General features: G+C 37.3%; 50 protein-coding genes (1 of these 50 cut by a window edge). 30 read left to right on the top strand and 20 right to left on the bottom strand.

The window, feature by feature from the left end:
* The 4 genes in view from EIB73_RS09640 to EIB73_RS09625 are tightly spaced (at most 17 nt apart) and all read right to left on the bottom strand, a layout consistent with a single transcriptional unit that may run on beyond the window.
* Positions 1-1044: the 5' portion of an LptF/LptG family permease gene (locus tag EIB73_RS09640; protein ID WP_125024884.1), read on the bottom strand. The gene continues 51 nt to the left of window position 1, outside the view; the window shows 1044 of its 1095 coding nt (coding positions 1-1044); it begins with the start codon at positions 1042-1044; its stop codon lies off the left edge, out of view.
* Between the two features lie 17 nt (positions 1045-1061).
* Complete coding sequence (tgt, locus tag EIB73_RS09635; protein WP_125024882.1) at positions 1062-2198, bottom strand: tRNA guanosine(34) transglycosylase Tgt; 1137 nt, start codon at positions 2196-2198, stop codon at positions 1062-1064.
* A 3-nt stretch (positions 2199-2201) separates the two neighbouring features.
* Entirely contained in the window at positions 2202-2570 is a 369-nt protein-coding gene (locus tag EIB73_RS09630) for a DUF4296 domain-containing protein (protein WP_125024880.1), read from the bottom strand.
* Positions 2567-3283: a polyprenol monophosphomannose synthase gene (locus tag EIB73_RS09625; protein WP_125024878.1), complete on the bottom strand. Its 717-nt coding sequence runs from the start codon at positions 3281-3283 to the stop codon at positions 2567-2569. The genes EIB73_RS09630 and EIB73_RS09625 overlap by 4 nt, the downstream gene beginning before the upstream one ends.
* A 145-nt stretch (positions 3284-3428) precedes the next feature.
* Here EIB73_RS09625 and EIB73_RS09620 point away from each other — a divergent pair, with 145 nt between their 5' ends.
* The 4 genes from EIB73_RS09620 (at position 3429) to EIB73_RS09605 (ending at position 7341) form a co-directional block, all read left to right on the top strand.
* Complete coding sequence (locus EIB73_RS09620; protein WP_228411223.1) at positions 3429-4070, top strand: DUF4271 domain-containing protein; 642 nt, start codon at positions 3429-3431, stop codon at positions 4068-4070.
* A 12-nt stretch (positions 4071-4082) separates the two neighbouring features.
* Positions 4083-4823: a uroporphyrinogen-III synthase gene (locus tag EIB73_RS09615; protein WP_125026094.1), complete on the top strand. Its 741-nt coding sequence runs from the start codon at positions 4083-4085 to the stop codon at positions 4821-4823.
* Between the two features lie 75 nt (positions 4824-4898).
* The gene (locus EIB73_RS09610) at positions 4899-6998 is read left to right on the top strand and encodes a S9 family peptidase (RefSeq protein WP_125024876.1); all 2100 of its coding nucleotides are present in this window, start codon (positions 4899-4901) and stop codon (positions 6996-6998) included.
* Positions 6988-7341, top strand: coding sequence for a hypothetical protein (locus tag EIB73_RS09605; protein WP_125024874.1), 354 nt, complete (start codon positions 6988-6990; stop codon positions 7339-7341). Before EIB73_RS09610 ends, EIB73_RS09605 begins: the two co-directional genes overlap by 11 nt.
* 19 nt (positions 7342-7360) lie before the next feature.
* On the opposite strand, the gene EIB73_RS09600 is transcribed toward EIB73_RS09605, so the two are convergent.
* Positions 7361-7855: an SRPBCC family protein gene (locus EIB73_RS09600; RefSeq protein WP_125024872.1), complete on the bottom strand. Its 495-nt coding sequence runs from the start codon at positions 7853-7855 to the stop codon at positions 7361-7363.
* Between the two features lie 185 nt (positions 7856-8040).
* On the opposite strand from EIB73_RS09600, the gene EIB73_RS09595 reads away from it, so the two are divergent.
* Together EIB73_RS09595 and EIB73_RS09590 are read left to right on the top strand one after the other, a co-directional pair.
* Complete coding sequence (locus EIB73_RS09595; RefSeq protein ID WP_125024870.1) at positions 8041-9591, top strand: sensor histidine kinase; 1551 nt, start codon at positions 8041-8043, stop codon at positions 9589-9591.
* Positions 9592-9667: 76 nt separating this feature from the next.
* Positions 9668-10354, top strand: coding sequence for a response regulator transcription factor (locus EIB73_RS09590; RefSeq protein ID WP_125024868.1), 687 nt, complete (start codon positions 9668-9670; stop codon positions 10352-10354).
* Between the two features lie 110 nt (positions 10355-10464).
* Here the strand turns inward: EIB73_RS09590 and EIB73_RS09585 are convergent, their stop codons facing one another.
* On the bottom strand, positions 10465-11013 hold the full coding sequence (locus EIB73_RS09585) for an SPOR domain-containing protein (protein ID WP_125024866.1): 549 nt from the start codon (positions 11011-11013) through the stop codon (positions 10465-10467).
* A 187-nt stretch (positions 11014-11200) separates the two neighbouring features.
* Between EIB73_RS09585 and EIB73_RS09580 the strand changes: the two genes are divergently transcribed.
* The 12 genes from EIB73_RS09580 to ypfJ all read left to right on the top strand — a co-directional run bounded on the left by EIB73_RS09580 (position 11201) and on the right by ypfJ (position 25851).
* Positions 11201-12565: a c-type cytochrome gene (locus EIB73_RS09580; protein WP_125024864.1), complete on the top strand. Its 1365-nt coding sequence runs from the start codon at positions 11201-11203 to the stop codon at positions 12563-12565.
* 21 nt (positions 12566-12586) lie between these two features.
* Complete coding sequence (locus EIB73_RS09575) at positions 12587-15682, top strand: TAT-variant-translocated molybdopterin oxidoreductase (RefSeq protein WP_125024862.1); 3096 nt, start codon at positions 12587-12589, stop codon at positions 15680-15682.
* An 18-nt stretch (positions 15683-15700) separates the two neighbouring features.
* Positions 15701-17101, top strand: coding sequence for an NrfD/PsrC family molybdoenzyme membrane anchor subunit (gene nrfD / locus EIB73_RS09570; RefSeq protein WP_125024860.1), 1401 nt, complete (start codon positions 15701-15703; stop codon positions 17099-17101).
* Positions 17088-17609, top strand: coding sequence for a DUF3341 domain-containing protein (locus EIB73_RS09565; RefSeq protein WP_125024859.1), 522 nt, complete (start codon positions 17088-17090; stop codon positions 17607-17609). Before nrfD ends, EIB73_RS09565 begins: the two co-directional genes overlap by 14 nt.
* Positions 17602-18303: a c-type cytochrome gene (locus tag EIB73_RS09560; protein WP_125024857.1), complete on the top strand. Its 702-nt coding sequence runs from the start codon at positions 17602-17604 to the stop codon at positions 18301-18303. Before EIB73_RS09565 ends, EIB73_RS09560 begins: the two co-directional genes overlap by 8 nt.
* A 34-nt stretch (positions 18304-18337) precedes the next feature.
* The gene (locus tag EIB73_RS09555; protein WP_125024855.1) at positions 18338-19669 is read left to right on the top strand and encodes a quinol:cytochrome C oxidoreductase; all 1332 of its coding nucleotides are present in this window, start codon (positions 18338-18340) and stop codon (positions 19667-19669) included.
* Between the two features lie 78 nt (positions 19670-19747).
* The gene (locus EIB73_RS09550; protein WP_228411222.1) at positions 19748-20953 is read left to right on the top strand and encodes a hypothetical protein; all 1206 of its coding nucleotides are present in this window, start codon (positions 19748-19750) and stop codon (positions 20951-20953) included.
* Entirely contained in the window at positions 20954-21487 is a 534-nt protein-coding gene (locus EIB73_RS09545; protein ID WP_125024853.1) for an adenine phosphoribosyltransferase, read from the top strand.
* 123 nt (positions 21488-21610) lie between these two features.
* On the top strand, positions 21611-22321 hold the full coding sequence (locus tag EIB73_RS09540) for a tetratricopeptide repeat protein (protein ID WP_125024851.1): 711 nt from the start codon (positions 21611-21613) through the stop codon (positions 22319-22321).
* A gap of 15 nt (positions 22322-22336) precedes the next feature.
* Positions 22337-22822, top strand: a complete 486-nt coding sequence (gene ribH / locus EIB73_RS09535; protein ID WP_125024849.1) for a 6,7-dimethyl-8-ribityllumazine synthase — start codon at positions 22337-22339, stop codon at positions 22820-22822.
* Positions 22823-22882: 60 nt separating this feature from the next.
* Positions 22883-24961, top strand: a complete 2079-nt coding sequence (locus tag EIB73_RS09530) for an LTA synthase family protein (RefSeq protein ID WP_125024847.1) — start codon at positions 22883-22885, stop codon at positions 24959-24961.
* 32 nt (positions 24962-24993) lie between these two features.
* Positions 24994-25851: a KPN_02809 family neutral zinc metallopeptidase gene (gene ypfJ / locus EIB73_RS09525; protein ID WP_125024845.1), complete on the top strand. Its 858-nt coding sequence runs from the start codon at positions 24994-24996 to the stop codon at positions 25849-25851.
* A gap of 101 nt (positions 25852-25952) precedes the next feature.
* Here ypfJ and EIB73_RS09520 read toward each other — a convergent pair whose 3' ends face one another.
* The 3 genes from EIB73_RS09520 to EIB73_RS09510 all read right to left on the bottom strand — a co-directional run bounded on the left by EIB73_RS09520 (position 25953) and on the right by EIB73_RS09510 (position 28747).
* A complete protein-coding gene (locus EIB73_RS09520) occupies positions 25953-26195 on the bottom strand; it encodes a YtxH domain-containing protein (protein WP_125024844.1) in 243 nt (80 codons plus the stop codon).
* Positions 26196-26386: 191 nt separating this feature from the next.
* On the bottom strand, positions 26387-28012 hold the full coding sequence (pruA, locus tag EIB73_RS09515) for an L-glutamate gamma-semialdehyde dehydrogenase (RefSeq protein ID WP_125024842.1): 1626 nt from the start codon (positions 28010-28012) through the stop codon (positions 26387-26389).
* Positions 28013-28096: 84 nt separating this feature from the next.
* Positions 28097-28747 (bottom strand): metal-dependent transcriptional regulator, encoded by a 651-nt coding sequence (locus EIB73_RS09510; RefSeq protein WP_125024840.1) that lies wholly within the window; start codon positions 28745-28747, stop codon positions 28097-28099.
* A gap of 276 nt (positions 28748-29023) precedes the next feature.
* On the opposite strand from EIB73_RS09510, the gene EIB73_RS09505 reads away from it, so the two are divergent.
* A complete protein-coding gene (locus EIB73_RS09505) occupies positions 29024-30055 on the top strand; it encodes a threonine aldolase family protein (protein ID WP_125024839.1) in 1032 nt (343 codons plus the stop codon).
* Positions 30052-31395: a M28 family metallopeptidase gene (locus EIB73_RS09500; RefSeq protein WP_125024837.1), complete on the top strand. Its 1344-nt coding sequence runs from the start codon at positions 30052-30054 to the stop codon at positions 31393-31395. Before EIB73_RS09505 ends, EIB73_RS09500 begins: the two co-directional genes overlap by 4 nt.
* A 56-nt stretch (positions 31396-31451) precedes the next feature.
* On the opposite strand, the gene EIB73_RS09495 is transcribed toward EIB73_RS09500, so the two are convergent.
* Positions 31452-32264, bottom strand: a complete 813-nt coding sequence (locus tag EIB73_RS09495) for an enoyl-ACP reductase FabI (RefSeq protein WP_125024835.1) — start codon at positions 32262-32264, stop codon at positions 31452-31454.
* A gap of 103 nt (positions 32265-32367) precedes the next feature.
* Positions 32368-32634: a hypothetical protein gene (locus tag EIB73_RS09490; RefSeq protein ID WP_125024834.1), complete on the bottom strand. Its 267-nt coding sequence runs from the start codon at positions 32632-32634 to the stop codon at positions 32368-32370.
* Positions 32635-32823: 189 nt separating this feature from the next.
* Here EIB73_RS09490 and EIB73_RS09485 point away from each other — a divergent pair, with 189 nt between their 5' ends.
* Positions 32824-33378, top strand: coding sequence for a DNA-3-methyladenine glycosylase I (locus EIB73_RS09485; RefSeq protein WP_125024832.1), 555 nt, complete (start codon positions 32824-32826; stop codon positions 33376-33378).
* 127 nt (positions 33379-33505) lie between these two features.
* On the opposite strand, the gene EIB73_RS09480 is transcribed toward EIB73_RS09485, so the two are convergent.
* The gene (locus EIB73_RS09480) at positions 33506-34360 is read right to left on the bottom strand and encodes a nucleoside phosphorylase (protein ID WP_125024830.1); all 855 of its coding nucleotides are present in this window, start codon (positions 34358-34360) and stop codon (positions 33506-33508) included.
* Between the two features lie 200 nt (positions 34361-34560).
* Positions 34561-34884: a translation initiation factor gene (locus tag EIB73_RS09475; protein WP_125024828.1), complete on the bottom strand. Its 324-nt coding sequence runs from the start codon at positions 34882-34884 to the stop codon at positions 34561-34563.
* A 175-nt stretch (positions 34885-35059) separates the two neighbouring features.
* On the opposite strand from EIB73_RS09475, the gene EIB73_RS09470 reads away from it, so the two are divergent.
* The 4 genes from EIB73_RS09470 (at position 35060) to EIB73_RS09455 (ending at position 41403) form a co-directional block, all read left to right on the top strand.
* Positions 35060-35506, top strand: a complete 447-nt coding sequence (locus EIB73_RS09470; RefSeq protein WP_228411221.1) for a transcriptional regulator — start codon at positions 35060-35062, stop codon at positions 35504-35506.
* 67 nt (positions 35507-35573) lie between these two features.
* Positions 35574-36803, top strand: a complete 1230-nt coding sequence (locus EIB73_RS09465; protein ID WP_125024824.1) for an efflux RND transporter periplasmic adaptor subunit — start codon at positions 35574-35576, stop codon at positions 36801-36803.
* Positions 36804-36806: 3 nt separating this feature from the next.
* On the top strand, positions 36807-39959 hold the full coding sequence (locus EIB73_RS09460; RefSeq protein WP_125024822.1) for an efflux RND transporter permease subunit: 3153 nt from the start codon (positions 36807-36809) through the stop codon (positions 39957-39959).
* A 34-nt stretch (positions 39960-39993) separates the two neighbouring features.
* Positions 39994-41403 (top strand): efflux transporter outer membrane subunit, encoded by a 1410-nt coding sequence (locus tag EIB73_RS09455; RefSeq protein ID WP_125024820.1) that lies wholly within the window; start codon positions 39994-39996, stop codon positions 41401-41403.
* A gap of 119 nt (positions 41404-41522) precedes the next feature.
* Here the strand turns inward: EIB73_RS09455 and EIB73_RS09450 are convergent, their stop codons facing one another.
* The gene (locus EIB73_RS09450; protein ID WP_125024818.1) at positions 41523-42056 is read right to left on the bottom strand and encodes an RNA methyltransferase; all 534 of its coding nucleotides are present in this window, start codon (positions 42054-42056) and stop codon (positions 41523-41525) included.
* A gap of 73 nt (positions 42057-42129) precedes the next feature.
* On the opposite strand from EIB73_RS09450, the gene mutS reads away from it, so the two are divergent.
* Positions 42130-44715, top strand: a complete 2586-nt coding sequence (gene mutS, locus EIB73_RS09445) for a DNA mismatch repair protein MutS (protein ID WP_125024816.1) — start codon at positions 42130-42132, stop codon at positions 44713-44715.
* Between the two features lie 267 nt (positions 44716-44982).
* On the opposite strand, the gene EIB73_RS09435 is transcribed toward mutS, so the two are convergent.
* From EIB73_RS09435 to EIB73_RS09420, 4 genes are all read right to left on the bottom strand, one after another.
* Positions 44983-45306: a hypothetical protein gene (locus EIB73_RS09435; RefSeq protein ID WP_125024814.1), complete on the bottom strand. Its 324-nt coding sequence runs from the start codon at positions 45304-45306 to the stop codon at positions 44983-44985.
* A 2-nt stretch (positions 45307-45308) separates the two neighbouring features.
* Complete coding sequence (locus EIB73_RS09430; RefSeq protein ID WP_125024812.1) at positions 45309-47147, bottom strand: ABC transporter ATP-binding protein; 1839 nt, start codon at positions 47145-47147, stop codon at positions 45309-45311.
* A gap of 48 nt (positions 47148-47195) precedes the next feature.
* Positions 47196-48119, bottom strand: coding sequence for a M28 family peptidase (locus tag EIB73_RS09425; protein ID WP_125024810.1), 924 nt, complete (start codon positions 48117-48119; stop codon positions 47196-47198).
* A 95-nt stretch (positions 48120-48214) separates the two neighbouring features.
* The gene (locus EIB73_RS09420) at positions 48215-48604 is read right to left on the bottom strand and encodes a DUF4293 family protein (RefSeq protein WP_125024808.1); all 390 of its coding nucleotides are present in this window, start codon (positions 48602-48604) and stop codon (positions 48215-48217) included.
* Positions 48605-48757: 153 nt separating this feature from the next.
* Between EIB73_RS09420 and rho the strand changes: the two genes are divergently transcribed.
* Together rho and EIB73_RS09410 are read left to right on the top strand one after the other, a co-directional pair.
* A complete protein-coding gene (gene rho / locus EIB73_RS09415; protein ID WP_125024806.1) occupies positions 48758-50596 on the top strand; it encodes a transcription termination factor Rho in 1839 nt (612 codons plus the stop codon).
* A gap of 151 nt (positions 50597-50747) precedes the next feature.
* Positions 50748-51341 carry a superoxide dismutase gene (locus tag EIB73_RS09410; RefSeq protein ID WP_185144616.1) on the top strand — a complete coding sequence of 198 codons (594 nt, stop codon included), beginning with the start codon at positions 50748-50750 and terminating at the stop codon, positions 51339-51341.
* Positions 51342-51395: 54 nt separating this feature from the next.
* On the opposite strand, the gene EIB73_RS09405 is transcribed toward EIB73_RS09410, so the two are convergent.
* A complete protein-coding gene (locus EIB73_RS09405) occupies positions 51396-51809 on the bottom strand; it encodes a DUF6146 family protein (RefSeq protein WP_125024803.1) in 414 nt (137 codons plus the stop codon).
* A 77-nt stretch (positions 51810-51886) separates the two neighbouring features.
* Positions 51887-53080, bottom strand: coding sequence for an endonuclease/exonuclease/phosphatase family protein (locus tag EIB73_RS09400; RefSeq protein ID WP_125024801.1), 1194 nt, complete (start codon positions 53078-53080; stop codon positions 51887-51889).
* A gap of 203 nt (positions 53081-53283) precedes the next feature.
* Here EIB73_RS09400 and EIB73_RS09395 point away from each other — a divergent pair, with 203 nt between their 5' ends.
* Entirely contained in the window at positions 53284-56139 is a 2856-nt protein-coding gene (locus tag EIB73_RS09395; protein ID WP_125024799.1) for a TonB-dependent receptor, read from the top strand.
* 30 nt (positions 56140-56169) lie between these two features.
* On the top strand, positions 56170-57558 hold the full coding sequence (locus EIB73_RS09390) for a DUF5689 domain-containing protein (protein ID WP_125024796.1): 1389 nt from the start codon (positions 56170-56172) through the stop codon (positions 57556-57558).
* The last annotated feature ends 113 nt before the right edge of the window (positions 57559-57671 follow it).

Genomic DNA, 57671 nt, shown 5'->3' with positions numbered 1-57671 from the left:
AATATTCGGCAGCCACATCGCTAATAGTGGAGAAATAGACTTGTTTTCCGAAACAACTTTTAGCACTTCGAAGGAAAATACAAAAACGAAAGCCAGTGTAATCCCGATCGCTAAATTCATCCCAAGTCCGCCGCGTTTTTTTTGGGAAGAAAGAGATAATCCTAAAAAAGTAAGAATAATAACTGAAAAAGGCATTGATGTTCTTTGATGAAGCTCATTCAAATAGGTATTGAGATTTGCATTTCCTTTTTCTTTTTCCCTATTGATAAACTTAACCAGATCAGGCGTTGTTTTGTTCTGGCCCAATAGAACATCCGGAAAAAGCTCTTCTGGTGGAAGACCAAACTTCTTGTTGATCGTGTTGCCGCTTCCAAGCTTTTCTTTATCGTTTTTCAAAAAAGTTTTTTCCAGATAATTACTCATCACAAAGTGCTTTTTGTCCTTATCCCAGTAAAAATCAGCAGCGTTAAATTGATAAATTAAGTTTTTCTTTTTGTCGAATTTCTGGTACATAAACCCAGATCCCCCTTTGTTCTTTTTATTATAGCTTTTAATAAAGATATATTCAGTCTTTGACAGTTGTGTGGCAACCTCGGCATTTCCTAGAAATTCTTCCCTGCTTTTCGTACTGTACGTGTAAGGTTCAAGCTCGTTTTTTTTAATATTAGCCAGCGGTAACACAAAATGATTGATTAATAGAGCCGCGATAGCGATTAAACCTGAAGTCATTAAATATGGTCGTGCAAACCTGTGAAAACTTGCTCCGGAACTGATAATCGCAACAATCTCTGTATTATTTGCAATTTTCGAAGTAAAGAAAATAACTGAAATAAAAACCAGAATAGACATGAAGGTAATGATCAGATTGATGATCCAGAACGGATAAAAATTCACCAGAAATTCGCTCACCTTAAAACCATTTGATTCAATTCTCGGCGCCTTTGCCTGTACATCGATCACCAGTACAATAATGCTGAGTAAGCCCAGCATAAACCCAAAGGTACCGAGGTATTTTTTAATGATATAAAGGTCAATAATCTTCATTACTAAAAATCGCTTATTTAAAGTCGCTGTTTAAGGGCAGGAACGACGGAATCTTTCCATTCATAAAAATCTCCTGCGAGAATATGTTGACGCGCCACCCGCACCAAATCTAGGTAAAATGCCAGATTGTGGATAGAAGCAATTTGTTTTCCTAAATATTCTTTCGAGACAAACAAGTGGCGAACATAGGCCTTAGAATATTCTGAATCTACATAACTCGTTCCGAACTCATCCAAAGGCGAAAAATCGCTTTCCCACTTTTTATTTTTCATGTTCATTACACCCTGCCAGGTAAACAGCATTGCATTTCTCGCATTTCTGGTAGGCATTACACAATCCATCATGTCGATTCCTAGACCTATGGTTTCTAAAATATTCCACGGAGTTCCAACACCCATTAAATATCGTGGTTTATCTTTCGGTAAAATATCGGTGACTTCATCGGTTATTCTGTACATTTCATCTTCCGGTTCTCCTACAGAAAGTCCGCCAATTGCATTTCCGGCGGCATTTTGTTCCGAGATAAATTCTGCGGATTTTTTTCTTAGATCAGAATAGGTAGAGCCTTGGACGATTGGGAAAAGTCGCTGTTGGTGGCCATAAATTTCCGAATTTTCGTCGGTCCATTTGATGCATCTTTTTAGCCAGCGATGCGTCATCTCCATTGATTTTTTTGCTAAATTATATTCGCATGGATAAGGCGTGCATTCATCAAAAGCCATGAAAATATCTGCACCGATCTGTCTTTGTATCTCCATTGAAATTTCCGGGGAAATAAAATGCGTGCTTCCGTCAATATGAGATTTAAATTTTACACCTTCTTCATTTAATTTTCTTGATTTTGAAAGAGAAAATACCTGATATCCTCCGGAGTCCGTAAGAATTGGTAAATCCCAGTTCATAAATTTGTGCAGTCCGCCCGCAGCCTGCATAATATCCATTTTCGGACGCAAATTTAAATGATAGGTGTTTCCTAAAATAATCTGTGCCTTGATATCATCTTTTAATTCTCTCTGATGAACGGTTTTTACCGACGCGACTGTTCCTACCGGCATAAAGATCGGCGTTTCAATCGTTCCGTGATCTGTAGTAATCTTTCCGGCTCTTGCTTTGCCGGTGGTTGTTTTATTTATTTCAAAAAATGGAGACTTCATATATTATCTTACGAATGGCGGTACGTTTTTATTTTCTTTAATTTTTTTCTCGATATATTCCTTTGCAGCAGGATCTTTATTTAAAATAATTTTCTGCGCCTGGGTCATTATTTTTTCAATATCGCCGGTAGCGGTGTAATATTTATAGCTTTCGACGAAATCATTTCCTTTTACTTTTCTTTGCTGAAGGGCAAATCGGGTGGCGTTGTCTAAATTAACGTTGCTAACAACCATTCCCAATTGCTCATTTACGGCAAATTCTGCCAGCAGTTCTGCCATTGTATCCTTGGGTACCAGGTTTTTTGGCGGATCAATAAGTTCTGAACAGCCTAACATAAATAAGGAAAGTAGAAATAAAGTCAATCTTTTCATAGTTTTCCGATGAGGGATTTCCACTTTAAATTTAAAACACCGAAAACGGCTTCATGTATAATACCGCCATTCATTTTGCTCACTCCCAATTCTCTGTTGGTGAAAATAATAGGAACTTCCACCACCTTAAATCCTTTTTTATAGGCTCGAAATTTCATTTCAATCTGAAATCCATATCCTTTAAGTTTTATATGATCTAAACCTATCTGTTCCAAAACCTTTCGGGAAAAACATACAAAGCCTGCAGTGGTATCGTGAATTGGGATTCCCAGGATCAGTCTCACATATTTAGAAGCGAAGTAGGAGAGCAACACTCTGCCCATAGGCCAGTTGACTACGTTTACTCCCTTAGAATAGCGCGAGCCAATGCTCATATCTGCACTTTGACACGCAATAAACAACTTGTTTAAATCCTCTGGATTATGGGAAAAGTCGGCGTCCATTTCAAAAATATAGTCAAACTGATGGTCGAGCGCCCATTTAAATCCATGGATGTACGCTTTACCTAAACCATCTTTCACTTTTCTAACGATTAAATGCAGTTGCCCGGGATATATGGTTTGTAATTTTGTTACAATTTCCGAGGTTCCATCTGGGGATGAATCGTCAACCACGAGGACTTGAAAATCTTCCTGCAGCGCAAAAACTGCCGAGATAATATTTTCAATATTCTCTTTTTCATTATAAGTTGGAATAATAACGAGTTTTTTCATCCTGGAAATTAAGGTGCAAAGATAAACTTTTCCACCATTTATTGATTCTATGAAATGATGAGCTTTGTGTAAGAGGTCGATTTTGTTGTTTTTAAAAGACTTCTGCAATTCCGTTTATATTCTTACTTTTGCAAAAAATTATCTATTGGTCAGAATAGTTGAGCAAAACGACTGGGTCGTATTTATTATTACAGGCTGTATTTTGCTGTATGTCTTCATGTTATTATATCTGCACCGGGATTCCTCTGTGAAGGTTTTTTTGATGCAGAAATTTGCAGATTCATCCAATAATTTCTTAAGTTGGGTTATTGTAGGCCTCGTTTTCATTCTTCTCCTGGCTGTTGTTATTTCACAAGCGGTCCCTATTGTTCCCCAAAAAGTTAGAGATATTCAACTTTTCGGATATGAACTGAATAAATTTGGATTTACATTTCTCGCTCTTCTGTCTTTTTATGGTTTGAAGAGTTTATTGAGTTATCTGTTTTATGCAGGAACCGGAACGCTGAAAAGTTGGTCATATTTTCAATTCACTGCATCGAAATTTTATTTTACAGTATCATTGTTATTAATGTTGCTATGTTTTTATCAATATTTTTATGAATTTGATGTTTTGAAGCTGTTTGATTTCTATTTTATCGGATTTATCGTTCTTTTTCTATTTAAAATTATGGTGTATCTCCTATCACCACAGCATATCTTACCGCATCAGTGGTATTATAAATTTTTGTATATTTGCACCCTCCAAATAGCACCTACAATTGCTCTTTGGAAACTACTTTTTCTTTAATAAATTTTGATGATGAAAATTAAATCTATACTGGTTTCTCAACCGTCTCCTAACGAATCTTCTCCTTATTTAGAAATGGCAAAAAAAGAAAAAATCAAAATTGATTTTAGATCTTTTATCCACGTTGAAGGTGTTGATGCCAAGGAGCTTAGAGCACAGAAAATTGATCTGTCGCAATACACCGGTATTATTTTTACCAGTAAAAATGCCGTAGATCATTATTTTCGTTTAGCAGAAGAAATGCGTTTTTCTGTTCCCGATTCAATGCGGTATATCTGCCAATCTGAAGCAATTGCGAATTACCTGCAGAAACATATTGTATACAGAAAGAGAAAGATCTCTTTTGGCGAAAAAACATTTGCAGATCTGGTTCCACTATTTAAGAAATTCCCGTCTGAAAAATATATTCTGCCTGCTTCAGATATTCTGAGTGCTGATATTCAAAGAATTTTAGAATCAACTTCTATTGACTGGACCAGAGCGACCATGTACAGAACAGTGAGCAGTGATTTATCCGACATTAACATCACAGATTATGATATGTTGGTGTTTTTCAGTCCGCAAGGAATTAGATCTCTTGCCGCTAACTTTGAAAACTTTGAACAAAACGGCACAAAAATCGCCGTTTTCGGAGCAACAACAGAATTGGCTGCGAAAGAAGCCGGACTTCGTGTAGATGTCATGGCTCCAAGTAAAGAATCACCATCTATGACGATGGCTATCGAAAAATACATAAGAAATTTGGAGAAATAATTTCTTCAAAAAAATATTTTAAAAACCGCCTTTCTTTGTTAAAGTCGGTTTTTATCTTTTAAATAAATAAGATTAATGAGCGCTGATAAAGCAAATTTAAATACAGAAAATATAATCGCTGAGCCCGTTGCACCGGTCGCTAAAAAAATCCCCGCTACTTTAGAAGTTCATGGTGATCAAAGAATTGATCCTTATTTCTGGTTAAGGGAGAGGGAGAATCCAGAAGTTTTGGAATATCTGGAAGCAGAAAATGCATATTGTGAAGCGGTGATGAAGGATACTGAAGGTTTTCAGCAACTCCTATTCGATGAAATGAAAGCGCGCTATAAAGAAGACGATCAATCGTTGCCGTATTTTTTCAATGACTATTGGTATATCGTGCGCTTTGTTGAAGGAAAAGAACATCCCTTATTTACCCGTAAGTTTCAGACTTTAGATCATGATGAAGAAATTCTTTTGGATGTCAATATTCTGGCAGAAGGTCAAAAGTTTTTTGAGGTTGGGAGTGTTGCGGTTTCTCCGAATAACAAACTCATCAGTTACTCGTCTGATAATATGGGACGTAGAATTTACAATATCAATTTTAAAAATTTAGAAACGGGTGAAATTCTACAGGATCAGATTCCCAATACCACGGGAAAAGCTGTTTGGGCAAATGATAATGAACATATTTTTTACATTAGAAAAGATGACAGTTTAAGAGCCTTTCAAGTGTATCTTCATCAACTGGGAACCGATTCTTCGCAAGATGTTTTGGTGTATCACGAAGAAGATGATGCTTTTGATGTGAATGTTTTTAAAACAAAATCTTTAGAATATATTTTCATCTCCAGTTCCAGCACGATTTCAGATGAGCAGCGTTTTATTCCTGCTTCCGATGTGTTGGCGAAGTGGCAGATTATTCAGCCCCGAATTGATGATCTGGAATATTCCGTAGAACATTATAATGATGAATTTTATATTATTACCAATGCAGATGATGCCACCAACTTTAAAATTGTAAAAACGAAAGTTGCAACACCGGGAATTGAAAATTGGACCGAAGTAATTCCACATCGTGAAGAAGTTTTACTGGAAGGTTTCGAGATTTTTAATAATTATTTGGTTCTGGAGGAAAGAATTGAAGGTCTTTTGCAGATTAAAATCATCGACCATCAAAATAACAGTTTTCATTATCTACCTTTTTCAGATCCTAGTTATACTGCCTACATCGGATTGAATTTAGAATTTGATACGAACAAATTGCGTTTTGGGTATACTTCTTTAACGCAGCCAAATGCTACTTTTGAATATGATATGAAGGAAAGAACAACCCTTCTTCTGAAGCAGCAGGAAGTTTTGGGTGGGAATTTTTTACCGGAAAATTATATTTCAGAAAGAGTTTGGGCAGAAGCCCGAGATGGAGAACTGGTTCCGATCTCTTTGGTTTATCATAAAGACACGCCAAAATCTGCGGAAACTCCCTTATTGCTGTACGGCTACGGAAGTTACGGACATACCGTGGATGCGAGTTTTTCAAATGTGCGGCTTTCTATTCTGGATCGCGGTTTCATCTATGCTATTGCACATGTTCGCGGTGGGGAATATATGGGCAGAGAATGGTATGAAGATGGCAAAATGCTGAATAAAAAGAATACTTTTTTCGATTTTATCGATGCTGCAAAATTTTTGATAAAAGAAAATTATACTTCATCAAAACATCTTTATGCAATGGGCGGCAGCGCAGGCGGACTTTTAATGGGGGCGGTTATCAACTATGAACCCGAACTTTTTCATGGTATTGTAGCACAGGTTCCTTTCGTAGATGTGGTAACGACGATGTTAGACGAAACCATTCCTTTAACGACAGGAGAATTTGATGAATGGGGAAATCCAAAAGACAGAGAATATTACGACTACATAAAATCGTACTCTCCTTATGATAATATAGAAGCGAAAGCCTATCCAAATATTTTAATTACCACAGGTTTGCATGATTCTCAGGTACAATATTGGGAGCCGGCAAAATGGACGGCCAAACTGCGGGATTTAAAAACCGATCAAAATATTTTGATTTTTAAAACCGATATGAGTGCAGGACATGGTGGCGCAAGCGGCAGATTTGAATCTTTAAAAGAAGACGCTTTGGAATATGCTTTTTTAATGAAATTAGAAAATAAAATAAATGGAAAATAGATCAGAAAGCGAACTTTGGGAAGCGGTTGAATCGTTTTTCGTGGAAAATTTCGATACGGAAAAACATCCGACAATTGATACTTTGTTGTTTTTAATTGGTGTGCAGGAATTAGGCAGTGGCCAACAGAAATATACCAAAGATGACAAACTTAATATTCTGCATATTGCGGTTTGTAGATTATTGGAGCCTTTTGGATATTACAAATTCTCACATTATGATGATGATGGATATCCGCATTTTGATGAGGTGGCACAATTGCCGGAATTAAAACCGAATGAACAGCAGATTCTCATGAAAAAAGCGATCATTCAATATTTTCATGATGAAGAACTTTTTAACTAAATAAAAGACTGATTAAAAATCAGTCTTTTTTATTTAGTAAATCCTCCAGCTGGTTTAGTCTGCTTTTAAATCCTTGCTCAAAGCCCATTTTTAAAGACTCCTGTAAATCTTGTCGTGATTTGAAATGGATATTGATGGTCAGTTTTGTTCCTTCATCAACACCTGTAAACCCAATAAGCCAGTTTGAACCCGGCATTTCACTGTTGATATTTCCCTCTTCATCAGCGAAAAAATCAGTCCAGTCGAAGCTGCGGTGAAAGTTTATTTCATGATAATGTGCCCCTGCGAAATGCTTTTCGTTATCGGGACTTACCATCGCATAATGCCACTCGCCGTCTTTTTCGAAATTCATCTTTGTAGTTTCGCACTTCCAGGGTTTTGGAGCCCACCACTGATCTATCAAATCTTTTTGGGTAAAGTGCTTCCAAACTTTATCTACGGTAGTGTGCAGAACTTTCATTACATAAATGGTCGCTGCGTGTTCGTCGGTATTGAATTTTATTTCTGTGTTCATGTAAGGTCTTTTCACAAATTTAGATATTATTTACGACTGCAAACTAAAAAAGCAGAAAATAAACATATTCAGTATAATTTGTTAAAAAAAAGGCTTTTATGAAATTCCGTACAATAAATTGGTCTTTCTTTTGTTATTATATTCTTAAAATGAGTAATTTTAACAATTCGTTTTAAATATATCTAATGAACAATAAGTTTATTCCTTTCATTTCAGTATTGATGACCATCTCGATGATTGTCTTCGTAACGCTTCAGTTATACTGGATCAAAGAATTGTATGGCGCACTGAACCAGGATTTTAGCAATAAAGTATATTCTTCTCTGGAATCTTCAGCCCTAAAAGTTTCGCAGCTGGAAGTGGATAAATACCTAAATCAGGATTACAAAAACTTCGGGAAAAATGTGGTGGACAGCAGCAATCAGCCAACGCAAACCTATATTCAGCAAAACTCAGATTCGGCCAATAAGTCCACTATTACCTTCCAAAAGAGCATTGTCGAAAATCAAAATATCCCTATTTCTAAAAAAGGCGATACTTTGAAGATGACGAAATTGTATACGGATGAAGGAATTCTGCAGATTAAAAAAGCACCCAATTCATCTGAGCCGTTAACCACCCAGATGAGCAAAGATATTAACAATAATACCTATGCTTTGCGTGAATTTGCAAAACTCAGTGCTTCAAATTTACCTATTGAAAAAAGAGTAGATGCAAAAACTTTGGATTCTGTTCTTTCTAAAGAATTGAAATTAAGTGGATTGGATACTAAGTTTGGTTTTGCGGTCATGGATCGAAAGAATGAGGTTACCAATATTGCGAACGGAATTTATAAAAACGAAAAAGATAAGGCCAGTTATACCTATCCGCTTTTTACCGATAGCAAAGACCGAACATTATATACGTTAGCGCTTGTTTTTCCGGATAAAAAATATTCCCTCGTCAAGAATAATCTGCCCATGCTTCTTGGGACTATTATGTCTTTGCTGACTATTTTGGGTATTTACATTATTTCCATTAATTATATGATGCGTCAGAAAAAAATCGCAGAGGTTAAGACCGACTTTATTAATAATATGTCTCATGAATTCAAAACACCGCTCGCCACCATTTCTGTAGCGACCGATTCGTTGGCGAATGATAAAATTGCGACCAATCCTGATAAGGTAAAATATTATTCCGGTTTGATCAAGCAAGAAAACCTTCGCATGAAGAAACAAGTAGAAAATGTCTTGAATATGTCGAAATTGGAGCGTAATGAGGTAAAATTATTTCTAAGAGAAACCGATGTTCGCGCTTTAATAAAAAAAATAACCGAGAGTTTTGGTTTAATCGTCGCCCAGAGAAATGGAACTTTAACCCAGGAATTCAATACCGATCGGTATCTCTTTAAAATTGATGAGTTTCATATTTCCAATGCTTTGGTCAATCTTTTAGATAATGCGAACAAATATTCGCCGGAAGCACCGGAAATTAAAGTAAGCACCAGAAATGAAGGAAACTGGTATGTTGTTGAGATTTCTGACAAAGGAATTGGGATGGAGACGGATAATAAAGTGCGGATTTTTGAGAAATTCTTTCGCGAAGAAACGGGGAATATTCATAATGTGAAAGGTCAGGGACTGGGATTGTCTTATGTAAAAAAAATTGTAGAACTCCATAAAGGTCAGGTGATCGTGGATTCTAAAAAGGACGTCGGTAGTACGTTTACTATAAAACTGCCAATGAATGTGTAATAGAATTACAATTAATAAATATTAAATATAAAATCAGGATTAAGGTGAAAACCTTGTAACTATAAATAAATAAATTATGAGCAACAGGATCTTATTAGTAGAAGACGACCAAAGTTTTGGTGCAGTTTTAAAAGATTATTTATCCATCAATAATTTTGAAGTAACGCTCGCTACAGATGGAGAGCAAGGTTTAAAAGAATTTACAGAAAACGAATTCGATATCTGTATTTTTGATGTGATGATGCCTAAAAAGGACGGATTCAGTTTAGCAGAAGATGTAAAAAGGATCGATAAAAATATACCTATCATTTTCTTGACTGCAAGAAATATGCGCGAAGATATTTTAAAAGGATATCAGCTTGGTGCTGATGACTATATTACAAAACCTTTTGATACAGAACTGCTTTTGTATAAAATTAAAGCAATTTTACAGAGAAGTGCCGTGTTGGAGGATAGTGATCAGGAGCAGTTCAAGATCAGTAATATTTTCTTCGACTCTATGTTGCGTCAGTTGAGAGTCAACGAAACCGACTATAAACTGTCCCCAAAAGAAAATGAATTGTTGAAGTTGCTTTGTCTGCACCGAAACGATTTCATGCCAAGGGATTTGGCGCTAAGAAAAATCTGGAAGAAAGAAAATTACTTTACCGCGAGAAGTATGGATGTTTATATTGCCAAACTTCGGAAATTACTGAAAGAAGATGATGGCTTGGAGATCATCAATGTACACGGAGAAGGTTTCCGTTTATTGGTGAAGAACTAAAAAATACGAATTCAATTGAAAACTCTTAGAGTTTTAACCTAAGCTTTTTTCAAAAAAAATAAGCCGCTTTCAATTTTGAAAGCGGCTTATTTTGTAATATTAAATTTCTCTTATTTGGCTTCTACACAGAAAACGCGGTATTGGATTGCCATTGCGCTTTTAAAGTATTGTTTAATTCTCGATAAATCAGCTGCGGCACTTTGTTTGGTGAAATAACTTCCTGCCATTACTTTGTAGTTGGGTCTTAGTGATGCATCAATTTCCACTTTCATGTTCGGAAATCTTCTTCTGAAAAACATTCCAACTTCTCTGGCTTCCTCATTGCTTTTTACAACAGCGAGCTGAATTTTATATCCCATAATACGTGGGTTTTTACGGCAGATCTCAGCATTGGTAAGCTCTCTATCCGGTACAGAAATCTTAGGTGTCGTGGTTCTGGGCGTATTATTAGAGTAATCTGGTCCGGAATAATTTGTATTATTTCCAATTGTAGTGGCGCATTTATCTTCAACTTCACTCAGTAAATCACTTACTTTCTGATCCATCATTATAGATAATGGGGTTCCAGAGAGGGTGTCTTTCTTTACAACTTGCTGTGCTTCAAAGAACTGGATTGATGTTAAGAACAGGACTGCGAATATTTTCAGAAAGTATTTCATTAATTTATATTTTGGACAAATTTAAAACAAATAAAAATTATACCAACATTTGTTATTTAGAATCCTTACAAATTAACCTCAATCTCTTAATGGGCCTGTAATCTCTTCTTAAATTTATGTTAAAAGTCTTATTTTTGCCAAGTTGAAAGTAAAACTCAATACAATTTACTAACCCAAGATTTTATAAATGATTAGTTGGAGAAAGCATTACAAAAGAGGTCTTATCGCAATAGGTCTATTGCTGTCGACCAGTGCTTCTATTTACGCTCAAGGAGATGCCAAGAACGGTGAAAAGCTTTTTAAAGCAAATTGTACCGCGTGTCACGCATTGGACAAACAGCTTGTTGGTCCGGCTTTGGGAGGTATAGTAGATAAAGTTAAATCGGAGCAGAATTTAGACACTGATTGGCTTCATAAGTGGATTAAAGACAATAAAGCTTTACGAGCATCAGGAGACAAGTACGCTAACGAGATTTTCGAAAAGTTCAATAAAACTGAAATGACTGCATTTCCTAATCTAACCGATCAGGAAATTGATGACATTTTAGAGTACACTACCAATCCACCTGCACCGGAGCCTGCGGCTGATGCTGCTGCAAATGGAGCAGATACAAATTCAATTACGTCCATCGAAGCTCAGAAGAGAGAGTCAATGAATTCAAAAATTATTTTGATTTCACTTATGTCGATTGGTGGGCTTTTGCTTTGGTTGTTATTTAAGTTGAGACAATTAGTAAAACTACAGCAAACCGATGAGCTGGTTGGCTTGAACGCCACACGCGCTACTTCATTTGGAGACATCTATAATAAATACCAAAATGTTGGAAAAGGAATCCTTGTTCTACTCGGTATTTTTGCAGCATACGGTTTGTGGAACAGTTTGATGTGGATCGGTGTTTACAAAGGTTATAAACCTGAACAACCAATTTACTTCTCTCACAAAATTCACGCAGGTGAAAACAAGATTGACTGTCAGTTATGTCACTCTTCTGCAAAATATGGTAAAGTTTCAGAAATTCCTTCAATGAATGTTTGTATGAACTGTCACCGAAATATCGCTGAATATAACGGTAAATACATGGAGCCAGGAAAAGACAAAGCATTCTACGATGGAGAAATTCAGAAAATTTATGCAGCTACTGGCTGGGATCCTGCTTCACAACAATATACCGGTAAAACACAACCTGTAGAATGGACGAGAATTCACAACATGCCGGACTTTGTGTATTTTAATCACGCACAGCACGTTGTTGCAGGGGAGACTGCGATTATAAATTCTTATAATAAAAAGAATCCGGATGCTAAGATAGACGTAGTTTGTAAAGCTTGTCACGGACAGGTTGATACCATGAATGTGGTACAGATGGCAAACGATTTCACCATGGGATGGTGTATCGAATGTCACAGAACTACAGAAGTAGATATGAACAATGGTTATAATAAAGAGTACTTCAAAAATCTACATGAAAAACTGAAAAAACAGTATGGTTCAGGTGCGAAAATTACTGTAGATGCGATTGGAGGTCTTGAGTGTGGTAAATGTCATTATTAATAACAAAAATTAGAAGTATCAATGGCTTCAAATAAAATAAAATTCAGAAGTATTCACGAACTGAAAGATCCGAGCTTAAACGGTAAGTTGGCTCAAAAAGAATTTCAGAATGAAATTCCTGTGGGTGAATTATTAGGCGGCGGGCAATCAAATGAGTCGGGAACTTCCAGAAGAGATTTTCTAAAACTTTTAGGGTTCTCTACCGCAGCAGTTACATTAGCTGCGTGTGAAGCTCCGGTGATCAAAACGATTCCTTATGTGGTGAAACCGCATGAAATTATTCCGGGTGTACCTAATTATTATGCCTCTACATTTTTTGATGGATTTGATTTTGCCAGTGTTTTAGTTAAAACCAGAGAAGGTCGTCCAATCAAAATTGAACCAAATCCTCTTGCAAAAGATTTAGGTAAAACAAGCGCAAGAGCGCAAGCAGCTGTACTTTCATTATATGATAATGATAAAGTAAAGCAACCGAAATTAGACGGAAAAGATGAAACTTTCGATAAAGTTGATGATTTTGTTCTAAAAGGTTTAGCTGAAGCGCAGGGTGCAGGAAAGAAAATTGTTCTTTTGTCGCATTCATTTGCTTCCCCAACATTCAAAAAATTATTTGCTGACTTTAAAGCAAAATATCCTACCGCAGAACTGGTAACCTATGATGCACTTCCTCACACCGCAGCTTTAGATGCTGCCGAAGAAGTTTTCGGACAACGTGCATTACCGGTATATGATTTAACGAAAACGCAGTTGGTCGTTTCTTTCCAAGCAGATTTCTTAGGAGATTTTAATGGAGGTTCTTTAGAAACTTCTTACGCAGCCGCAAGAAAGCCGGGTCCAAATATGTTGAGACACATTCAAGTGGAGTCTAACATGACGTTAACCGGAGCTAATGCCGATACAAGAGTGGCCTTGAAACCAAGTGCCGTAAATAAAGTTCTGGTAGAAGTTTATAACGGACTTAATGGTGGAAGCATCAGTAAAGAAGCTGGCGAAATTGTTAAAGAATTACAGGCAAAAGGCAGCAACGCAGTTGTTTTAGCAGATGGTTCAAAAGCGGCACACGTTTTAGCAAACTTAATTAATCAGAAATTAGCATCGAACGCTTTCACAGGTAAAGCAAACTTCTTAAAAGAATTTGATGCTGCAAGATATCAGGAATTTTTAAGCTGGATGAATTCGGGACAAGTTGGTGTTTTAATCGCCAATAATGTAAACCCAATGTATTCCAGCGCGAAAGGTGAAGATTTCAAAAAATCTTTAGCAAAGGTTCCGTATGTTATCGCAATTGCTGATAAGAAAAACGAAATGTATAAAGCAGCGAAAGCTGTGATCCCGGTAGCCAACTGGTTGGAGTCTTGGGGCGATCTGACACCACAAACTGGTGTTTATACCTTGATGCAGCCAACCATTCAAAGAATCTTTAAATCAAGACAAATCGAAGATTCGTTGTTGGTTTGGATGAATGGAAAAGGAAATCCTGCGAATAATTATTACGATTATTTAAAAGCAAATGCTGCCACAATGATTGGTGGTACTACTTTCAATAAAGCCTTGTATAATGGAATAGTGGCAGGTGGAAATACCGCTACACTTTCTTATGCCGGTGGTAACGCACAGCAGGCAGTTACTGAGTTGAGTGGATTTAAATCCTCTGACTTAGAATTGGTTTTATATACTAAAACTGCAATTGGAGACGGTACACAAGCGAACAACCCATGGTTACAAGAATTACCGGATCCGATTACGAGAATGACATGGGATAATTACCTGACAATGTCTCCGAAAGATGCAGCGAGATTAGGAATCGAAAACGATCTTAATGGTAGAATGCAGCTCGGTGGATCACTGGTAAATGTTAAGGTGAATGGCGTAACTTTAAAAGAGGTTCCTGTATACGTTCAACCAGGTCAGGCTGAAGGATCTTTAGGACTTGCTTTAGGGTATGGTAAAAAAGATTCAGGTAAAGTAGCAGAAACAGGAATTAATGCTTATCCGGTATTTGACGGTTCAAACTTCGTAATGTCGAATGTGAAAATCGAAAAAACTGGTGGCAGTCATGAGTTTGCAGGAATGCAGCTTCAAAATACCTTAATGGGTCGTTATGAGATCGCAAGAGAAGTTTCCTTGGATACCTTCTTAAATGTGAAATTTGATGACGAGAAATTAGGCTGGAATAAACCTTTGGAATATCACACCCTTAACGGCGCTTTACCAGCTGGTAAAATTGACCTTTGGGATGCATTCGATGATACCGATGGTCCACACTTTAATTTATCAATTGACCTAAACTCCTGTACAGGTTGTGGCGCATGTGTTATCGCTTGTCAGGCGGAAAACAATGTTCCGGTTGTAGGTAAAGATGAAGTGAGAATGTCCAGAGATATGTTCTGGTTAAGAATTGACCGTTATTATACAACTGATATTCCGGCTGAAGTTGATTTGAATAAAGATGGTAAACTTTCTCAGGAAGAAGCCGTAGCAGCAGATCTTAACGTACCGGGAATGTATGGTCACTTTATGGATAAGGAAAGTGGAATATTAAACCACCCCGCGGCAAATCCAGACGTGATTTTCCAACCGGTGATGTGTCAGCACTGTAATCATGCACCATGTGAAACTGTATGTCCTGTGGCAGCAACTTCTCACGGTAAGCAAGGTCAGAATCAAATGGCTTATAACAGATGTATTGGTACAAGATATTGTGCGAATAACTGTCCTTATAAAGTTCGTCGTTTCAACTGGTTTACTTATAACCTTAATGATAAATTCGACTTTAATCAAAATAATGATTTAGGAAGAATGGTTCTAAACCCGGATGTTGTAGTAAGAACAAGAGGGGTTATGGAAAAATGTTCATTGTGTATTCAAATGACTCAGAACACCATTTTGGAAGCGAAAAAAGAAGGAAGAACGATCAAAGACGGGGAATTCTCTACCGCTTGTGTGAATGCATGTGCGACCGGAGCAATGAAATTTGGTGATATGAATGATAAGAACTCTGAAGTAAGAGCACTTTTTAGCACCAACAGAAGATATACTTTGCTGGAAGAAATTGGTACCAAACCAAACGTATTCTACCACACCAAAGTGAGAAATAGAAAAGAAAATAATGTTTAAATAATAAATAGGTAAAAAATGTCAGGACATTACGAAGCTCCGATAAGGGAACCTTTAATTATTGGTCACAAGACTTATCACGATATATCAAACGATATCGCCCGACCTATAGAAGAAAGAGCAGGAAAACTCTGGTGGGTTTCTTTCTGGATAGCGTTGACTTTATTCATCTATGGATTTGGTTGTATTGCTTACACCATTGGTACCGGTATTGGTGCTTGGGGTCTGAACAGGACCAACAACTGGGGATGGGATATTACCAACTTCGTTTGGTGGGTAGGAATTGGTCACGCAGGGACCTTGATTTCTGCAGTATTGTTATTATTTAGACAGCGTTGGAGAATGTCTGTAAACCGTTCTGCCGAGGCGATGACCATCTTCGCGGTAGTACAGGCAGCTATTTTCCCTGTAATTCACATGGGTAGAGTTTGGGTAGGTTATTGGGTGTTCCCTTTACCAAACCAGTTCGGTTCACTTTGGACCAACTTCAACTCGCCACTTCTTTGGGATGTATTTGCGATTTCTACGTACTTCTCTGTATCCAGTGTATTCTGGTTTATGGGATTGATTCCGGATTTTGCTATGATCAGAGACCGTGCGAAAACTCCGTGGACGAAAAGAATTTATACCTTCCTTTCATTTGGTTGGGGTGGTAAGGCAAAACACTGGCAGCGTTTCGAAGAGTTATCTCTTGTATTGGCTGGTTTAGCAACACCACTTGTATTCTCCGTACACACCACGGTATCTTTTGACTTTGCTACGTCGGTAATTAAAGGATGGCACTCTACGATCTATCCTCCTTACTTCGTTGCAGGAGCAATTTTCTCCGGATTTGCAATGGTACAAACGCTATTGTTAGTCGCAAGAAAAGTGGCGCACTTAGAAGATTATATTACCATGTATCATATCGAAATTATGAACATCGTAATTATAGTAACCGGTGGTATGGTAACTGTAGCCTATGCAACTGAATATTTTATCGCTTGGTACTCCGGTTCAAGATATGAAGACTTTACTTATCTGTCTCCGGGTGCAGCAACTGGTCCTTACTGGTGGGCATTCTGGGCCTTGATTATTTGTAACTTGGTTGTTCCGGCGTTATTCTGGTTCAAAAAAATCAGAACAAATATTATGGCAACTTTCATCATCGCTTTGATTATTAATATCGGAATGTGGTTTGAAAGATTTGATATTATCGTTATTAATATTTCCAGAGATTACTTGCCAAGTTCTTGGACAATGTTTAAACCATCCATCATCGATGTTGGAGTTTATTTAGGAACAATTGGTTTCTTTGGAGTATTATTCTTATTATATGCCCGAACATTCCCTGTAATTGCACAGGCAGAATTGAAGACTATTTTGAAAATATCAGGTGAAACTTATAAAGCAAAAGAAGAAGAAGATGAGCACCACTAAAATTATATACGGTATGTATGCCGACGACGATGATTTATTAGAGGGAGTGAAAGCTTTCAATGATAAAGGAATCGCTATTGCTGAAGTCTATACTCCGTTTCCAGTTCATGGTCTGGACAAAGCTTTAGGTTTAAGAAAGACACGAATTTCAGATGCTGCTTTTTTGTATGCAGTATATGGATTAACGATAGGTGCTTTGGTAACATGGTACACAATGAATCACGATTGGCCAATGAATATCGGTGGTAAACCCTCTTTTAAATGGGGAACCAATATGCCGGCTTTCGTAGTTCCAATGTTTGAGTTGATGGTTTTCTGTGCAGCTCACATGATGTCTCTTACCTTCTTAGTGAGAAATAAAATGTATCCAGGTTGTCCGCCTCAGAATCCTGATCCGAGAACAACTGATGATAAATTTATGATGGAATTTGTTACAGATAATGTAGATGCAGTAAAACAAATCCTGATTGATACCGGAGTTGAAGAAATAACTGTAAAAGATGCTTAAGATGACAAAGAATATATTAAAAATTATAGCTATCTTAGGATGTGCAGCAATGACTTTATCGTCTTGCAGCAAAGAAAATCCGCCTTTGGTTTATTTCCCGGATATGTATTTTCCTGTGGCTTATGATCCATTAATGAAAGCTGAAGATGCTTATTCGAAACATGAAAATGAGATTCCTGCATTTGTTAAAAATAACGGAGCAACAGGTTTAGGTCCTATTGATGGAACGGTATCTCAAAATCCGGAAGGAATTGCAGATCCGGCAGCCAATACCAAAATGACTCCTGATCAATATAATGGAGGGTATGATGAATCGAAATTAATTACAGCTTCTCCTTTAGATCCTGCCAATCAGGCGAAAGATATTGAAAGAGGTAAAAAACTTTACAACCAAACCTGTGCAGCCTGTCATGGTGTTAATGGAGACGGGCAAGGTCCTATCGTGGAAAGTGGTGCTTATTCAGGTGTTCCTAAATATGCTGATCGAGAAATTACAGTAGGTTCCGTACACTATGTTTTGACCAACGGTAGAAACTCAATGGGTTCCTATGCAGGTCAGCTAAAACCGGGAGACCGATGGAGAGTTTCGTTATATGTGATGAATGCATTTAAAGGTGGCACTGTCGCGGCAGCTGCACCAGAAACAGCCGTTGCTGCTACACCAGCAGAACCTGCAGCAGACGCAACAAAATAAGTACGAGTCCTAAAAAATAAAAAAGAGTAATACAATGTATAGTTTTTCACCTAAATTAAGATTATATTCAATCATATTCATCGTTCTTGGATTGGTGCTTTTTGGAGCAGGTTATTTCATGAATCATGGTACAGATGATGCCCAGATTGAACATATGATGGAGGCAGTACATGCCGGCGGAAACCATATGCCTTCAAATTCAAGTGAAATGGTAGGCCCACAAGATCATGCTGCCCATTTGGAGCATGCGAAAATGCAGTTTAAGAATCAACCTTTAGCCGCAATTCATACGGTTTCTGTATTCCTTTTTGCATTAAGCTGTTGTGCCTTGTTTTTCTATGCAATTCAAACCGCTTCTCATGCAGGTTGGTCGATCATCATCCTTAGAGTAATGGAAGCTGTTGCTTCATTCATCCCTTGGGCAGGAGCAATTGTCATTATTGTTATGCTGTTGAATGTCACCCATATCGGTCATTTGTTTCACTGGATGGATCCGGAATTAACAGATCCTAAGAGTGTTCATTTTGATGCCATTCTTTACGAAAAGAAAACATTCTTAAATATTCCGTTCTATATTTTCAGAACCTTATTTTATGTACTTGGAGCATCTTTCTTCTCTTGGAAACTGAGAGCTCAGTCTAAAAAAGTAGATGAAACTAAAGATAGAAAAGTATATGCTAACTTCTATAGCTGGAACGTAGGGTATATTGCATTTTTCGGCTTCTGTTCTGCAGCTTGGGCTTGGGACTGGTTGATGTCTATTGATCCACACTGGTATTCTACCATGTATATTTGGTATGCGATGGTAAGTACATTAGCAACATCAATTGCAGTGATTATGTTGATCAGTGTATATTTAAAGAAAAGTGGATTCTTACCACAGTTTAACGACAATCACTTGCATGACTTAGGAGTATTCCTTTTCGCATCTACTATGTTGTGGACGTACACTTGGTTTGCTCAGTTTATGTTATATTGGTATGCAAATATCCCGGAAGAGGTTAATTATTTCTACGGAAGATTTGAATACTACGGATGGGCATTCTGGTCTATATTACTGTTGAATTTTGCGCTTCCTTTATCTGTAATGGTAAGTTCAAGTATCAAACGAAACTATAAAGTAATGACGACTATGGCGATAATTATCATTTGTGGACACTGGTTAGTGTATTACAATATGGTAATGCCGGGAACTGTTGGTCCTTATTGGGAAAACATCACTGGATTATTAACAAATCTTGGCGCAGTACTTTTTGGATTAGGTTTATTTATCTTCGCGGTAATGACAACACTGTCAAAAAGAAAATTATTGCCGGAAGGAAACCCTTTCATTCACGAATCAAAAATTTACGAATATCCTTTCTAGGAAACTTAAATTGATCAAAAAATTAATCCCGGCATTTGTCGGGATTTTTTTATAAATTTGTTATAAACCCGAACTCAAATGAATACAGAAGAAACTATACCAACGATTGCGAAAGTGCATAAAAATAAGATCATATCAATATTTTTGTTTTCCCTACTGTTTTTTGTGATGGGTTGCAAAAAGGATAAGGTTGACGCCACCACGACCAAATCGCTGCAGTCCAGTATTAATGATATGGCGTCCAGTTTAAGTACGCTGCAACAGGTTAAGTTTAATGAAGCACTCTATATTCTAAAAACGTTCGGTGTTGACGCAGAAGGTGATCAAAGTGAATTGATGGCATTAGGACAATTAATTAATGGTAAGAAAGTTCCGGAGATCTTTGCATTGGCAGATCAGATTGCGCAGAAAAACGATATCGACTGGACAAGTTCGGGCCCGCCTTCTTTAGGAGAGATGAATATCTTTGGTAATGTAGAGGCCAAAGAATCAGATCCAAATGACATACAGGCGAGTTCCCTAAGTTTAAATGTAAACAGTCTGGGCAATGATCAGGTTTTAGGACCTCAGTCGATTCAGGTAGTCCCGAGACTTATTGATGCTTCCGGAAAGCCCGTAGCTTTCTCCGGTGCAGGATTAGAAGTGGTTTTAGAAGTCTTTAGTGGAGGAAACAGAATTCTTACGTCGAAAAATTTAATGCAGGACAACAATTTTAAAGGATTCAACATTAGATTTGCCTCTTTACCGGCTCAAAAAATTGTAGATCAGAAAATTGATATCACCGTTTCTGTGAAGACAACAAAGAAAACTTTCAAAATGACCAAAGTAGGTCTTGATGTAAATCCTAAAGCCTTACTTATGCCGGCAGGAGATCCCGCAGAAAATCCCGCCAATATATCAGAGACTCCTGTAAATCCTACAGATATGCCCGAAATGGCAACTCCTGAAAAGACGCCCGCAACAGCAGCAGATCCGAAAGCGAGTGTTTCTAAGTTTCTTAATAATTTAGCAGCACAAAATCTGCGTGGAGCATATGATACCGCAGACAATCCAAGCTGGGGATCTTTTGAAAAATTCTCCAATCCGACTTCAGGGTTTGGAGGTGTAAAAAATATCAATGTAAAAAATATGACCACCACCAATACTTCTGCAAATGCCGCCAGTGTAAATGCAACTTACGATGTTACCGACAAAGAAGGACGTACTACAGCAATACAGGTAACTTTCGGACTTAAAAATGTAAATGGTGAGTGGAAAATTTCAAGCTATAAAATAAATCAATAAATGAATCATCAACTCATTCAGGAGCTGGAAGATACGATACAGAATATTCCAGATTTTCCGAAACCCGGAATTCAGTTCAAAGATATTACGCCCATTTTTTTAAAACCTGATCTATACAAAGATGTAATAAAGGATTTAGCAGAATTCAGTCGCGGAAAAATTGATGCAGTTTGTGGGATCGAAAGTCGGGGCTATCTTTTTGGCATCGCCATCGCTGTCGCTTTAGATGTGCCTTTTGTGCTTATTAGAAAAAAAGGAAAACTGCCACCGCCCTTTGTAGGGCAAAAATATGATTTAGAATATGGTTCTGCCGAAATCGAAATGCGGACGGGACAAATTAAATCCGGTCAAAGAATCTTGATTCACGACGATCTGTTGGCGACAGGAGGCACAACCGAAGCCGCTGCCTTATTGGTTCAGAAACAGGGAGCACGCATTTCGCAGTTCAGTTTTTTAATTGCCTTGGAGGAGTTAGGCGGAAAAGAAAGATTGAAACAATTTGAGGCTGAAGTTCATCAAATCCTTACTTATTAGCACCTTTTTACAAACAATTCTTTGTTAAATATCAACTGCAAATCAGAAATTATCTTTTTGAAAACTAAATTTTGTAAATCGTTCAAAAACAGTTAAATTTGCACTTCAATTTTTATTACTATTATGGCAAAACATAAACTGCACACGAACAAAAAGGACCTGGAAGGAAAGGAAACTGTTGAAGTTTTCAAAGATCTGGATAGAGGTGCACTTGATACTGAGAGATTCCTGGAGAAAAACTCAAAACTTTTAATCATCATTTTTGGTGCTTTGGTATTGGCTGTTTTAGGGTTTTTTGCCTACAAACAGTTTTATGTTGAACCAAGAAATGAAGAGGCAACCCTAAGTTATCTTGCAGCGCAGAAAAATTTGGCAGATGGTAAAAATGATTTAGCTTTAGGTGGGAAAAGCGCAGCCAATCCCGGATATCTAGGAACGTATAAAGATTTCTCCGAAACGGCTGTTGGTAAACTTTCAGCTTATAACGCGGGACTTATCAAATTTAAAGAAGGCAAATATAAAGAGTCATACGATTTATTAGATGAGTTTTCTTCAAAAAATAAGGTATTAATGGCTTTGAAATATGGAGCTATGGCAGATTGCCAGGCAAATCTAAATAAGAGCGATGAGGCATTGTCACTTTTAGATCAGGCGATTTCTGCTTCAGATGATCCTTATACTGCTTATTACTTCACCAGAAAAGCAGGAATTTTGGCATTAGCATTGAAGAAAAATGATGCAGCAAAAAAATACTTCTCTGCGGTTGATGAAAAGTACGCAGATTACGATAATGGAATGTCTGATTCCTACATCGAAATGGTAAAATATTACTAATATAAATAAGAAATAATGGCAACTGTAAATCTTTCAGATTATCGACCATTAAAAATAAACAATGCCAGTTCTTTTAGAATTGGCATCGTTGTTTCAGAATGGAATGATTTCGTAACTTATAATCTGCGTGATGGCGCAATAGAAGTGTTAAAAAAGGAAGGAATTCCAATCGATAACATTAGCGTTTTTCCCGTTCCCGGAGCTTTTGAATTGAGTTATGCTTCAATGCAACTGTGCAAACAGGGCAATTTTGACGCAGTAATTGCAATCGGATGTGTCATTCGGGGCGAAACATCACATTTCGACTACGTGTGTTCCGCTGTAGCGCAGGGGATTAAAGACTGTAATATTTTATCGGATGTTCCTGCGATTTTCTGTGTTTTAACAGATGATAAAAAAGAGCAGTCAATTGCCAGAAGTGGCGGTGCCCTGGGAAATAAAGGGGTGGAAGCCGCTGTTACTGCACTTCAGATGATTGAGTTTAAAAGAAACATCTCCTAAAGTCATTTTTTTCTGTGTTTCTCATCAGTACACCTTTTCACATTAAAATTCCATACGAATATGTACGCATCTAAACTTAAACCCTATCTTTATTTAGGTCTATTCTATGGAATTGTTTCCATGATTTTAAGGATCATATTTATATTTCACCCCATCACAACGGTTAATTTTGGAATCTGGGAAAGTTTGAAAATCCTAATTATTGGTGGTTTAAGTGATGTTTTTGTTTTTATCCTTGCCAGCAGTATTCTTGCCCTGTATTTTCTTTTTTTATCGGATTCTAAATACAGAAAACCCTTTGGATATTTCATTTTTGGGTTGTTCGTTTTAGCGTTTATTTATACCGCATTTGTTCCGGGTAATATATTTAAACAATATGGAGGTTCTTTTCCGGAAGTGGCCATGATCTTTATAGGCTTAAAAACACTGCTCTTCGGATTAATGCTTTTTCTTCCCACAAAACGAACCGGGATTCGCAATATTCTGTACTTCATTACCCTATTTCTTTACGTTTTATTAATCATCTTTAATGCAGTCAGCGAGTATTTTTTCTGGAATGAATTCGGCGTGCGTTACAATTTTATTGCAGCTGATTATCTATTTTACACCAATGAAGTCATCGGAAACATTATGGAAAGTTATCCTGTTGTTCCGTTATTCTCTGCTATTTTAACATTAGCATTGCTCGTAACCTGGTTCATCTATAAAAAAACAAAAAAGGAATTACTTTCGCTTCCCAATATCACTCAAAAAATAGTATTGGTGGCGTCCATTATTATTCTGTGTGGACTGAGTTTGATGATGATTCCTCAATTGAGTAAAATCCAGACCAAAAACACTTTTGCGGAAGAGATTCAGGCGAATGGTTTCCCGAAATTTTATCATGCCTTTACTCAAAATGAACTCGATTATTTTCAGTTTTATCCAACTATGAATCAGGAAAAAGCAGAGCAACGTTTTCTACAGCAGTTTCAACCCCCAACTTTAAGCAGAAATATTGCACCTGAAAATCCTGAAATACGCAAAAATGTCGTCTTAATTTCCGTAGAAAGTTTATCTGCAGAATTTTTAGAACATTACGGAAGTACAAAAAAGATCATGCCTTTTCTGGATAGTTTAGCAGAAAAATCGCTAATGTTCACCAACCTTTATGCAACTGGGAATAGAACCGTGCGTGGTTTGGAGGCGCTGACCTTGTGTATCCCGCCAACTGCCGGTGAAAGTCTTGTAAAGCGGGAGAATAACAAAAATAAATTCAGCACAGGAAGTGTTTTTAAGGAAAAAGGATATCATGTGAAATTCCTTTATGGCGGTTACAGCTATTTCGATAATATGGAAGATTTCTATAAAGGGAACGGTTACGAAATCGTAGATCGAAATAATTTTAAACCTGAAGAAATTACCTTTGCTAATGTTTGGGGCGTGTCAGACGAGGATATGGCCAAAAAAGCAGTGATGGAAATGAACAACGATTCCAAATCAGGCAAACCATTTTTTCACCATTGGATGACCGTTTCTAATCACCGACCTTTCACTTACCCGGAAGGGAGAATTGATATTCCTGGCACAGCAAAATCCCGTGATGGCGGTGTAAAGTATACTGATTATGCACTTCGTCAATTTTTTAAAATGGCTAAGAAACAGAATTGGTATAAAAATACGGTGTTCATTATTATTGCCGACCACTGTGCTTCAAGTGCGGGTAAAACGGAGCTTCCAATGGATAAATACAGAATTCCGGGTATCGTTTTTTCAGAAGGATTTATTGAACCTCAAAAATTTGAAAAGACAATGTCACAAATCGATGTCATGCCTACTGTTCTTGGACTTCTTAATTTTAAATATCAATCTAAATTCTTAGGACAGGATGTTTTCACTGAGCACTTTCAACCAAAGGCCTATATCGCAACCTATCAGGATCTGGGTTTAATAAAAGATAATCATTTAACCATTATTTCCCCGACCAAGAAAATAAAACAATATTCTTTAAGCTTACAAAAATCAGATCTGCCGTCCGCTTTTAAACTGTATTATGACGAAATACCGGTTAAAAATATACAGCAGAATTTAGTAGAAGACTGTGTTTCTACGTACCAGAGTGTTTCATATTGGCTTAAAGAAAATAAACTCAATAAATAATATTTTTTGTAATTTTATCCAAAGTTTAAACTATGAAATGGACAAACGATAGAAGTGGAAATGTAGATGACCGACGCGGATCAGGCGGTGGGGGAGGAATGCTGGTGGGTGGTGGCTTAGGTACATTAATCATCGCTGCAATCATATTTTTTCTGGGCGGTGATCCTTCCGCAATATTATCATCCGGAATAGGTTCTGCCGGACCACAAACCGAGCAGCGCGACCTTAACGCCGATGAATTGAAAGTTCGTGATTTCGTACAGATGGTAACGGTAGAAAATGAAAAGACCTGGAGTAAAGTTTTTCAGGAAAATGGCATGCAATATCAACCGGCGAAAGTGGTCTTGTTTGAAAATGTAACACAGTCAGGGTGTGGAACTGCACAGGCGGCAATGGGACCATTTTATTGTCCTGCCGACCAAACAGTGTATATGGATATGAGTTTTTTCAAAGAGTTGGAGCAACGTTTTGGTGCAAAAGTAACTGAGTTTTCAATTGCTTATGTAATGGCGCACGAAATGGGACATCATGTTCAAACACTTTTGGGAACCACCCAAAAAGTAGATCAACTCAGAAATAGCGGCAGATATTCTGAAGCAGATATGAATCGTGTTTCTGTAGCCACCGAACTTCAAGCTGATTTTTATGCCGGAGTTTGGGCGAAACAGACAGACAACAGAGAACATATTTTAGAGCCCGGCGATATCGAATCTGCTATTTCTGCAGCCGAAGCCGTTGGAGATGATAATATTCAGAAGAGATCCCAGGGATACGTAAATCAGGAAGGATTTACGCATGGGAGTTCTGCTCAACGTAAAGAGTGGTTCATGAAAGGATACAATACCGGAGATATTCGGCAGGGTGACACCTTTAATGCTTTGCTAAAATAAATGCAATCCCGATCTCTGGTCGGGATTTTTCGTATAAAAAAAACCGCAGTGTAAATACTACACTGCGGTTTTTTTTAAATATAAGAATGTGTGCTTTGGTATTAACCTCTGTTTACGGTATCCTCAACGGAAGATGTCGTTTTATTAACTTTATCCTGTACCTGTGATGCAACATCACCAGCTTTAGATTTTAGGTCAGTACCCCATTTATTGAAATTATCTTTTGCGGTATTCACTTTATCTTTAACTGCTTGTTTTTCCTCTGCACTTGAGTTTTTATATTTCCACCATGCTAAGGCTCCTAATCCTAATAATGCAAGTAATCCGTTTTTCTTAGTACCCATAACTTTAAGTTTTATTAATTTAATGAATGTTTTAATGAATTTAATTTGATGTTTAGAGAGATGTAAAATCTATGCCAAAGCATTTTTTAAATTTGATAAAATTTTGTTAATGTTTTAATAATCTTCTAAATAAAGAAAGTCCGCCACGAAAGTGACGGACTTTTTAAGTTCTGAAATACCAGTCTATTATCTTATCCTAAGTAAGGATATTTATAATCTTTCGGCGAAACAAAAGTTTCTTTAATACTTCTTACAGAAACCCATCGAAGTAGATTCATCTTAGATCCTGCTTTATCATTTGTTCCTGAGGCTCTCGCGCCACCAAATGGCTGTTGTCCAACAACTGCTCCGGTTGGCTTGTCATTGATATAGAAGTTACCAGAAGCGTTTTCTAAAGCTTTGTAAGCCTCATCAATCGCATAACGGTCTTGAGCGAAAACAGCACCGGTTAAAGAGTAAGGAGAAGTTTCATCAACCAGTTTCAAAGTAGCACTCCAGTCTTCATCTTCAAAAACGTAGATTGAAAGAATAGGGCCGAAAATTTCTTCACAAACGGACTCATATTTTGGATTTGTAGTTACAATAACTGTTGGCTCTACAAACCAGCCTTTAGAGTCATCACATTTCCCTCCGATGATTACGTCTGCTTCTTTTGAGTTTTGTGCACGTTCGATATACCCTTTGCATTTTTCAAAAGAATTTTTATCAATAACGGCGTTCACAAAGTTAGAAGGATCTTCCGGACTTCCCATCTTAATGGTTTTCATTTGTGCTTCCATTACCGCTTTCACCTCGTTCCAGATGGATTTCGGAATGTACGCTCGGGATGCTGCAGAACATTTTTGTCCTTGATATTCGAATGCTCCACGAACCAAACCTGTAGCTACTGCTTCTATATTTGCAGAAGGGTGTGCGATCACGAAATCTTTTCCACCTGTTTCTCCCACAATTCTTGGGTAGGTTTTATAGTTATGAATGTTGTCGCCCATCATCTTCCACATGCTTTGGAACACTTTAGTAGAACCTGTGAAGTGCAGACCAGCAAAGTCTGGGTGTGCCAATACTTTTTCTGCAGTTTCTTTTCCATCAGTGAAAACCATATTGATCACGCCTTCCGGTAAACCTGCTTCAATAAGAATATCCATAATAACTTTAGCTGAATAAACCTGCTTGTCAGATGGTTTCCATACCACCACATTTCCCATCATTGCCATACAGGTCGGCAAGTTTCCGGAAATTGCGGTGAAGTTAAAAGGAGTAACAGCAAAACAGAAACCTTCCAAAGGACGATATTCGGAACGGTTCCAAATTCCTGTATCAGAAACGGGTTGTTCGCTGTACAATTCGGTCATAAATTCTACGTTGAAACGTAAGAAATCGATAAATTCACAAGCAGCATCAATCTCTGCCTGATGAACATTTTTACTCTGCGCAATCATGGTCGCTGCATTCAAACGGTCTCTGTAAGGACCCGCAATTAAATCAGCTGCTTTTAAAAAGATGGCGGCACGTTGCTCCCAACCAAGATTATTCCATTTTTCTTTTGCTGCTAAAGCAGAATTAATGGCGTCATCAACATGCTTCATTGTTCCTTTATGGTAGAATCCAACGGTGTGCTGGTGATCTTGCGGAGAGTTAATATCAACTTTTTCATCAGTGGTGATTTCTTTACCACCAATAACCATGGGGATTTCGATTTTCTCTTTCCACATTTTTTTATAAGTGGAGATCAATGATTTTACTTCATCTGATCCTGGCTCATAACTTCTTACGGGTTCGTTTATTGCGAAAGGAACCTGTGAAATGGCTTTTGACATATTTTGAATTTTTATTGATTTTTTTGTGATTGTTACAAAGTTAAGGCAATTCACTTGATCCGCCAAGAAAAGCAAATTGGCTTTTTACTTCACAAGGATTTTATCGCACACCATTTTGCTTAAAACAGTTTTGGAACCGTCTGTTTTCAGAATCGTGAACGACTGATCATATTTTTCGATGTCGAAAATTTTTAGGGTAGTACCTAATTCTAGATTTTTGCTGGTAAGATAACTTAGGAAATCGTCATCTGAGTGCGTAACCGAAGTAAACACCACCTCATCATCTTTTTTGCACTCACTTAATTTCTTTAAATCAAGCGCAATGATATTGCCTTCTTTATCGGGAATAGGCTCGCCATGAGGATCAAATTTTGGATAATTTAATATCTCATCAATTTTATCGAAAAACAGATCAGAATGTAAATGCTCCAGTTGTTCCGCAATCTCGTGTACATTTTCCCAGCCGAAATTCATTTTTTCAACCAGAAACATTTCCGTTAACCGGTGTTTGCGAACAATAAGAGCAGCTTCTTTATTTCCTTCGGCGGTGATTTTTACAGGTTTGTAGGTTTCATAAATAACCCAGTTTTTCTGTGCGAATTTTTTCATCATATTATTTACACTCGGCATTTTAACATCCAATAATTTGCTTAATTCATTGATTGTTACTGTGTTGTCGGTGTTTCTGAGATGGAAAATGGCTTTCAGATAGTTTTCTTCCGTTAGTGAAATCATAAGTTAGATGCTCTTTTATGCAAATCTAACAATAAAAAAATAAGGCATACAAAAGATGTTGCATGCCTAGAGTTAATTAAAAATTCAAAATGAAGAAAAAAATTACATCGTTTAAAAATCCCAAGAAGAAATTGGATAAAAAATGATGTTTTGTAAAAAAGGGTTATTAGTTTTCTTTACTTTTACATAACAAAGGTGAGATATAATTGGGAATAATGAAAGGTAAATTCACCTAAATTGTACTGTTTTATTGACCCTTTTTTATACATTTAATCTATGAAATATTCTTTTAAAAATGATTATGCAGAAGGAGCACATCCAAAAGTTCTCGAAGCATTGCTCCAAACTAATAAGGATCAACAAAGTGGGTATGGTTTGGATGATTATTCTCTGGCCGCCAAAGCCATTATTAAACAGAAAATTAATAATCCTAAATCCACAGTGGATTTTGTTTCCGGTGGAACACAAGCTAATCTGATTGCGATCTCTTCATTTTTACGTCCACATGAAAGTGTGGTTGCTGCAGCCACAGGTCATATTTTCACGAATGAAAGTGGCGCCATAGAATCTACGGGCCATAAAGTTCATGCGGTTGAAACGGAAAATGGTAAAATTCGTCCGGAAGATATTCAGACTGTTATTGAAGGTCATCAGAATAAACCGCATCAGGTAAAGCAAAAGTTGGTTTACATTTCAAATTCTACTGAGGTCGGTACGATTTATTTAAAAGATGAATTAAGGAATCTCTATGATTATTGCCAAAGGAACAATCTTTATTTATTCGTTGATGGTGCAAGGTTGGGACACGCTTTAACTGCGGAAACAAATAACTTAACATTAGAAGACTTTGGTAAATATACTGATGCTTTCTACTTAGGAGGCACAAAAAACGGAGCTTTAATTGGAGAAGCAATTGTCATTAACAATGAAAATTTGCAGGAAGATTTCGGTTTTCATTTAAAACAAAAAGGCGCTTTGCTGGCCAAAGGAAGACTGCTCGGTATCCAGTTTCAGGAATTACTAAAAGACGATTTGTATTTTGATCTAGCGAAACATGCGAATCAGCAAGCCATGAAAATTAAAAAAGCCTTTAGAGAAATAAGCCATGATTTTCTGACTGAAACCTTTACAAATCAAATTTTTCCTATGCTCTCACATTCCCAAATTGAACAACTTTCTCAAAACTTTGATTTTTATGTTTGGAAGAAGCTGGATCAGGATCAAGCCGCGATAAGAATCATAACTTCTTGGGCAACAGAAGATTATGTGGTAGAGCAATTTATAAATGAAATAAAAAATTTAAAATGAAAAAAATAGCCTTCTTTCTCTCAATTGCATTTTCATTAGGTCTTAGCGCACAAAAAAAGGACATTGATGTGGAAATAATGCAATATGTAAAAAATGTAAACAAAGATTCACTCAAAGCCAATGTCGAAAAGCTGGTAAGTTTCGGAACCCGTCATACCATGAGTTCAACCACAGATCAACATAAGGGAATTGGCGCTTCAAGAAATTGGGTATTATCAAAATTTAGGACTTATTCTAAAAACGCAAGCGGTAGAATGGAGGTTTTTCTGCAAAATGAAGATCTGCAACCTGATGGAAAGCGAATTGATAAAGTCACAAATCTTGGCAATGCGGTCGCATTTTTAAAGGGAACCGATCCTTCAGACAAAAGAATAATCATTATCTCAGGACATTTAGATTCCAGAGTAAGTGATGTGATGGATGCGACGAGTTTCGCGCCGGGAGCAAATGATGATGGAAGCGGAGTCGCCGCAGTCATCGAAAGTGCCCGAGTTTTGAGTCGGTCAAAATTCCCTGTTTCTATTCTTTTTGTTGCTGTCAGTGGAGAAGAGCAGGGTATTTTGGGGGCTAAAATGTTGGCAGATAAAGCAAAAGAAGATCAATGGCAGGTAGAAGCGGTTCTTAATAATGATATGATCGGAAACAACAGTTTTGATGCGCCAAAAAATGATGGAATTCCCAAACTCCGCGTTTTCAGCGAAGGTTTGTCTGCCTTTGAAACTGAAAAGAATGCTTCCAAAATCCGTAATTTAGGATTAGAAAATGATGGAAATGCGCGACAATTGGCACGATATGTAAAAGAAACGGGAGAACGGTATGTTCAGAATATCGATATTAAATTGATTTATAGAAATGACCGCTTCCTGCGTGGTGGCGATCACACTCCTTTTGTAAATGAAGGCTTCACTGCCGTACGCTTAACCGATTATTATGAAAATTACGACCATCAACATCAGGATATTCGAACTGAAAATAATAAGAAATACGGGGATCTCAGTGAGTTCATGGATTTTGATTATCTGAGAACAAATACGGCGGTAAATGTTGCTGTACTGGCGAATTTGGCAAAATCTCCACCGCGCCCGCAAAATGTTTTAATGGATGTAAAAGACCTGTCGAACTCCACCAAATTAAGTTGGGAAAAACCTACTTCCGGTAAAATAAAAGGTTACCAGATTCTTTATCGTGAAACAGACCGTTCCGTTTGGACTCATAAAATTTTCACCACCGAAACTTCGTACACCGTTCCACTTTCCAAAGATAATTTCATTTTTGCGGTACAAACGGTCTCCACTTCTGGCAATGAAAGTTTACCGGTAATTCCACAGCCTTCAAGATAAAAAAATCCGTCTCATTAATTTAACGGGACGGATTTTATATTTCTAGGAAGATTTACTTACTCGAAATCTTCAAATTTATCTACGATCTTCTGCGAAACCCCAGTTTTGCTAAATCCTCCATCGTGGAAAAGATTCTGCATGGTTACTTTTCTGGTTAAGTCAGAGAAAAGACTTACGCAATAGTTCGCACAATCCAAGGCATCAGCATTTCCAAGCGGAGACATACTATCTGCGAAGTTGAAGAAACCACTAATTCCTTTAACACCGGCACCTGCTTTTGTCATTACCGGAGACTGAGAGATCGTATTCACTCTCACTTTTCTTTCGCCCCAATAGTAACCGAAACTTCTACCGATACTTTCAAGATAAGATTTGTTATCGGCCATATCACCATAATTAGGGAAGGTTCTTTGTGCAGCAATATAAGTTAATGCTAAAATGGATCCCCATTCATTCATAATATCTTTATCCCACGCTATTTTCATCACTTTATGAAAAGAAACAGCGGAAACATCCCAACCTTTTTCTAAGAAATCATAATTAAGATCTGTATAGGTTTTACCTTTTCTAATATTTACAGACATTCCAATGGAGTGAAGGATAAAATCGATCTTGCCATATTTTTCTTCTGCATGGGCAAAAAGTTTTTCCAAATCTTCTACTGACGTAGCATCTGCAGCAACCACATCTGAACCTGTTTTTTTGGCAAGCTCGTCAATCTCTCCCATTCTCATGGCGATTGGGGCATTCGACAGAATAAATTCAGCGCCTTCTTCATGACATCTTTCCGCAACTTTCCAAGCAATGGATTGGTCGTTTAAGGCACCGAAGATAATTCCTTTCTTACCTTTTAATAATCCGTATGACATAATCTTAATTTTTGTTGAGACAAATTTAAAAATTTTTTTGTTGTTTAACGCATAAAAAAAGAATCGCCCTAAGACGATTCTCTTCTTTATATATGAAATATGATTAGTTGGTCGCTTTTCTTACTTCAGCTTTTGCATCTTCGCTCCAGTCTTTTGTTTTTTCCCAGGCATCAGAAACGGCATCTTTTGTGTCTTCCCAAGCATCAGAAACATTTTCTTTCGCTCTTTCCATCCAGCCGTCTGCAGTTGGTTCTGCATTTTTGTGCTTTTGCTCACGGATGTAATCTTTTGCTCTGTCAGCATAATCATTCACCGTCCATTTTGCTTTATCTACTGCATTTTCTGCTTTGTTATAATCTTGTCTTTCCATAATAATAATGTTTAATGTTAATAATTTTACGAATGAAATTTAATTTGATATTTACGTAGTTACAATTACTATTCCTAAATTATCTAATATTATGTTAAACATATCTTAAAGTTTTGCTAATATTCTTTTCGATGTGAAACTATAATTTTATAAATTAAGAATTCATATTTTCGTACTTAAATATTAGGTATGGAATTAATTCGGTGTGGCTGGTGTGAGAAAGATGATCTCTATAGAAAGTATCATGACGAAGAATGGGGAAAGCCAGTATACGATGATGAAACAATTTTCGAATTTCTGGTTTTAGAAAGCTTTCAGGCCGGGCTTTCCTGGTATACTATTTTAAAGAAAAGAGAAAATTTTAAAAGGGCTTTTGACGAATTTAATTATGATATAATTGCAACCTATTCTGAAGACAAAGTAGAAGATTTAATGAACAATGCCGGAATAATCAGAAATCGATTAAAAATCTTAGCTACAATAAATAATGCGCAAAGATTTCAGGAAGTACAAAAAGAGTTCGGCAGTTTCTCAAAATACATCTGGAGTTTTGTTGATGGAAAGCCAATTGTAAATCATCCGAAAACCTTAAGTGATGTTCCTGCAACCACAGAAATTTCAGATGCATTATCGAAAGATTTAAAGAAAAGAGGTTTCAAATTTCTGGGTTCAACCGTAGTTTATGCGCACATGCAAGCAACGGGAATGGTGAATGATCATTTGGTTGATTGCCACTCTAAATAAAAAAATGCGGCTAATTTCTTAACCGCACTTATTCTATTATCATTCACAAAATATACTTTTTACTTGATGTACTTCTACACCCTTTTTAAGTAAAAGATTAAAATTTGTGCCTTTATGCTTAAAAAACCTATTTAATAACACGATCTAAAACCCACTCAATCATATTTTTTTCAGACGCTGCGTGATCCGCAGAAAACTCGCCTCTTCTTCTGTTTGCAATAACTGAATTCACTGTAATCGCTTTGTGTCCTAACAATTTTGAAAGACCATAAATCGCAGAAGTTTCCATCTCGAAGTTCGTCACACCCAACTCATTTAAGGTTTCCAAGAATTTATCATCTATTGCTCTCAAACGAAGTTGACGTCCTTGTGGTGCATAAAAACCTGGGAAAGTCGCCGTGTTTCCGCGGTATTTAGCATCGCTGTAGTAGGTTGCCATTTCGGGCGCCCATTCAGAGAAATACAACATCGGTTTGATTTTCTCATACGGGAATTTCGCCATAAAGTTTCTGGAGAAGTCATTTTCAAATTCGTAATCCTGGTAAAAATGCAAAAGACCATCAAGACCAACCACGTTTTCAGTTACGAGCATATTGTCGACCTCAATATCAGGATTCACACTTCCGCAAGTTCCCATTCTGAATAATTCCAAAGCCGTATGATCGGTTTTGAACTCTTTATTTTTCAAATCGATATTCACCAAAGCATCCAACTCGTTCATCACGATATCGATGTTTTCAGTTCCGATTCCGGTCGACATTACCGTGATTCTTTCGCCGCGCAAAGTTCCGGTATGCGTATAAAATTCTCTTTTATTTTTTTTGATTTCAATCTTGTCGAAATATTTAGAAACCTTTGGAACACGGTCAGGATCACCAACCAACAAAATTTTACCCGCAATATCTTCCGGCGATAAGTTCAAGTGATACACACTTCCGTCGTCATTTAGCACCAATTCTGATGCTGCTAATTTATTAAGCATATTCTAATTTTTTTATTTTAAATTTTTATTTGGGCAGACATTTGACTGCGTCGAATGTCACTTTGTATTTTTTTATGGCAGACATTTCCGCCTTCCACTCCCAATCTTTTTTGCCTACGCAATTGCCTTTGCAAAAAAAAGGATTTCCGTTCAAGTCGGGCTGCAGATTCGTTTTCATAACGCAAGTAGGCATCAATGGTTTATCCTCCAACTCGTTTAGTTTTATAACCCATCTCCTTCAATATTACCATGATCTTATCCCGGTTATCGCCTTGTATAATAATGATTCCGTCTTTTTCCGAGCCGCCAATTCCCAAAGTCGTTTTTATTTTCTTAGAAATCTTTTTCAGTTCTTCATCGCTTCCTTCGAAACCTTCAACAAGAGCTACGGGTTTTCCATGCCTGCCTTTTTTTTCAAATTTACAGATGAGCGGTTCTTTCTGCACAAATTTTTCCACCGGCATTTCAAAATCCTGCTCTTCGTGATCAGGAAATATATTTTTTAGTTGATCTCTTAAGTCCATCTAACAAAATTAACAAAATTAATCTTGTTTGGGCCTACCATATTTGCATTTTCAATTGAATCCTATTTGATTAAAGGATATAATAAGGTAGCAAAATCATAAAATAATCTTAAAATCAAAGTTTGGTTCTTTTAGTTCAGAACTAAATTGTATTTTTGCAAATTAAATACAATTGATGCTGGAAATTGATAAAGATTTATTTTACGATATGGTGAAATTTTATGGAGATGTATTCCATTTACCGCCACTTGCTGCGAAAATTTATTCCTACCTAATTTTTGATTTTGATAGAAAAGGAGTTTCTTTCGATGAGTTTGTAGAAGTTTTTTCTGCCAGCAAAAGCGCTGTTTCGTCAAATCTCAATTTACTGTTAAACCTTAATATCATTACTGATTTCAATAAAATTGACGAGCGGAAACGATTCTTTGCAATGAATGAAAAGTATATGAAAATTCGTTTTGGAGAAATTATCACAAAAATGGAAAAGGAATTATTAATTTTAAATCAGTTAAAAAATTTCCGAAACACAAGTGATAAGGAAGCCTTGCGTAAATTTGATATTTATACGAAGCTTTTTGATAAAAATATTGAAAATATAAAAGAGAGTTTAGATCAACTTTAAAATAACAACTTCCTTCGTCACCACTTATATTATAATAATGATGACATTCAATTATAAAATTAAATTCATGAAAAATAAAATTATCCTTCTTTCTTTCTCTGTTTTGTCGGTTTTATCCTGCAAAAAGAAAGACGAAAGACCTGCTCAAGGTCCCAAAGTAGTTTCTACCGTAGTGGTAGAGAATAGAAATGTTGTTGGTTATTCTGCCTTTCCCGCAAGTATTGAGGGTCGGGTTAATAATGATGTTCGCGCTAAAATGTCGGGTTATATTACGCAGGTGTTAGTAGACGAAGGTCAATATGTAACGAAAGGTCAACCATTGTTCAGATTAGAAACCAATGCTTTAAGCCAGTCTGCGAATGCGGCAAAGGCAGGAGTTGGTGCCGCGCAGTCAAGTGTTGCCGCTTCCGATGCCAATGTGAAAGCTGCGCAATCTGCCGTAAGTGCCGCTCAGGTTGAAGTAAACAAACTGAAACCTTTAGTGGAAAAAAATATTATCAGCAGTGTTCAGCTGCAAACCGCACAGGCTAATTTAGCAAGAGCTCAGGCACAAGTTGCCCAAGCAGTTGCCGCAAAACAGCAAGCTTCCGCAGGAGTAGCTCAGGCTCAGGCAAATTACCAAGGCGCTCAGGCAAATGTTGATTACTCTGTGATTCGCGCGCCTATCTCGGGAACGATAGGAAAAATTAATTTCAGAACCGGAAGTTTGGTTGGACCTGGTGATCCAATGCCGATTTCAACGGTTTCTGATACCAGCGAACTTTATGCTTATTTTTCAATGAACGAAAAGGAATATCTGGACTTCTTAAAAAATTCAAAAGGCGCAACCATTCCGGAAAAAATAAAAAATATGCCGGCAGTAGAATTGGTTTTGGCTAATGGAGATGTCTATGCAGAGAAAGGATATATCAAAGCAATTACCGGACAGATTGATGCTGCCACCGGAAGTATTCAGTTCCGTGTTTCATTTCCCAATCCTAATAAATTATTGAGCAACGGAAATAGTGGAACCATTAGGATTCCAATCACTTATGATAATGCTTTGGTCATTCCGGAAAGTGCTACAATTGAGCAGCAAGGTTTGGTTTACATTTACAAAGTAGAAAAAGATACTGCCAAAAGTACGGTGATTTCGGTCATTGATCGCGTGAATAATATGGTGGTTATTAAAGAAGGTGCTGTGAAAGGCGAAGTTGTTGTTGCAGAAGGCGTCGGAACCTTAAAAACCGGAACTCCTGTAAAAGCACAACCCAAAAAATTCGACGATCTCATTAATGCTATAAAACCGATTTTCTAGAACATGATTAAAAAATTTATAAACAGACCGGTTTTATCTACGGTAATTTCCATCATGATTGTAGTGTTGGGGATTCTGGGATTAATCTCTTTGCCGGTTACACAGTATCCTGATATTGCGCCACCAACGGTGCGAATTTCAGCAAATTATACCGGTGCCAACGCGCAAACGGTGATGAATAGTGTAGTGATCCCGATTGAAGAACAGGTGAATGGAGTAGAAGGAATGGACTATATTTCATCTTCTGCCGGAAACAACGGTTCTGCTTCGATTCAGATTTTCTTCAAACAGGGAATTGATCCGGATATCGCTGCGGTAAATGTTCAAAATCAAGTTCAGCGTGCAATTCCGCTTCTGCCTTCAGAAGTTACAAGATCCGGAGTGCAGGTGAGCAAGCAGCAGACAAGTGCCTTGATGTTCTTGAGCTTTTACACTGCGAATCCTAAACTGGATGAAGTTTGGCTGCAGAATTACCTAAATATTAATGTTATTCCTGAATTAAAAAGGGTAAATGGTGTGGGTGATGCCCAGGTTTTTGGTGGAAAAAATTATTCCATGAGAGTTTGGTTGGATCCCGCAAAAATGGCAGCGTATGGTTTAGAACCTGCCGAAGTTTCTGCAGCGATCAATGATCAGTCCAGAGAAGCAGCTGCCGGAGCCTTAGGTGAAAACAGTGGAGGTTCTTTTCAGTATATCATTACCTACAAAGGAAAATATAACGAAGTTGATCAGTTTGAAAACATTATTCTTCGTGCCTTAGGAAATGGGGAATATCTCCGTTTAAAAGATGTCGCAGAGATTAAACTGGATTCTCAATCGTATGCAGGAATTGGTGAAAGTAATGGAAACCGTTCCATATCAATGGGGATTTTTCAGACACCGGGTTCCAATGCTCAGGAAATTATTACCAACATAAAAACCTTACTAAAAGAAACTGAAAAAACACTTCCGGAAGGAATTGGCTATAATATTAACTTTGATACCAATGAGTTTCTGGACGCTTCAATCTCTAAAGTAGTGACCACGCTTTTAGAAGCATTTGTGCTCGTGTTTTTAGTTGTGTTTTTATTCTTACAGGACTTTAGATCCACTTTAATTCCGGCGATTGCCGTTCCTGTTTCTATTGTAGGAACCTTCTTTTTCCTTAATTTATTGGGTTATTCCATTAACTTATTAACCCTTTTTGCTTTGGTTCTTGCCATCGGGATTGTAGTGGATGACGCCATTGTTGTGGTAGAAGCCGTACACGCTAAAATGGAAGGAGGAATCACCGACGCTAAAAAAGCAACCATCGAAGCGATGGACGAAATTACAGGTGCGATTATATCAATTACTTTGGTAATGGCTGCTGTATTTATTCCCGTAACTTTCTTAACCGGACCTACCGGAGTTTTCTATCAGCAGTTTGGGATTACCCTGATCATAGCGATTTTAATTTCAGCTGTTAATGCTTTGACTTTAAGTCCGGTGCTTTGTGCTATGTTTTTGAAACCTCCCGCACATCATACGAAAGAGTATGGAACTATGAATTTTGCACAAAAATTCTTTTATAAATTTAATGCAGGATTTAATGCAGGTACAAAGAAATATGGTCAGTCATTTAATTTCATTCTAAGAAATAAATGGGTGAGCTTATTGATCATTTTTGCAGCCGGAGGAGTTACATTCTGGTGGGCAAGTTCCACAATGCCTACAGGATTTATTCCGAAAGAAGACCGTGGAATTTTATTTACCGATGTATTGCTTCCACCCGGAGCCTCACTTGAAAGAACGTACAATGTTTTATCAGATCTTCAAAAAGAAGCCCGTAAACTTCCGGGGGTGCAAAACGTGACATTTACGGCGAGCCGTGGATTTATGTCTGGTTCCGGATCTAACGTTGGGCAGGCCTTTGTTAAATTAAAACCTTTTAATGAGCGGGGTAAAGCCGGCGGTCAAACCATTGATGATATTACCAAAAGTTTATTTGGAATTACCGCTAAATATCCAGATGCCAAAATTATTTTCTTTTCGCCGCCAAGTGTACCTGGGTTTGGGAGTAGTGACGGTTTCTCGACTGTATTATTAGATAAATCAGGTGGGGATATTAACGAATTAAATAAAGTAACCCAAAGTTTTGTGGGCGCATTGATGCAAAGACCGGAAATCCAGTTTGCGTCAACCTCTTTCAATACAAATTATCCACAGTATGAAATGGTGGTGAATGTTCCGCGTGCTAAAGAAAGTGGGGTTACTTTGAATAGTATTTTGAGTACGATGCAAGGATATATTGGAGGAATTTATTCTTCAGATTTTACTAAATATGGAAAACAATTTAGAGTAATGATTCAGGCGTTACCCGATGATCGGAAATCTCCCGAAAATTTGAACTCTATCTTTGTTAAAACAGCTTCTGGAGCCATGGCGCCAATTTCGCAGTTTGTTTCATTAGAAAAAAGCTTTGGACCACAATCCTTAGAACGATATAATCTTTTTACTTCCGTTGGAATTAATGGATCAAGTAATCCCGGGTTTTCAACAGGGGATGCGATTAAAGCAGTGCAAGAAGTTGCAGCCGAGAATTTACCCGCTAATTATGATGTTGAATTTACCGGCTTAACCAAAGAGGAAATGAAGGCTGGGTCACAAACTTATGTCGTTTTCTTACTGAGTTTCTTGTTTGTTTACTTTATTCTGTCTGCTCAATACGAAAGTTATTTATTGCCCTTCTCTGTTATCTTTTCACTTCCTCTGGGAGTAATTGGAGCATTTTTCGGTCAGCGAATTTTTGGATTAGAAAATAATATTTACTTCCAGATCGCTATTATCATGTTGATTGGATTACTTGCCAAGAATGCAATTTTGATTGTGGAATTTGCCGTACAAAGGCGCCACCACGGAGAATCAATTACCATGTCGGCGATTAATGCTGCAAAAGCCAGGTTACGTCCGATTTTGATGACCTCATTTGCTTTTATCTTCGGGATGATTCCATTGGTCTTTGCCACAGGGATTGGCTCGGTAGGTAACCGCTCTATTGCGACTGGTGCAGCCTCAGGATTATTGATTGGAACGTTCTTCGGATTGGTTGCCATTCCGGTTTTATTTGTTATTTTCCAATATCTTCAGGAGAAAGTAGTTCCATTAAAAAAAGAAGATATTAATCTATCTGAGTAATTGAAAGTTAGAAACTTTTATGAAAATTAAAAAAATGAATAAATACTTCAATATAAAAATACTTTCAGTTTTGTTTTCAGCGTTCGTTCTTACTTCATGTATGACGCGGGAAAATTATGAAAGACCCAGTGAAGCCATTGATGAAAACCTTTTCCGCACCGATCTGTTGCCGAAAGATTCTACGAGTATGGCAACGGTTTCATGGAGAGAAATTTTTACCGATCCTGTTTTGCAAAAGCATATTGCGAAAGCTTTAGAAAATAATTTGGATGTAAGAGTCGCATTGCAAAATATTGCTGCGGCAGATTCTTATTTAAAACAAAGTAAAGCAGCCTATTTGCCAACGCTCTCAGCGGGTCCGAATTACACCTTTCAAACGCAATCTTTAAATACGCAGTCCGGACAGTTACTGGGTCAAAGAAAATATGGAGATCAATTTGATATCTCGGCAAATGTCGGTTGGGAAGTTGATGTTTGGGGTAAATTAAAAGCCCAGCAGAAAGCAGAACTTGCCAATTATTTAGGGACTGTTTCCGCACATCAAGCGGTGAAAAGTGATTTGGTGGCATCAGTTGCTTCTGCTTATTACCAACTGCTGACCTTTGATGATCAGAAGAAAATTATTAATGAAACGATTGTTTTAAGAAATAAAAATCTTGAAACGACCCAAGCTTTAAAAGATGCCGGAACGCTTACGGAAGTGGCAGTCCAGCAAAGTCAGGCGCTCGTTTTCAACGCAGAAGCCATGTTGCTAAGTATTGATGTTCAAATTTCCCTGCTGGAAAACACCTTAAGTCTTTTAATGGGTGAACCTTCTCACGCGATAGATCGCACCACCATTGATGCGCAAAAGATGCCGGTAAGTTTAGCCTTAGGTTATCCCGCAAATCTGCTGGAAAATCGCCCGGATGTAAAAGCGGCAGAATATCGTTTGATGAATGCATTTGAATTAAAGAACGCGGCGAAAGCTCAGTTTTATCCAACTTTGAGATTGACTGGAAGTGGCGGAATTACCTCCGGAGATATCGATCAGCTGTTTAGTGCCAGTTCGCTTTTTGCTAATGTAGTGGCAGGTTTAACGCAACCAATTTTAAATAAAAGACAGATCAAAACTCAATATGAGGTGAGTATGGCAAATAAAGAAATCGCGTATCTTAATTTTAGAAGATCGGTTTTAACAGCTGGAAAAGAAGTTTCAGATGCATTGAATGTGTATCAGTCCCAAGACCGCTTTATCGGTTTGAAGAGAAAAGAATTGGAAGCCTATAAAAACTCCGTTGACTATTCACAGGAATTGGTAAACTACGGTTTAGCAAACTATCTGGAAGTGATCAATGCAAGTGTAAATAAGCTCAATGCAGAATTGAATATTTCCAACGCTGAATATTCGAAGTTGGATGCTGGAATTGAATTGTACCGCGCACTTGGTGGTGGTTGGAGATAAATTTTCTTTAAAATATTATAAAAATAATCTCTTCCATTTTTGGAAGAGATTTTTAGTTTTTTGAACTTGTATACGCAATATATTCAACGTCAACTTTTGTGAATTTGTGGTTTATAACTCTAAAGTGATTTAAAGAATTCCCACATCACGATTCCGCCACACACAGAAACATTTAAAGAGTGTTTCGTGCCCAACTGCGGAATTTCCAGGAAAGTGTCGTAATACGGAAGTGCATCGTCGCTTAAGCCATCCACTTCGTTTCCTAAAACCACAGCATACTTTTCGTGTTTATTAATTGAATAATCTGTGATTACTTCTGAACTCGTTGTTTGTTCAATTCCTACAATTTTAAAGTTTTCCTTTTTTAAATTTTGTAACGCTTCAACAATGTCTTTTTCATAAACCCAATCTACACTTTCTGTCGCGCCTAAAGCGGCTTTGTGAATCTCGCGATGTGGTGGTTGAGGTGTAATTCCACACAAAACCACTTTCTCTATTAAGAATGCATCGGCTGTTCTGAAAATCGCACCTACGTTATGCATGCTTCGGACATTATCTAAAACCACAACAAGCGGCGTTTTTTTGGTCTCTTTAAAGGTTTCGATATCTATTCTTCCTAATTCTTCGAGTTTCAGTTTCTTTGTGGATGACATTTTCGTATTTTTGGCAAAATTAAGGTTTTTCAATCTTACTGTTTTAAGTTAATTAATTTTTAAACTCAAGTCCGTGGCAAAAGAAAAAAAAGAAACTCCTTTAATGACGCAGTACAATACCATCAAGGCGAAATATCCTGATGCGCTTTTGCTGTTTCGAGTCGGAGATTTCTACGAAACTTTCGGAACGGACGCAATTCGAACTTCGCAGATTTTAGGAATCGTTTTAACTAAAAGAGCCAACGGTGAAGGTCATATCGAACTCGCCGGTTTTCCGCATCATTCCGTAGATTCTTATTTGCCGAAACTCGTGAGAGCCGGACTTCGTGTGGCAATCTGCGATCAACTCGAAGATCCGAAAGGGGTTAAAGGAATTGTAAAACGCGGCGTGACCGAATTGGTAACTCCAGGCGTAACTTTCAACGAGCAGGTTTTAACATCGAAGAAAAATAACTTTTTACTTTCTATTCATAAAGTAAAAGAGAAATACGGATTAGCCTTGGTTGATGTTTCGACCGGAGAATTTTTAACTTCTGAAGGAAATCTCGAGCAATTACTTCATATCGTCGGCACTTTTGATCCGAGTGAAATTATTTATCAAAGAACAACCGAACTTCCTGCACAATTGAAAAACCGCAATTCTTTTAAATTAGAAGACTGGGCTTTTCAGTACAATTATGCCTACGAAAAACTGACCAATCATTTCAAAACCAATTCATTAAAAGGTTTCGGAATTGAAGATTTAAAATTAGGAATTGTCGCTGCCGGAGCGATCTTCGCTTATTTAGTTGAAGATACGCATCACGCACTTTTGCAGCATATTACCAAAATAAAACTGATTCCGAAAGATGATTATCTGATGATGGATCATTTTACGTTGCGGAATTTAGAAATCGTTTATTCAAGTCATCATACTGGAAAATCTTTGCTTGATATTATAGACAAAACTTCAACTCCGATGGGAGGAAGATTGTTGCGAAGAAGATTGATCTTGCCTTTAAAATCGGTCAATGAAATCAACAGAAGATTAGATCTCATTGAGTTTTTTAATAAAGAAGAGAACCTTAAATATGAGATTTTACAATTATTAAAATCCATTTCAGATTTAGACCGTTTGATGGGAAAACTGGCTGCGGAGAAAATCTCACCGAAAGAACTCGGATACCTGCGCCACAGTTTGATCAACATTCGAACTATTAAAGAATTGCTTCAGCCACATGATGAGGTTTTGACTTGGTTATCGCCTTTAATTAATCTGGAAGAACTCATTGAATATTTGGTTAATTATTTGAATGATGAACTTCCCGTTAATATTTCGAAAGGAAATGTAATTAAAACCGGAATTTCAGAAGAACTGGATCATTTGCGCGGACTTCAAACGAAAGGAAAAGACTTCCTGGATGAAATGTGTGACCGTGAAGTGAAACGTACCGGAATCACGAGTTTAAAAATTAACTTTAATAATGTTTTCGGGTATTTTATTGAAGTTCGTAATTCTCATAAAGATAAAGTTCCCGAAGATTGGATCCGCAAGCAAACTCTCGTGAATGCTGAAAGATATATCACCGAAGAACTGAAAGAATACGAAGAACAAATTCTCGGCGCGGAAGAAAAAATTTCAAAAATCGAACATTTGTTGTACCGGCAAGTTTGTGAAAATGTGATGATTTACATCGATCAAATTCAAGAGAATTCTAAAATTATTGCTGAACTCGATTGTGGCGTTGGATTGTCTGAACTCGCCGTTTCTGAATCTTATACAAAACCAGTTTTAAATGACGGTTTTGAAATCGATCTGAAAGAAGCGCGTCATCCTATTATTGAAAATGCTTTGCCATTGGGTGAAAAATACATTCCGAATGATTTGTTTTTATCCAAAGATTCGCAACAGATTATTATGGTGACCGGTCCGAATATGGCAGGTAAATCGGCGATTTTAAGACAGACAGCAATCATTTGTTTAATGGCTCAAATCGGTAGTTTTGTTCCTGCAAAACATGCTGAAATCGGAGTTTTAGATAAAATATTTACAAGAGTTGGCGCGACCGATAATATTTCTTCAGGCGAATCAACGTTCATGGTAGAAATGAATGAAGCCGCAAATATCCTGAATAATATTTCTGAAAGAAGTTTGATTCTTTTAGACGAAATCGGTCGAGGAACTTCCACCTACGACGGAGTTTCTATTGCTTGGGCGATTGCGGAATATCTGCATCAACATCCGACGCAGGCGAAGACTTTATTTGCTACACATTATCATGAACTCAATGAAATGACGGTGAATTTTGAAAGAATTAAAAACTTCCACGTTTCGATTCAGGAACATAAAGGAAGCATTATATTTTTAAGAAAATTATTGTCTGGCGGAAGTGAACACAGTTTCGGTATTCACGTGGCGAAGTTGGCGGGAATGCCTGCGAAAGTTGTAAATCGTGCAAACGAAGTTTTGAAAACTTTAGAAAAAAGCCGTTCACACAGCGGGTCCAAAGATTCCGCAAAAGCCATTACGGACGAAAGTCTGCAACTTTCTTTCTTTCAATTGGATGATCCTGTTTTAGAAAATATCCGCGAGGAATTATTGAAAATGGACATCAATACTTTGACGCCGATTGAAGCGTTGATGAAACTGAATTCTATTAAAAAGATGATTGGGAGATAGCAAATTTGCTAATTTGCTGATGAGTTGATTTGATGATGAGTTGATTTGGTGATGAAATTCAATTTAAAATATTTTGATTTAATAGTTCTCCTTTTTATCTCTTAGGTTTGAAACCGGAAAGTATCGCCGAAATTGTGGTGGGAAATTCGTTTAGTTGGATCGATATTTTGTGTTGTGAAGTGTGAAGTTTGGTGATTTTCGCTGTGGAAAAATTTTGGTCCAAAAATATCATCTAGATGCTATAAATAGGAAATCAAATATGAACAACTATTTGTTGCTGGAAAACTCTTTTTTTAGGAACATTAATTCAGACTCTGCGTCAAATTTATCTCTTTTCATCTTGTCGATAACTTGGTATAAAACGATCGACATTAGGAAAATTAGAGCAACTAAAAAAATCATTACAGCATTCCAATATCCAAACATTTCCCCGAAAGTTTTTTCCATTCTACGAAGACGGACAAAAGGAATGATGAATGGAGAAACTAGCGTTACAAAAATCGCCCAGATTACTTGATACTTTCTGTTCGAAATTTTTTTTAACCGGTTTTGAATTAGTTTTTCTTTTTCGTTATAAATTTCTTCAGTCATGTTTACCCAAAATTTTGCAATTCAACCAATCGTCGGTACATTCCTTTTTGCTCGAATAATTCCTGATGCGTTCCCTGCTCTACAATAATCCCACGTTCCATAACCACAATCCAATCTGCTTTTTGAATGGTTGAAAGACGGTGCGCAATCACAAGTGAAGTCCGATTTTCCATCATTCTTTCTAAAGCATCCTGAACAAATCTTTCGCTTTCGGTATCCAAAGCAGAAGTTGCTTCATCCAGAATCATAATCGGTGGATTTTTTAGAACTGCTCTCGCAATAGAAACTCTTTGTTTTTGTCCGCCCGAAAGTTTGTTTCCGTCATCACCGATGTTGGTGTAATATTTTTCCGGGAGATGATCAATGAATTCATGAGCGTTGGCAATTTTCGCGGCCGCCATTACTTCTTCTTCCGTAGCATCGGGTTTCCCCATGAGAATATTATTGAAAACCGAATCATTAAATAAAACAGATTCCTGCGTCACCATTCCCAAAAGATTTCGGTAATCGGTCACTTTTAAATTTTTAATATTTTCACCATCAACTAAAATATCTCCTTCAGAAACATCGTAAAATCGGGCAAGTAAATTAGCAATCGTTGTCTTCCCGGAACCTGATTGACCAACAAGTGCAATGGTTTTTCCTTTTGGAATTGTCAGGTTAAAATTCTTTAAAATTACATTGTCTTTATCATAGAAAAATCCAATATTCTTAAATTCAATTTTAGATTTTAAAGTTGAAATAGGAATCGGATTTTCTACTTCATCAATTTTTAAATCATAATCTAAAACTTCCGCTACACGGTCTAAACTCGCCATTCCTCCTTGAATATTAGAAATAGCACTCGCTAATTTTTTCGAAGGATCTAAAATCTGGAAAAACATACCGATGAAAACTAGAAAGGTTTCAGGTTCCATGGTTTGTTCTGTTAAAATTTGAACGCCGGCAAACCAGGTGATAATTAAGATGGTAACCGAGCCTAGAAACTCACTCATCGGTGAGGCCATTTCCCGGCGGCGACTCATTCCGATGGCGTATTTCTGCCAGTTATTTGTAGTGGTGTTGAATCTGTTCTTCAGGATTTTATCTGCGTTGAAAATTTTAATGACCTTTGACGATTTTAAGGTTTCATCAACCAAAGAAAATAAATTCCCCAACTCCTCCTGTGCCGCTGTTGCTTGTCTTTTCAGGCTCTTTCCAACCCATGAAATTAATCCACCCATGACCGGAAAAACGAGTAATGAGAAAAGTGTCAGCTGTGGAGATAGAATAAATAACGTAATTAATGAGGTGATGATCATAAAAGGCGCATTGATCACATCCACCAAACTTCCCATAATTCCTCCTTCGACCCCTCCGATGTCATTGGAAATCCTGGACATCATATCACCTTTTCGCTTTTCAGTAAAAAATGAAACCGGCAGTTTCAAAAACTTATCATACATCGCAGTTCGCAAATCTTTTGTAATACCTACGCGATAATTTACCAGAAGATAGGAGCCTAAATATCGAAACAAATTTCTCAGTAAAAAGGCCGCGGCGGTGATGGCACAAAGTATAGCTAAAACCTGTACAGCACCGTGCTGATCAATCTTGATCTGAATGCTGTAATACGCCCAGTCTTTTGCATATCCAAAAAAATCGACGATTCGCCCCGTATTTACCGGTGGTTTTGACGTGTCAACTTTTTCTACTGTTCCAAACATTAAACCTAAAATAGGCAGCATGGTGGCGACCGAAAAAATATTCAAAACAGAGTACATAATGTTGCAAAACATACTCGCAAATAGATATTTTTGATGGGGTTTGGCGAAATAAAGTATTCTTTGGAAAGGTTTCATTCAGGAAATTTAAGGCGCAAAATTAAGGAATTTTGAGTTGTTGTTTATTTAATTGTAATTAACCGTTTCATTATACTTTGGTGCAAAGTTCTTCGGTGTTAATTTTTGAAACGTCTTTCCAAGATTATTAATGATCTGGGTCAAATTATCAAAATCTACAATATCTACATCATCGTTTAATTGATGGTAATGGGAAGCAGAGTTCATATCAACAGTGGAAAAAGAGTGGGCAATTACTTTCTTTTTTACGAAGCTCACATTATCTGATCTGTAAAAAAGTTGTTGACCTATGTAAGGATCGGGATTTATTTTCAGTCCATTCTCCGCTTTTGCGTTAAAAAGTTCATCAAGATCGGAGAATTCATCACCTGTCATATATAAAGCATTGGGTCCGAATTTTGAAACGGTAGCCAACATTTCAAAGTTAAATAAAGCTGAAATGTTTTGATATTGTGTTTGCAAATTTTCTATGTTTGAAATAGCTTTTGATCCTTTCATTCCTTTCTCTTCTCCATTAAAGGCGATAAACATCATTGAAAATTCAGGTTTATTTGTTTTAAAGAAATCTGCCAAACCGATCACGGCAGTAACACCGCTTGCGTTATCATCTGCGCCATTAAAAACCTTATCGCCCGGTTGATCTGTAGTTCCGATATGATCAAAATGAGCCGTAAAAGCTAAAGTTTTTTCGCTTTTTCCTTTTTTAATTCCACATACATTATACACTGTTTTACCTTTATAATCAAAAGGAACCAAAAAAGAGTTTCCTGTACAGTAATCCAAATTATTCTCTTCAAAACGTTTGGCGATGTAGATTGCAGCAGAATCGTTTTCGGGTGTTCCGATTTCGCGACCTTTCATTTCATCGGAAGCTAAAGTAGAAAGAACATCAGTAACTCTTTGTTTAGAAACTTCTTGCGCAGAAAATAAAGTAACGCAGAGGAGCGCAATGATCATTGAGATTTTTGGCATTGGTAATTTTTGTTAAAGATATATAATTCTATTAAATGACATAAAAAAAACAGCTCCCGAAGGAACTGTCTCACTCAAAAAAAATCGTTGTACGTTTAGCGGAGTCTGTCTACAGATTTTACGAGCCTTTCGTCTTTTCGAATAAATACGTTTGCAATAAGCAAACAAACTATCGATAGTAAGGGAAATAGTGGCTCAATACCCTTCTCAGGAAAATTCATTCCTCCGGGTAAGGTGAGTAACCAGTACGCCAATAAACCGAGCAACAAAGCGTTTATAATAAGGCTGATGTTATTCAGCAAAATTTGTCTTTTACGTTCTTTGTAACTTAATATACTGATGAACCCAAATAATACAAGTGCAACACAGGTAATTGATATAAAAGGAACCGGACCAAACAGGGAAAAATCCTGTCCAGTCACGAATAGGAACACGGCTCCCAAAATCGCTAAAAATATCCAAACGGTCTGTATTCTCTGCAACATATTACTGTAATCTGCGTACAAAAATAATAATAATTTTTTGCATAATTAAAAAATAAACGTAGATTTGCACTACAAACGACCTAATTAAGAAAAGTCGCCCGACTTAACTTTCTTACTTACACCTACTTATAACTTACTTTTTGCGTAACATTTATGTTCAACATTGAAACGTTAAGGTCTAAATCCGACACGGACTTGACCAAAATCACCAGCGATCTGGGCGTTAAACTTGCTAAAAACAGCACCGAAAACGACAAAATTTTTGCTATTCTGGATTTTCAAGCTTCCAATACGAAAGTAGCAAAAGAATATTTCAACGCGACAGAATCCCCTATGAATACAGAAGAACCAAAAGTGCCTGCTCCGAAAAAGCCTGCAGCAAAAAAAGCCGCTCCTAAAAAGAAAGTGGAAAAACCAACAGAGGTTTCTGAAGAACTTGCTCCAAAAGTTGCCACAGTTGAATCCACGGAGGAATCAAATGAGAAGAAGCCGGCTGGAAATGAGGAGGTCGGAGAGGTAAAAGCAACAAATACAAATCAGCAAAAGAAAAAAAGACAGCGCGTAACACCGCCGGCTAAAGAATCTTCTGCAGAAAATGAGTCTGAAGTTAAAGTGAAAGAGGTTGCCGAAGTTGTAGCGGAGACGAAGCCGGAGCAACAAAAACCGCAACACCAAAATCAAAACCAGCATTCTAATCAGAATCAGAACGTTAACCAGAATCAAAATACCAATCCAAATCAATCCGGAAATGGTAACCAAAGCGGCAATCAAAACCGACCGCAACATCAAAGTAAAAATCCTAACCAAAATAGAAACCAGAACAAAAATCAAAACAACGGCGATTCTCAGGAAGAGCCGGCTAAAAAAGAATTTAGCTTTGACGGTCTGGTAACAATCGACGGCGTACTGGAAATCCTTCCAGATAATTACGGATTTCTTCGTTCTTCGGATTTCTCCTACATTTCTTCGCCCGACGATGTTTATGTTTCAACCAATCAGATTAGAAACTACGGACTGAAAACAGGTGATACAGTAAGAGGAATTGTAAGATTGCCGAAAGAAGGGGAGAAATATTTTTCTTTATTAAAGCCAACAGAAGTGAACGGCAGAGATTTAGAATTTATTAAAGACCGCGTGGCATTCGAATTTTTAACGCCACTTTTTCCGGAAGAAAAATTTAATCTAACTGGAAAAAACGCAACGCCTTCTACCAGAATTGTCGATTTATTTACACCAATCGGAAAAGGGCAGCGTGCGATGATCGTTGCACAGCCGAAAACTGGTAAAACCATGTTGTTGAAAGAAATTGCGAATTCAATTTCAGCCAATCACCCGGAAGCCTATATGATGATCTTGCTCATCGACGAAAGACCGGAAGAGGTAACCGATATGGAAAGAAGTGTAAATGCAGAAGTTATTGCTTCCACTTTTGATGAGCCGGCAGAAAAACACGTAAAAGTTGCAAATTTGGTCTTGTCTAAAGCACAGAGAATGGTAGAATGTGGTCACGATGTGGTGATTTTGTTAGATTCGATCACGCGTTTAGCCAGAGCTTATAACACGGTAACACCAGCATCCGGTAAAATTTTATCGGGAGGAGTTGATGCCAATGCATTGCATAAACCGAAACGTTTTTTTGGTGCGGCCAGAAATATTGAAGGCGGTGGTTCATTAACCATTATTGCAACAGCCTTAATTGATACGGGTTCAAAAATGGATGAGGTGATCTTTGAAGAATTTAAAGGAACCGGAAACATGGAGTTGCAACTCGATCGAAAAATTGCCAATAAGCGAATTTATCCGGCAATTGATTTAACTTCTTCGAGTACAAGAAGAGACGATTTGCTATTAGAAGATACCGTTCAGCAAAGAATGTGGATCTTAAGAAAGTATTTAGCAGATATGAATCCCGTAGAAGCGATGGAATTTGTAAACAAAAGCATTAAAAATACTTTGAATAATGAAGAGTTTTTAATGTCGATGAACAGATAGAAAAAATCGAAATATATAATTGAAAACCGCTCTTTTTGGGCGGTTTTGTTTTTTTATCAATGTTAAAGATTTATTAAAGTAATCTTTAACAATTGGAATTTGCCTAATTATTGATTAAATTTGGGTAATAACATTAAATATTATAAAAATCATGTTCAAATTACCAGAATTAGGATACGCGTACGACGCTTTAGAACCAACCATTGATGCAAAAACAATGGAAATTCATTATACGAAACACCACCAAGCTTATCTTGATAATCTTAACAAGGCAATTGCAGGTACAGATTTAGAAGGTAAATCAATCGAAGAGGTTTGTAAAACCGGAACTGACAAAGCAGCCGTGAGAAACAACGGTGGTGGTCATTATAATCACTCTTTTTTCTGGGAAATCTTAACTCCGGGAGGCAGCAAAGAACCTGTTGGAAATGTAAAAGTAGCCATTGAAAATTATGGCGGATTAGAGAAATTTAAAACAGACTTTTCAGAGGCCGCAAAAACAAGATTCGGTTCAGGATGGGCTTGGTTATGCAAAAAGAGTGATGGATCGCTTGCCGTTTGTTCAACTCCAAATCAAGATAATCCATTAATGCCGGTTGCGGAATGTGAGGGAACTCCAATTTTAGGACTTGATGTTTGGGAACACGCATATTATTTAAAATATCAAAACAAAAGACCGGATTACGTTGCAGCATTTTTTGATGTCGTAAACTGGGATAAAGTAGAGGAGAAATTTAATAAATAATCTTTTCTTACCGAGATAAAAAAAGTTCAGAGAAATCTGAACTTTTTTTGTTTGTTAAAATGCGAGGCCCGTTATTCCGTTCAGTTTTAAACCGTATTTCCAATATACATAATTGAAAACCTGAAACAGTCTGTATTCGTATTCTAAACCGTAGTTAATATTGGGGTCATAGTCAATCGAAGATTCAATTACATCACGATAGCGCCCAGAGTAGTATTTTGCATTCCAGTCACTGACCAAGAGTCGGTTGCGGGATTTCAAATAATCTTCTGTATAAAAGCTCATGGGCTTTGCCTTTGTCATTAAAAAATAATCGTATTCAGAATCCAGGACATGTAATTCGTATTCGCCATCGTCATTTAATTCGGGTTTTATGGTTGCTTCAGAATTGCTGTTACTGCTTTTGTTTTGCGTGGTACAGTTCGTGATGAAGAGGAAAATACAAAGGAGAAATAAAATCTTTTTCATTGTTTCAATTTATGCTTATCTCAAAGGTACGAAAAAAGCCGTTTGAAAAACGGCTTGTATTTTTGTAATCTATTGATTTACTGGACTTCTCTCTGCAGCACGATAAAGGCGGGGAAGTGGTCACTATACCCTCCTGTAAATCTATCACCGTCCCAGGACCGCAACGGATAACCTTTCCAATTTCCTTCTTTGTTGATTAGGTAGGGAGGCGCATAAATTTCGGTTTTGTATAGAGAATATTCTTTACCTACCTGATCAGAGAGTACATTTCCGGACACAATAATCTGATCAAATAAGTTCGGTGCATTTTGATAAGCCAAAGAAGCAACTCCTTTTTTGTACAGTGGGTACATTAAATTAAGGTAAGGCATTTCCGGACTCAGGTCTTTCGGTGTTAGGGCTGCCTTCAAATAATTTTTTAAACTTGAGCTGACCGGGTCATCATTAAAGTCACCCATGGCAAATAATTTTGTCGTAGGATCTTTTAATCTCACACTGTCCATTTGTTGTTTAAGTACAACGGCAGCTGCATTTCTTTTTGGCAAAGAACCAGCTTCTCCGCCGCTTCTGGAGGGCCAGTGATTCATAAAGAACGCAACCTTTTCATTGTCCAAAAATCCTGTGACAACTAAAATATCTCTGGTATAAGATCTTTTTCCCTCATTGTAAATTTTGACTTCTTTTTTCAAAGAGTTCGAAGGCGTAAATCTTCTTTTCTGATAAATCAGTGCTACATCAATACCTCTGGCATCAAAAGAATTGTAGTGAATAATTCCGTAATCATATTTTGCCAAAGCCGGTTGTTTGATCAGATCTTCAATGACCTGTCGGTTTTCTACCTCAATTAAACCTACTACTACGGGTGCTGTTTTGGTATATTGGGCGCCCAATTCAGAAATTACTTTAGCTTCGTTTGTTAATTTTATATTGTAATTCTTAGTGTTCCAGTTTTTAGGACTGTTTACTGTAAATTCATCTGCAAGAGTCTGATGGCGAATGACCTTTTTGCCTTTTAATAATTCATTTTTCCATTCTCCGCGGTATTCTTCTGTTGTTTCAAGATATTTTAAGGAATCGATGGGAACACTACGGTGAAATGCAGGATTACTCACATCTTTGGTACCGTCAATATAATCAGCTGAGGGAATGGTATCAAAAAGATTTTCGAGATTTAAGAAACCGATTGTGGCTACCTTCCTCAGTTGGCCTTTTTGCTGTGCAAAAGAAATACAGCAAATTATTAAGAATAAAAAACTGGTAAATTTTTTCATTTTGATTTAAAAATAATATTATGTTACAAAGCTACTAATAAATTATTTTCGATAGGTCGCTATTTTCTATCGTGCTAATTTTTATCATGTTCTGCGTGGAATTTGTGTTAAAAAAAACTAAAGTATTATTATTATGCCTAAATTTGTCTTAATTAATTTAGTGAATTGATTTTTAGAGTAAAAAGTCAAAAAAAATTATCAACATGATTAAAAAACTATCTTTAATCTCTATGTTTACATTGCTGCCGGCATCTTTTTATTTTGCACAAACTACGGTTTATGCTTATTTGAAAGATGCAGACGGAAAGCCGGTGGAAAGCGCAGAGGTTGATTTAAAAGGATCCGGTAATGAGGTGAAGGCTGATAAAATTGGATATTTCCAATTCGTCGATCTGAAATCTGGTCATTATCAAATCGTCATCAGTAAACCCAACTTTGAAACGAAAATGATGGAGTTTGACGTTAATGATGAAAAAAGAAAAGATTTGGGCGTTGTTACGCTTTATTCTAATTTGACAGGTGCCGATCAAGGTCTCGCCATTATTGAAAGTACGGGCGATGAAGAAAACTCCAGTCAGGGAACAACCGTGGGTTTACTGCAGTCCTCTCAGGATGTATTTAGTAGAATCGCTGCTTATGATTTAGGAGCTTATTGGTTCCGACCAAGAGGAATCGACGGAAGAACTGGGGAAACCATGATGAATGGGGTTTCTATGGTCAAATCTGATAATGGAAATGTGGACTTTTCAAATTGGGGTGGTTTGAACGAAATTACGCGTTACCCGGAGATTTCTGCAAATCATTCGCCTTCAGAATATGCATTTGGGGGCGCAAGTTCTGTAATTTATAAAAACACGAACGCGAGCGATTACCGAAAAGGATTTCAAGCAACTTACTCTTTAACCAATAGAAATTACCGAAACAGAGCTTCTCTTCGATATTCCTCCGGAATGAACAAAAACGGATGGGCTTTTACCTTAATGGGCGCCAGACGATGGGCTCAGGAAGGTATTCAAGAGGGAACTTTCTATGATGCTTATGGTGCTTTTCTTGGAGTTGAGAAAAAATTCAACGATTCTCACAGTTTAACTTTCAGTGCTTTTGCAGCGCCATCAAGAAGATCTACTGCGAGCCCAAGTACGCAGGAGGTTTATGATTACAGAGGCGTGCATTACAACTCTTATTGGGGTTGGCAAGATGGTAAAAAAAGAAGTGAAAGAGTAAAAGAAAATTTCCAGCCTATTTTCCAGTTGCAGGATTTTTGGAAAATCAATGACAAATCAAGCCTTCGTACGGCGATCTCTTACCAGTTTGGAAAAGATAAAAGCGCGCGTTTGGACTGGCAAAATGTGCCAAATCCTTCGCCTACTTACTACCGATATTTACCAAGTTATTATGATTTCTTAGATCCGGATGCTTCGGTTACTTTGCCGGCAGACGGAACTGCAACCACCGCTCAGTTAGCCTATCAGGAGGCTTTGGCAGGGTGGCAAAATGGAGATCCATTGTATACGCAGATCAATTGGGATAATTTGTACAAGAGAAACATGAATCAGCCAGCTGAAGATTATTACGGAGTTAACGGTAAGCGTGCTTTGTATTTTCAGGTAAATGATGTAAGTGATGATAAAATTTTTAATGCAGGAACGCACTACGTTTACGATTTTTCAGATACAAGTCGATTTTTATTAAATGTATCTTATCAAAATTACCGCTCAGAATTATATCGGGAGGTGAAAGATTTGTTGGGAGCAGATTTTGCTTTAAACAGAGATCCTTTTGCAGCAACCAATCAGCCGGGTAAAAGCGGATTATACAACGAAGGGGAAACCGATGTTGTAAAGAGAGTCGGTGATAAGATTAACTATAACTATATTTTTTCCAGACAGGAAATAAAAGTAAATCCGGGCTTGAAATTTCAATCGGGTAAGTTCGATGTCTTTGTTTCTGCTTTAGCAGGTTATTCTACAAACTCCAGAGAAGGATTATTTAAACATTATCTCTACGAAGATTCCTACGGAAAAAGTGGGGACCAAAACTTCTGGAACTTTGGTTTGAAAGGTCAGGTGATTTACAAACTCGATGGTAGAAACTTCTTCGTTTATAATGGCGCTTATTTTTCTCAGGCACCGTTCTTAGAAGATCTGTTCATTAATCCACGAGTAAACTCTTCTGTCGCACCCAATATTACCAATACGGTTATTAATGCGAATGATTTAAGTTATGTGATTAACAGTCCATTCTTTAAAATGAGATTAACAGGGTTTTTGGTTGACACACAGAATGACACCAATGTACAGCGATTCTTTGCTGATGGTATTCAATTGCAGAATGCCGATACGGAGGTTGCAGTACAGAGTGCTTTCGTATCGCAGATCATGTCCAATGTTGACAAGCAAAATATGGGAGCGGAGTTAGGGCTTGATGTAAAAGTTTCACCAACCCTATCTCTTCAAGGTTTAGCCAGTTACGGACAGTATATTTATAAAAATGATCCTAATGTTTATTTTGCTTCTGACGCAACAGGAACATTTGCAAATGGAAATTCATTTACTGATTTAGGTAAAGCCTATTTGACCAATTCCAGACAAGGTGGAACTCCACAACAGGGTTATTCCTTAGGATTCCGATATAACTCACCAAAATACTGGTGGTTTGGTGCCAACTGGAATTATTTAGACGATAATTTCTTAGATCCATCTGCGCTTTTAAGAACAGAACGATTTGTGCAAAATCCGGTAAGTGGTACTCCATATTACGGACTTACAGAATCTGAATTAAGAAGAGTATTGCAACCAACTCAACTTCCATCCGCCAGTTTTATCAATGCGAATGTGGGGAAATCGTGGAGATTTGGAGCGTACTATGTTTTACTTACCGCATCGGTTAATAATATTTTAGACAATACAAAATATATTACCGGAGGTTTCGAACAGACCAGAAGAGCAACATTGCCAACTTATACAGAAGAAATTGGCAGAGAGTTTCCGCTTTTCGGACCTAAATATTGGTATACGCAAGGTAGATCGTACTTTGTAAATCTTCAGTTTAGATTTTAATCATTAATCAGAATATTAAAAAACAATAAAATGAATTTCAAAAAATATTTTAAAACCGCTTTTGTAGTTGCTATTTCAGCATTTACATTGAGCTCTTGTGTAGATAAGGATGAATGGGATACGCCTCCAATTGCTTGTAACAATAAATTCGATGCGCCAAATATCACCCTTGCAGATTTTAAAGCGATGGCACCGGCTACCGGCTACGTTTTAATTACGGAAGATAAAATTTTCGACGCGTACGTTATTTCATCCGATGAAAATGGAAACTTCTATAAAACGATCTCTTTCCAGGACAAACCGGAAAACCCAACTGCCGGTTTACAGATGGAAGTTGACCGCGCAAGTAACTATGCTGATTTCCCTGTAGGAACGCATATTAGAATTAACGCAAAAGGTTTAAGATTAGGTTTAGACCGTGGTACCGTAAAAATCGGTTCTGTAGATCCTAACTTCGCAATTGGTAGAATTCCGGGAAGTTTGTTCTCCAGATATATTTCTGCAGTATGCGACGGAAACCAAATGGAGGTTGTAAATATCACACCGACTGAATTGGCGAGTCTTACTGTGGCTGCTGATCCAAAATATATTAATACTTTGGTAACTGTACCTAATGTTCAGTTCAATATTTCGGAAATCTATCCAGTAAACAAAACTTATATTGATTATGTTGCGGGTGCAGGTGTAGATTCTGACCGTAAAATAGAAGATGCTGCAGGTGGATCGGCGACTCTTAGAAGTTCTGGTTTTGCAAGCTATGGTGCAACACTTTTACCAAAAGGTAGTGGAAGTCTAACTTTTGTTGTGAGCAGATACAATGCTAATTATCAGATGTTGATCAGAAGTTTAAAAGATGTGAATATTCCTGCAACAGGAACAAGATTTGATCCTACACCACCAAAAGGAGGTACTGCGATTAACTATCCTACAACGCTTTCGGAAAATTTTGAAAGTTTCGCAGATATGTCAGAAGTCTTTGCACCGTATATCAATGATCCAGTTTTAGGTAACAGATATTGGCAGTTAAGAATGTTTAACAACAATAAATATCTACAGTTGAGTGCCTTTAACGGTGGAGGAGCACACGAAACATTCTTTATTGTACCAGTAACATTTACAGCAGGTAAAGTATTATCCTTCGATGTTAATATTGGTCAGTTTAATGGTAATGTATTGAAAGTTTTTACTTCTACAGATTATACAGCCATGGGTGATATTATGTCTGCTACTTTAACAGATATTACATCTAACTTCAGCATTCCTCAAACGCCAGTTAGTGGTTACGGAAATTTTGCACCGGCAGGTAGCTATACTTTCCCAGCTTCATTAACAGGAAAAGGATTTGTTATGTTTAAATATACAGGAACAGCGGGTGGAGTTACTACAACAGTTCAGTTAGATAACATAAAAGTTCAATAAGAATTAAATCTTTTATCTGATCTATAAAATCCACTTCTTCACAGAGGTGGATTTTTCGTTTAAATAGTTCCACATCTTTTCTTTTTCTATTTTCATCTTCACTAAATAAAATT

The sequence above is a fragment of the Kaistella carnis genome (assembly GCF_003860585.1).
In the GTDB taxonomy this organism is placed as follows: Bacteria; Bacteroidota; Bacteroidia; order Flavobacteriales; family Weeksellaceae; genus Kaistella; species Kaistella carnis.
This window is presented reverse-complemented; position numbering and strand designations above follow the sequence as displayed.

What these genes read in the sequence shown, in the direction of transcription:
- tgt (WP_125024882.1), bottom strand. Translation starts at nt 2,198, where the DNA reads ATGAAGTCTCCATTTTTTGAAATAAATAAAACAACCACCGGCAAAGCA.
- EIB73_RS09630 (WP_125024880.1), bottom strand. Translation starts at nt 2,570, where the DNA reads ATGAAAAGATTGACTTTATTTCTACTTTCCTTATTTATGTTAGGCTGT.
- EIB73_RS09625 (WP_125024878.1), bottom strand. Translation starts at nt 3,283, where the DNA reads ATGAAAAAACTCGTTATTATTCCAACTTATAATGAAAAAGAGAATATT.
- EIB73_RS09615 (WP_125026094.1), top strand. Translation starts at nt 4,083, where the DNA reads ATGAAAATTAAATCTATACTGGTTTCTCAACCGTCTCCTAACGAATCT.
- EIB73_RS09610 (WP_125024876.1), top strand. Translation starts at nt 4,899, where the DNA reads ATGAGCGCTGATAAAGCAAATTTAAATACAGAAAATATAATCGCTGAG.
- EIB73_RS09605 (WP_125024874.1), top strand. Translation starts at nt 6,988, where the DNA reads ATGGAAAATAGATCAGAAAGCGAACTTTGGGAAGCGGTTGAATCGTTT.
- EIB73_RS09600 (WP_125024872.1), bottom strand. Translation starts at nt 7,855, where the DNA reads ATGAACACAGAAATAAAATTCAATACCGACGAACACGCAGCGACCATT.
- EIB73_RS09595 (WP_125024870.1), top strand. Translation starts at nt 8,041, where the DNA reads ATGAACAATAAGTTTATTCCTTTCATTTCAGTATTGATGACCATCTCG.
- EIB73_RS09590 (WP_125024868.1), top strand. Translation starts at nt 9,668, where the DNA reads ATGAGCAACAGGATCTTATTAGTAGAAGACGACCAAAGTTTTGGTGCA.
- EIB73_RS09585 (WP_125024866.1), bottom strand. Translation starts at nt 11,013, where the DNA reads ATGAAATACTTTCTGAAAATATTCGCAGTCCTGTTCTTAACATCAATC.
- EIB73_RS09580 (WP_125024864.1), top strand. Translation starts at nt 11,201, where the DNA reads ATGATTAGTTGGAGAAAGCATTACAAAAGAGGTCTTATCGCAATAGGT.
- EIB73_RS09575 (WP_125024862.1), top strand. Translation starts at nt 12,587, where the DNA reads ATGGCTTCAAATAAAATAAAATTCAGAAGTATTCACGAACTGAAAGAT.
- nrfD (WP_125024860.1), top strand. Translation starts at nt 15,701, where the DNA reads ATGTCAGGACATTACGAAGCTCCGATAAGGGAACCTTTAATTATTGGT.
- EIB73_RS09565 (WP_125024859.1), top strand. Translation starts at nt 17,088, where the DNA reads ATGAGCACCACTAAAATTATATACGGTATGTATGCCGACGACGATGAT.
- EIB73_RS09560 (WP_125024857.1), top strand. Translation starts at nt 17,602, where the DNA reads ATGCTTAAGATGACAAAGAATATATTAAAAATTATAGCTATCTTAGGA.
- EIB73_RS09555 (WP_125024855.1), top strand. Translation starts at nt 18,338, where the DNA reads ATGTATAGTTTTTCACCTAAATTAAGATTATATTCAATCATATTCATC.
- EIB73_RS09550 (WP_228411222.1), top strand. Translation starts at nt 19,748, where the DNA reads ATGAATACAGAAGAAACTATACCAACGATTGCGAAAGTGCATAAAAAT.
- EIB73_RS09545 (WP_125024853.1), top strand. Translation starts at nt 20,954, where the DNA reads ATGAATCATCAACTCATTCAGGAGCTGGAAGATACGATACAGAATATT.
- EIB73_RS09540 (WP_125024851.1), top strand. Translation starts at nt 21,611, where the DNA reads ATGGCAAAACATAAACTGCACACGAACAAAAAGGACCTGGAAGGAAAG.
- ribH (WP_125024849.1), top strand. Translation starts at nt 22,337, where the DNA reads ATGGCAACTGTAAATCTTTCAGATTATCGACCATTAAAAATAAACAAT.
- EIB73_RS09530 (WP_125024847.1), top strand. Translation starts at nt 22,883, where the DNA reads ATGTACGCATCTAAACTTAAACCCTATCTTTATTTAGGTCTATTCTAT.
- ypfJ (WP_125024845.1), top strand. Translation starts at nt 24,994, where the DNA reads ATGAAATGGACAAACGATAGAAGTGGAAATGTAGATGACCGACGCGGA.
- EIB73_RS09520 (WP_125024844.1), bottom strand. Translation starts at nt 26,195, where the DNA reads ATGGGTACTAAGAAAAACGGATTACTTGCATTATTAGGATTAGGAGCC.
- pruA (WP_125024842.1), bottom strand. Translation starts at nt 28,012, where the DNA reads ATGTCAAAAGCCATTTCACAGGTTCCTTTCGCAATAAACGAACCCGTA.
- EIB73_RS09510 (WP_125024840.1), bottom strand. Translation starts at nt 28,747, where the DNA reads ATGATTTCACTAACGGAAGAAAACTATCTGAAAGCCATTTTCCATCTC.
- EIB73_RS09505 (WP_125024839.1), top strand. Translation starts at nt 29,024, where the DNA reads ATGAAATATTCTTTTAAAAATGATTATGCAGAAGGAGCACATCCAAAA.
- EIB73_RS09500 (WP_125024837.1), top strand. Translation starts at nt 30,052, where the DNA reads ATGAAAAAAATAGCCTTCTTTCTCTCAATTGCATTTTCATTAGGTCTT.
- EIB73_RS09495 (WP_125024835.1), bottom strand. Translation starts at nt 32,264, where the DNA reads ATGTCATACGGATTATTAAAAGGTAAGAAAGGAATTATCTTCGGTGCC.
- EIB73_RS09490 (WP_125024834.1), bottom strand. Translation starts at nt 32,634, where the DNA reads ATGGAAAGACAAGATTATAACAAAGCAGAAAATGCAGTAGATAAAGCA.
- EIB73_RS09485 (WP_125024832.1), top strand. Translation starts at nt 32,824, where the DNA reads ATGGAATTAATTCGGTGTGGCTGGTGTGAGAAAGATGATCTCTATAGA.
- EIB73_RS09480 (WP_125024830.1), bottom strand. Translation starts at nt 34,360, where the DNA reads ATGCTTAATAAATTAGCAGCATCAGAATTGGTGCTAAATGACGACGGA.
- EIB73_RS09475 (WP_125024828.1), bottom strand. Translation starts at nt 34,884, where the DNA reads ATGGACTTAAGAGATCAACTAAAAAATATATTTCCTGATCACGAAGAG.
- EIB73_RS09470 (WP_228411221.1), top strand. Translation starts at nt 35,060, where the DNA reads ATGCTGGAAATTGATAAAGATTTATTTTACGATATGGTGAAATTTTAT.
- EIB73_RS09465 (WP_125024824.1), top strand. Translation starts at nt 35,574, where the DNA reads ATGAAAAATAAAATTATCCTTCTTTCTTTCTCTGTTTTGTCGGTTTTA.
- EIB73_RS09460 (WP_125024822.1), top strand. Translation starts at nt 36,807, where the DNA reads ATGATTAAAAAATTTATAAACAGACCGGTTTTATCTACGGTAATTTCC.
- EIB73_RS09455 (WP_125024820.1), top strand. Translation starts at nt 39,994, where the DNA reads ATGAATAAATACTTCAATATAAAAATACTTTCAGTTTTGTTTTCAGCG.
- EIB73_RS09450 (WP_125024818.1), bottom strand. Translation starts at nt 42,056, where the DNA reads ATGTCATCCACAAAGAAACTGAAACTCGAAGAATTAGGAAGAATAGAT.
- EIB73_RS09435 (WP_125024814.1), bottom strand. Translation starts at nt 45,306, where the DNA reads ATGACTGAAGAAATTTATAACGAAAAAGAAAAACTAATTCAAAACCGG.
- EIB73_RS09430 (WP_125024812.1), bottom strand. Translation starts at nt 47,147, where the DNA reads ATGAAACCTTTCCAAAGAATACTTTATTTCGCCAAACCCCATCAAAAA.
- EIB73_RS09425 (WP_125024810.1), bottom strand. Translation starts at nt 48,119, where the DNA reads ATGCCAAAAATCTCAATGATCATTGCGCTCCTCTGCGTTACTTTATTT.
- EIB73_RS09420 (WP_125024808.1), bottom strand. Translation starts at nt 48,604, where the DNA reads ATGTTGCAGAGAATACAGACCGTTTGGATATTTTTAGCGATTTTGGGA.
- rho (WP_125024806.1), top strand. Translation starts at nt 48,758, where the DNA reads ATGTTCAACATTGAAACGTTAAGGTCTAAATCCGACACGGACTTGACC.
- EIB73_RS09410 (WP_185144616.1), top strand. Translation starts at nt 50,748, where the DNA reads ATGTTCAAATTACCAGAATTAGGATACGCGTACGACGCTTTAGAACCA.
- EIB73_RS09405 (WP_125024803.1), bottom strand. Translation starts at nt 51,809, where the DNA reads ATGAAAAAGATTTTATTTCTCCTTTGTATTTTCCTCTTCATCACGAAC.
- EIB73_RS09400 (WP_125024801.1), bottom strand. Translation starts at nt 53,080, where the DNA reads ATGAAAAAATTTACCAGTTTTTTATTCTTAATAATTTGCTGTATTTCT.
- EIB73_RS09395 (WP_125024799.1), top strand. Translation starts at nt 53,284, where the DNA reads ATGATTAAAAAACTATCTTTAATCTCTATGTTTACATTGCTGCCGGCA.
- EIB73_RS09390 (WP_125024796.1), top strand. Translation starts at nt 56,170, where the DNA reads ATGAATTTCAAAAAATATTTTAAAACCGCTTTTGTAGTTGCTATTTCA.